This window comes from Nitratireductor sp. GZWM139, from assembly GCF_030068685.1.
Classification (GTDB): domain Bacteria; phylum Pseudomonadota; class Alphaproteobacteria; order Rhizobiales; family Rhizobiaceae; genus Nitratireductor; species Nitratireductor aquimarinus.
Genome location: NZ_JAMQML010000001.1, coordinates 113,414 through 168,761, shown reverse-complemented (window position 1 = coordinate 168,761; position 55,348 = coordinate 113,414). Strand labels below are relative to the sequence as shown.

Below are 55,348 nucleotides of genomic sequence, written 5' to 3'. Positions count from 1 at the left end.
CAGGCTGGTTGATCGGAAGAACAATAACGCTTCAGGAAAGCCCGGCTGAAAAGAGCCGGGCTTTTCAGACCTTGGATCTGCGCCATCCTGCGCGGCGCGCCTCGGCTTCCGAACAGAACCACCTCTCCCCGTAGCGCGGCGAGATGACGGTCTGCTCGTAATAGCGTTGCCCCGGCACATGATAGATGCGCTCACCGGTATCGATGCTGACATTGCCCTTGATGTTGCAATTTGCCGACTGCATCAGCGCCTGAACCGGCTCGAGCCGTCCCCGGTCATAGGCGTATCCGGCGCCAACGGCTCCCAGAAGAACCGCGCCGAACAAGACTTTTTTCGTCAAACGCAATCGTTTGGCGCGTCTGAAACGCCGGGACGCGTCAATGACTTCGGGAGTAGGCTTCCACTTGCTCATGGCGCAAAGCTAGCAGTCAAAATTTGACACAGCCCCAAGGCGGCCGAAGCAATTTGTAGAAAATTGCTCACGTTTCAGCTTCAACAAGAGAGATTTCTGGAATTTGGTAGACTGGCTGGGGCGGCAGGATTCGAACCTGCGAATGACGGTACCAAAAACCGTTGCCTTACCACTTGGCGACGCCCCAAGACCGAGCGAAGCGGTGGATAGCAGAAGCGCGGCCCCACGACAAGCAGGCGTTTTCAGCCTTTCTGTGGAGCACGCGCCAGTCGCTGCGTCAGGCGTCAGGCATCAGGCGTCAGGCCACCCACTCTCCCCAGAACCGCGTGACCGTCGCCGGCACATAGCCATCAAGCCCGCTAAAGAGCTGCGCAAGCGCCACCGTGTCGCCCGCCGCCAGGCGCGTCATCACGTGAAGATGCAGCGCCGTTTCCGAACCATCCACCGCCAGATCGGCCACATCGCCCGCCACCAAAGGCGCGCAGAGGTCGCTCACGCCGTTGAGCACCAGCTTCGCCTTCACCGCCGTCGGCACATTCGCGCCATTCTGCTTCCAGCCGATGCTCGCCCCAAAGCGGTAGAGCCCGTCTGCCGGCGCGGTGAACCGGTTTGCGCCCGTGTCGAAGGACATCTGATCGTTCGACAGCGTGTTGTTGATGGCCACGGTCTGCCATGTGTCGGCGGCGACATACTGATCGTAATTGATGAAGCCAAGGAATTTGGCGTTGCCCGGCAGCGACACAAGGCCGGAACCCTCATCGGTGCGAATCGCATCCTTGAAGGCCAGACCATCGGGAGAAACCGCGAGCCGCCAGCCATCGGAACCGAGCAGCCCAAACATCGCGCGCGTCACGAAACCGCTCTGCAACAGGAAGCCCACATCGCCGGCAGGCGCTTCCTTGTTCATCGTGTAGAGCAGGCTGCCCGTTCCCCCTTCGGCAGCGTAGCGGGCCGTCCAGAGCGCCTTGTCCAGCTTTGCAGAAAACGGGTTGGTCGCATCGGCGGTCGTTCCAAGCCCGAACAGCGCTGCATTCTGGATCTCCGCCGCGCTCTCCGGAAATCCGTTGATGGCCTGCCAGCCCACGCCATCAAAGGCGGCAAGACGCGCCTCGTCGATGATCCAGGCCCGCCAGCCGGCAGCCGGCGCAAGCCGCATCCACGCCCCATCGGCGAAATACGCCACCTGCCCTTCCCAGCCCGTCCATGCCCCGGTCGCTGCCGCCGCAACGATGTGGCATTCGCCCTCTTCGGGGCTGACCGGCGGTGCGGAGAGGTCGCGGTCACGCACAGCGAGCTGCACCAGCCCGTCCAGAAGACGAATGGCTTCGTTGTGCGTCACGTGTTTCTGCGCCTGCGACGGCATGATGTAGGGAAGCTTGAGATTTGCGGTCTGTTCCATCTTGGCCCGTTCCTTTTGATCGGGGAAAGTCTAGGAGCGGCAGAGGGCGCGGGGAGAAAACGGTGCCGTTCATCGCGCCCTCTCCCCGGCAAAGGGCGCATGAGTGCGCACGATTGGCCTGCTTGAACGAGGCGCGGCGGGGAGAAAAACAACCGTGGAGGTAGTCCCCTCTCCCCATGGACGGGGCAAATCCCTTGATGGCGCTCTTGCCTACACCCCGCGTCAACGTTTCCAATCTAAAGTCGGGGCATCCTTGGCGAAGGTTCCCGGCATTGCACTGTTCGAAGGCATCCGGCGGCCTGCGGCACAGGCCACAGTATTTTGCAGTCAGGTGGAAACAGCTGACATCCGCATAAATGCGGAAAAACAGACAGATAGAGCGTCGGACTGAAAAGTTGATTCCGGCTTTCGGCCTGATGCTCCGTCAAAATTCTGGATCGTCCTTTGCGCGCCCGAAGGGGTGCGCGGCGATCCAGAGGTTCAGAACCAGAACGGCGGGGGTAGGCTCATGTTGGTACCGGTGATCATGGCGGGTGGAATGGGAACGCGGCTCTGGCCGGTTTCGCGCGAGCACTACCCCAAGCAGTTCTGCGCCCTGGTGGGCGACAGCACCATGCTGCAACAGACAATGCGCCGGCTGGACGGGCTGGGCGCAGCCACGCCCCTCACCGTCTGCAATGAAGAGCACCGCTTTCTGGCGGCCGAACAGCTTCGGCAGGCCGGCGTCGAAAATGCGCCGATCCTGCTTGAGCCTGTCGGCCGCAACACCGCGCCCGCGATCACGCTCGCAGCCCTTCAGGCGACGGCGAATGGCGCTGACCCGCTGCTTCTCGTCATGCCCGCAGATCACCTGATCCAGAACGTGCTCGCCTTCCATGAGGGGCTCTCAAGGGCAAAAGCGCTTGCCGAGGAAGGCTGGCTCGTCACTTTCGGTATCGTGCCCACCTGCCCCGAAACCGGCTTTGGCTACATCCGCCGTGGCAAGAAGATCGGCGACAGCGGCTTTGCGGTGGCCAGCTTCGAGGAAAAACCGGATCTCGAAACGGCCAAGGCCTATCTCAAGGAAGGCGCATGCGACTGGAACAGCGGCATGTTCCTGTTCCGCGCCAGTGTCTATCTGGACGCCATGCACAAACATGCGCCCGCCATTCTGGAGGCCTGCCGCGCCGCCATGGCCGGCGTGGAAAGCGATGCCTATTTTTTGCGTCCCGAGCGCACGGCCTTCGAGGCATGCCCCTCCGATTCCATCGACTATGCCCTTATGGAGAAGACCGACCGCGCGGCCGTGGTCCCGCTCGACGCCGGCTGGAACGACATCGGCTCATGGTCGGCCATCTGGGAGGCGCAGGACCGGGACGCGGATGGCAATGCGCTCATCGGCGATGTTCTGCAGGTCGCGTCCAAAAACTCCATTGTCTCCGCGCAGAAGCGCCTCGTCGCCATCGTCGGCGTTGAGGATCTCGTGGTCGTTGAAACGGCTGATGCCGTCCTCGTGGCCAAACGTGATGCCGTACAGCACGTCAAGGAGATCGTCTCGCAGCTGAAATCCGCCGACCGCACCGAGCATGTGGACCATCGCCGGGTCTATCGTCCGTGGGGCGATTACGATTCCATCGATTTCGGCAACCGCTACCAGGTGAAGCGCATCACGGTGAAGCCCGGTGCAAAACTCTCCGTGCAGAAACACCACCACCGGGCGGAACACTGGGTGGTCGTCCGCGGCACGGCGCGGGTTCTGAAGGGCGAAGACACGATCATGCTCACCGAGAACCAGTCCACCTACATTCCGCTTGGCGAGATCCACGCGCTGGAAAACCCCGGCAAGATCCCGCTGGAGCTGATTGAGGTGCAGTCCGGCTCCTATCTGGGCGAAGACGACATCGTGCGTCTGGAGGACCGTTACGGCCGCGTATAACGCGGCCGCGACGTCAGATCATCAAGGCCTTTCAGCCCGATCCGCATCGGTCAGGCGCGAGGTTCCCCGCGCCAGGAACAGCCCCACGATCAGAAAGACCATGAAGACCGTGTCAAGAATGTCATGGCCGAACATGACGTTCACGCTGCCACCTCCGGCATAGACCGCTGCAAGCATGAGCAGCATCGCGCCGCCGAGGCGGGCGAGCGGGTCCTCTTTGTTCCCGAGGCTCTTTATCGCATAGACGGTGATCACCGCGAACATCGCGATCACCGCACAGCCCGCCACAATGCCACCCTCGATAAAGATGGTCATGAAGCCGTTGTGAAAATGGGTGAACCCAACCTCAATGCCGAAATCCCGCAGCACATGTTCCTTGATGAGCGCCGAGGTGTTCTGCATCCCGTGGCCGAGAATCGGGCTCTCGGCAAAGAGCCGAACACCGCTTTCCCAGAGCGCCACCCGCAGTCCGATTGAGGTGTTGTAATCCCCTCCGGCCATAAGCCTGTCGACGTTCTGCCAAAGGGCATCGAAACGGCTGACAATCAGGCCGGAAGTCAAGACCAGCAACAGCAAGGCTACGCCCAGCAGCGCAAGCACATGCCCTCTCAGAACCGTAAAGACGCGCGCGCGGAAAATGAACAATTGCAGGAAAGCGAGCACAATCATCACAAGCCAGACAGAACGGGACTCTGAAAGCAGTACGGCTCCAAAAGCAGCCGCGAAAGCGAGCAGGAGAAAGAGAGCCTTCTTGCTGTCAAGGATGAGCCCCCCTGCCAGACAGGTGAGCCCCGCCAGACAAGCCACATCCGCAAACACAAGTGCGTTGCCTGCACCACCCTCGGCACGCAGTCCCAGAAACTCAGACTGTACGAAGGCAAAAATCAATGCTCCGAAACTTGCAATGACCGATCCCAGGAGTGCGGCCTGCGCCACGTCTTCCCGGTCGGCGATTGTCCAGATCGAGTAGGAAAAGGGAAACAAAGCGAAGGTCGCAAGCGGCAGGAGCTTGTAGACACTCTGCCACGAAGGATCATTGATGAGGAAGGCGACAAGGTTCGCGGCCACATAAAGCAGCATCAGCATGGCGATCCAGCGCATCGCGCTGTCGGGGCTCAGTCGCCGCCGTCCCGTAACCACCTCGAAAACACACCACAGCGCACCGCCGTGCCAGACCACACTTGTTGCAGAACCAACAACCGGCGGCATTGAGAAACAGGCAAGCGTGAAGAGCCTGTTGATATTACGATACTGCATCAGCGGTTCCGTCCGGCAAGCTTCTTTTCCCAGCTCAGCGCATGCGTCACGATCTGGCGCAGATCGTCATACCTTGGTTCCCAGGAAAGCTCCCTCCGGCACCGCTCTGCCTCCGCAACGATGGCAACCGCATCACCGGGCCTGCGATCGCCGATGCGCACGTCGAAATCGGTCTGCGCCACCTCTTTAACCGCCTCAATCACCTCAAGAACGGAATAACCGTTTCCGTAGCCGCAATTGGCCACGAGGCTACCACCACCCGAACGCATGCGACGGAGCGCCAGGTAATGCGCATTCACCAGATCGGAGACATGAATGTAATCACGTACGCAGGTGCCGTCCGGCGTTTCATAGTCCGTGCCGAAAACTTCCATATGGCCGCGTTTGCCTGTCACGGTCTCGCAGGCAACCTTGATCAGATGCGTTGCGCCCTTGGTCGACTGCCCAGTGCGCAATTGCGGATCAGCACCGGAGACATTGAAATAGCGGAGCGCCGTATAGTCGAAATTGTGCACAGCCGCACAGTCCCGCAGCATGAGCTCCGTCATCATTTTGGAGGTGCCATAGGGTGACTCAGGCCGCAACTCGGCATCTTCGCCCACCGGAAAACGCGCCGGGCTGCCATAGACCGCAGCCGTGGAAGAAAAGATGAAATGAGGAACCCCGCAGCGAACCGCGCTCTCGATCAGGCTGCGGGATTTGACTGTGTTGTTGAGATAATAGCCAAGCGGGTCGGATACGGATTCCGGCACGATGATCGAGCCCGCAAAGTGAATGATCGCATCCACATCATGCTTGCGGATCAGCTCCTCTACCAAGGTCTGGTCAGCGATGTCGCCCACCGCCAGCGTGGCCGCTTCGGGAACCGCCCAGTCGAAACCCGTGCTCAGCCGGTCGAGAACGACCACGTCTTCGCCATGGTCCAGAAGCTCCCAGACCATATGGCTGCCGATATAACCGGCGCCGCCGGTAACCAACACGCTCATACTCTTCCCCTCAAAAAAAATCGGGCCAGACATCCCCTTCTGGCCCGATCTCCGTTCCGCTTGAAAGCGGCGATTCGATGACCGCTTAGTGTCTGGAAACACCCAGGCCGCGCAGCAGCGCCCATGCAGCCGGCATGAAGCAGGCAGCCAGCGCCACCTTGATCAGGTCCGGCATGATGAACGGCGCAACGCCGAACTGCCAGGCATTCTCAGCGCCGATCAGGCCTGCAAGCCATGCAAAGCCGAGCACCATCAGAGCTGCCTCCGCCACCAGCATCGCGCCGGCAAGCTTAAGCGGATTGCGGTCCCAGCCGCGGTCTGCCGCCCAGCCGGCAATCGCCGCCATGGCGACAAAGCCCAGAAGGTAACCGCCCGTCGGTCCCATCATGTATGCAAGGCCAATGCCCTTTTCCGGCGTACCCTGGAAAACCGGCAGCCCCATCGCGCCTTCAGCCATGTAGAGAAGCAGCGTCGCAACACCGAGGCGCATGCCGAAGGTTGCGCCGATCAGAAGAACAGCCAGCGTCTGCAGCGAAAGATCCACCGGGCCAAGCACAACGCGCGTCTTTGCCGACAGCGCCAGCAGGAGCGTTGCGCCCACGGCGAGGAAGAGCTGGGTGGTCAGGCGTCGTGCTGCATTGTCGGGCAGCGACTGCGACACGAGGGATCTGGATGCGATAGCGAGCGACATGGCGTCTCCGTTCATGCTTTATGCGAGTTGTTCCGCTTTCCTTCTCCTATAAGCGGTTCCATGATATGCGGCAACCTGAATGCGCTTTTCAGGCGTCCAGCATGCATCCAACTTTCGGACCCGTTGCCCATGGCTCTCGAATTTGAAACGCGTTTCGACCCCGCCTATGGCGAGGCCGTCGAGATCGCTCCCGACATTCAGCGCCTTACGGTCAACAACCCCAGCGCCTTCACCTTTCACGGCACGAACAGCTATATCGTCGGCACCTCCAGCCTCGCCGTCATTGACCCCGGCCCGGAGGACGAAGCCCACTTCCAGGCGCTGCTCAAGGCCATTGGCGGCCGGCCGGTCAGCCACATCTTCGTCAGCCACACCCACAAGGATCACTCGCCGCTCGCTGCAAGGCTGTCGCGGGAGACCGGCGCAATAGTCTGCGCAGAAGGCCCACACCGCGCCGCCCGTCCGCTGCGCATTGGCGAAACCAATCCGCTCGACGCCAGCGCCGACATGGATTTCAGGCCCGACATCGCACTCGCCGATGACGAGCTTGTCGAGGGCGATGGCTGGGCGCTGCGCGCAATCCACACGCCGGGCCACGCCGCCAATCATGCGGTGTTCGCGCTGGAAGGAACCGGCGTGCTCTTCTCGGCAGACCATGTGATGGCCTGGGCCACCTCCATCGTCGCCCCGCCCGACGGCGCGATGTCCGATTACATGGCCTCGCTTGATCGCCTGCTGGAGCGTGACGACACGGTGTTCCTGCCCGGCCATGGCAGTCGCGTCCGCATGCCCCAGCGCTTCATGCGTGGACTGAAGGCCCACCGGAAGATGCGCGAGCGCGCCGTTCTGGACCGCATCGAGCGCGGTGATCGCACCATAACGGAAATGGTTCAGGCCATTTACCGGGACACCGATCCCCGGCTTCATGGGGCAGCCGCCCTCTCCGTTCTCGCCCATCTGGAAGATCTGGTCGCACGCGGGGCCGTGACGACGGAGAACGATCCGTCAATCGACGCGATCTATTTTCCGGGCTGAACCCGAGAGCGACTTCGGCGAAAGCGGAAACAGCCTGAAGCGCTAGACCGGGGCCAGGAAGGCCATGCGTTCATCAAGTTCCTTCAGGAAGCGCTGGATACGCTGCGCATTGTCCCCAAGATCGTGGCGTCCATATCGAGACGCCGACCGCATGTCGACGAAGGTGGCGGCCTGGTCGTCTTCGATGCGTATGGCCACATCAGACGGAAACCCCAGAAGATAGGAATGCGCCACCCCTTCCAGCGTGACGCTGGCGCCGGCAAGTTGCAGCCCTTCAGGCCCCTGTGGCTGCCATCCCCTCTCGCGCATCATCGCGCGCACAACTTCAATGACATTGTCAGCCGTGTACTCGTAGCGCCGCCCCGTCACCTCGGGATAGTCCTGCTGCTGCATTGCCTGGCTCTCGGCAGACATGGGCTCGACGGCATTCATCACGCCGCTCCGCGCCCGCGCAGCCAGTGGCATTTGCGGCGGGTTTTCAGGGTCGGTCGAGATGTCGACCAGTTGCGGGTGTTCAAAAAAGCGGTATCCGGAAATGCCGAAGGGAACCAGCGCGAGGGCCGCGATGACCATGCTGCCCGCCGCCATTGCAGCACCCAGAGAGCCATGTTCCCAGACCTGCAGAAGCGCCATCACACCGAGCATGAAGGCGACAAAGGCAAGCGCTCCGCCCAGCCCCAGGAGCCACAGGAAAGGAACCGTTTCCAGAAGTCCGAAGCGATGCGATGCGCCCGACACGATGAGCAGAACCAGCGAGAAGAGCGCAAGCCTTCGGCACCAGGGAGCGGCGGGAGCCATTTGCCGTACCAATGTTGCCGTCATGAACCCAACCGAACGCGCCATTGCCATCAGAGATAGAGCCTCATAACGCATTGCTGATCGGCAGAAAATTCAATTTCAGTGGAATGTTTAAGATTTCAGGGCCTTGCACCCATTGGCTGCGACAATGATTCAGCCAGCACCCGCGCCTTGAAACAGGTGAAAGCCGGACCATATAACCATCTTCTTAGGTTATTGTAACACGCCATAATCCAGCCACGCTCGCACGCACAATGTCATGGCCGGAGGGGTTGCGTGGGAAAATGTTGTGAGGTTCCGCCATGCAGACTGCGCTTCTAGAACAGAACGAAACGGCAGCAGGCCCGCTCGAACTGGTTGAGCTGGAGCTCGCCCTCAAACATCAGGATTTCGTCGAACAGGGTTTTGAGGGCGCGGTGAAACACGCTCTTGAACAGATCGAAGGGCGTCTTCTGTTTCAGATGCGCCTTGATGGCGTGAACGATTGCGACTGGGTTGCCGCCATTGCGCTTGAGGACGAGGACACGCCTGTCCATGCGCTCGTGGTACAGCGGACGGGAAGCGACACGCTTGATGTCGAGAGCATCGAGACCAGCGATCTGCCGGTGGCACGCATCGTCAATGCCTATGCCAGCCTGATAACGACGCTGGACCGCGTTCAGTAACGCGGCCCACGGATCCCCGACGGCTTCATTCGGCAGAGCGCGTCAGGCTGCGCCCTTGCCCGCGTGAATGGCGGCCTGCGCTGCCGCAAGCCGTGCAATGGGCACACGGAAGGGCGAGCACGACACATAGTCCAGCCCCACCGTCTCGCAGAAGCGGATCGACGCTGGGTCGCCGCCATGCTCTCCGCAGATGCCGAGCTTGATTTCCGGCCGCGCCGTGCGTCCCTTTTCAGAGGCAATCCGCACCAGCTCGCCAACGCCATCCACATCAAGCGACACGAACGGGTCCTGCTCGATGATGCCGCGTGTGCGATAGGTTTCCAGGAAGGAAGCCGCATCGTCACGCGAGATGCCGAATGCGGTCTGCGTCAAATCGTTCGTCCCGAAGGAGAAGAACTCGGCGCTGCCTGCGATCTCGTCTGCCCGCAACGCCGCGCGCGGCAGCTCGATCATCGTGCCGACCAGATAGTCGAGCGTGATGCCGCGCTCTTCCATCACGGTCTTGGCCACCGCGTCGATGCGGTTCTTCACGAAGGTCAGCTCGGCCGACATGCCAACAAGCGGCACCATCACCTCCGGCACCACCGGCTTGCCGGCTTTCTCAGCCGCCTCTGCCGCAGCCTCGAAGATGGCGCGCGCCTGCATCTCCGCGATCTCCGGATAGGAAATCGCCAGACGGCAACCGCGATGGCCGAGCATCGGGTTGAACTCATGCAGCGCCTCGGTGCGCTGGCGCAGCTTCTCCGCCGAAACGCCCATGGCGGCAGCCACCTCGCCGATTTCCTCTTCGGTCTTCGGCAGGAACTCGTGCAGCGGCGGGTCGAGCAGACGGATCGTGACCGGCAGCCCGGCCATCACCTCGAAGATCTCCACGAAATCGGAGCGCTGCATGGGCAGAAGCTTCGCGAGGGCCGCGCGCCGGTCGTTTTCGGTGTCGGCCAGGATCATCTCGCGCATGGCGAGGATGCGGCCATCATCGAAGAACATGTGCTCCGTGCGGCAAAGGCCGATGCCCTCCGCGCCGAAGGAACGCGCCGTGCGCGCGTCAGCCGGCGTTTCGGCATTGGCGCGCACCTTCATGCGCCGCGCCTCGTCGGCCCAGCTCATAATGGTGGAGAAATCGCCGGAAAGTTCGGGCTGCAGCATGGGGACCGCACCCTTCAGCACCTGTCCCGTTGCACCATCGATGGTGATCGTGTCGCCCGCCTTGAGCATCTGCCCCATGGCGAGCAGCACGCCCTTGCGATGATCGACACGCAGTGAACCGGCACCCGAAACGCAGGGTTTGCCCATGCCGCGCGCCACCACCGCCGCGTGGCTCGTCATGCCGCCGCGCGTCGTCAGAATGCCTTCGGCGGCATGCATGCCGTGAATGTCCTCGGGGCTCGTCTCCACCCGCACCAGAATGGTCCGGCGTCCTTCGGCCTTGGCCTCTTCGGCAGCTTCGGACGAGAACACGATCTCGCCCGTCGCAGCGCCCGGCGAGGCCGGCAGGCCCATGCCGATGATGTCGCGCGGGGCGGACGGATCGATGGTCGGGTGCAGAAGCTGGTCGAGCGACGCCGCATCGATGCGGGTCACCGCCTCGTCACGCGTGATCAGCCCCTCATTGGCCATGTCCACGGCTACTTTCAGCGCCGCACTTGCCGTGCGCTTTCCCGAGCGCGTCTGCAGCATCCACAGCTTGCCGCGCTCGATGGTGAATTCCAGATCCTGCATGTCGCGGTAATGCCGCTCCAGCGTGTCGGCGATCCCGGTGAAGGCGTTGAACGCCTCGGGCATCAGCTTTTCGAGCGATGGCTTGTCGGAGCCCGCCGCAAGCCGCGCCGCCTCGGTGATGTTCTGCGGCGTGCGGATGCCCGCCACCACATCCTCACCCTGCGCATTGACCAGAAACTCGCCGTAAAGCGCTTTCTCGCCGGTCGAAGGATCGCGGGTAAAGGCAACGCCGGTTGCCGAATCCTCGCCCCGGTTGCCGAACACCATGGCCTGCACATTGACCGCCGTGCCCCAGCTTTCGGGGATGTCATGCAGCCGGCGATAGGTCACCGCACGCGGGTTCATCCATGAAGAGAACACAGCGCCCACCGCGCCCCACAGCTGCTCGTGCGGGTCCTGCGGGAATGGCGCGCCAAGTTCGCTTTCGATGCGGCCCTTGTAGAGCGCAATAACGTTCTGCCAGTCCTCGGCCGAAAACTCCGTATCGACCTCGTAGCCGAGCCGCGCCTTCTCCTCTTCAAGGATTTCCTCGAAGAGATCATGGTCGAGCCCGAGCACGACATTGCAGTACATCTGGATGAAGCGGCGGTAGCTGTCATAGGCAAAGCGCGCATCGCCGGCTTCCGCCGCGATCGCCTCGACCGTCTCATCATTGAGGCCGAGATTGAGCACCGTGTCCATCATGCCGGGCATGGAGGCCCGTGCGCCCGAGCGCACGGAAACCAGAAGCGGCTGCCCCGCATCGCCGAAACGGCGGGCGGCAACCCGGCCGACCTCGTCAAGCGCGGCCTCGACCTGTGTTTTCAGCGCGTCCGGATAGGTGCGGCCATTCGCATAATAGTGGGAGCAAAGGTCGGTCGTGATCGTAAAGCCGGGCGGCACCGGCAGCCCGAGGCTGCACATCTCCGCCAGATTTGCGCCTTTGCCGCCGAGCAGATTTTTCTCGCCCGCGCTGCCTTCGGCACGTCCATCGCCAAACACATAGACCCACTTGGTCATGCTGCATTCCCCTTCCGGTCGATTTGCCGGCGCCTGGAACTTGTGCTGCACCGGCTACGGGAGGCAGCGTTAAGCGGCAGCGACCATCAAGGCAAGGCCAACCAACGGAGCATCCGCCGCTTTATCGATTGAAGAGAAGATTTTTTCTTACCGGGAATGGAACAGTTCTACATGTGACAAGGGCAACAGTGCTTCTGCTTGCCAAAGCAGACGGGACGAGGCTCTCGCCCCATCCCGCAACCGTTCTGTTTTTTCCGCGCTGCGTCAGGCAGGCGCTGCCACCACCTGCGGGCGAACGCGGATGAAGATCATCACCGCCGCCAGTACCAGCACCACGCTCGAAACGCTGAACACGCCCTGCGCGCCGCCGACATCGAAAATCAGCCCGCCGCCTGCCGCGCCAATGGCGATGGCAAACTGGATTGCCGCCACCAGAAGACCGCCGGCGCTTTCGGCCTGATCCGGCACCGTCCGCGCCAGCCACGTGGACCAGCTCACCGGAACGGCGCCGAACGCCAGCCCCCAGAGCGCAATCATCACGGCATTCGCCAGCGGCAATGAGCCGACCGAGAGAAGAGCGAAGCCCAAAAGCCCCATCACCAGCGGCACGGTCATCAGCGTGCGGCGCAAGCTGCGCTCCACCAGAAGGCCGGCAAACAGCGACCCCAGAAAATTGGCCACGCCAAAGCCCAGCAGCATGCCCGAAACAGCGTTGATGCTCCCACCCGTCACGATTTCCAGATGCGGCCTGATATAGGTGAAGAAGGCGAAATGACCGGCAAACACCAGCATCGCCGCCAGCAGGCCCCACCCCACACCGGGCCGCGCCAGCACATCCACCAGCGTGCGAAGCCGGGTTGCCGCATTCGGAGCCATCGCCGGCAGGGTCGCGAACTGAACCACAAAGGTGATCGCTCCGAGAACCGTTGCCAGCAGGAACACGCTGCGCCAGCCCCACATCTCCCCCACATAGCTGCCAAGGGGCGCGGCGACGATGGTTGCCGCGGCCACGCCGCTCACGATCATCGAAAGCGCGCGCGGCACCAGCGCCTCCGGCACCAGCCGCATCGCCACCGCCGTCGATATGGCCCAGAAGCCACCAAGCGCGATGCCCAGCAGAACCCGGCCCGTGAGCAGAACCGGCAGGTTCGGTGCAAACGCCACCATCAGGTTGGCCACAATGAGAAGCACCGTGAACGACAGCAGCACACGCCGCCGGTCGATGCTGCGGGTCGCCGCAGAGATCAGCAGGCTCGCCACCAACCCCACCAGTGCCGTCGCGGTCACCGCCTGTCCGGCCATCCCTTCCGAAATACCGAGATCAGTCGCCATCGGCGTCAAAAGGCTTGCCGGCAGAAATTCCGCCGTCACCAGCCCGAACACGCCTAGGGTCAGGACCCATTAATATGACCGCAATGGCGTTCGATAGACCAAGAGATGCCAGGAAAAGCCCGCAGAGCGGGGTTTCCCCCCGGTCAAGGGGTTTGACGCAGCAGGTCGCCGGTCTATCGAGCGTCCTTCGGATCAGCCTGATTTGCACGGGCTACTTTGTCGCAAGCCCTTGAAAGACATGAAGTCTTCCTGCGGCCTTGCTTCGCGTATCCGCACAAATCAGGCCGACCATTGCGGCCATATTAATGGGTCCTGACCCTAGCGACATCGAAATCACTGCGCCCCAGGCCGGTTGCCGGCTGGCCTGCGCGCCTGTCCACTGCGGGGCTTCGTCCATCTGTCTTTCCTTTCGCATGCAATCTGTTTTGCAGTGCAAAAGAGATAGATTGGACATTCCGGACGAACCATGTCACAAAAACCGGAATGATTGATCGAAACGCCGAAACACCACCATCACTCGCCAATCCGGATCTGGTCAGCGAATTGCTCATGGGCATGCGCCTTTACGGGATGTCCTATCACCGCACCCAGATCACGCCGCCCTTCGGCATTCGCTTCGGCACCATCGAAGGGCGGGCCCAGTTTCACTTCGTGGGCCGTGGTCCCGTCTACCTTCGCGGCCCTGACGACACGCTTCACACACTTGAAACCGGCGACGCCGTTCTTCTGCCGCGCGGCGGTGAACACGCTCTCCTCTCCGAGCCGGACTTTCAGAGCCAGTGCATCACGAATTTCCAGGCCAGGCCGCTCTGCCGCGATGTCAAAGAGATCATTGCCTGTTCGAACGAGCCGGATCGCCAAAACGATGCGCTCATCTTCTCCGGATGCATGGAGTTCGATCTGGGCAGCATGCACCCGCTCGTCGCACTCATGCCCGATGTCATGCGCGTGTCCACGCTTCTGGAGCGTTATCCGGAAATCCTGCCCATCCTCGACGCGATGGAGCGTGAGACACGGGGAGACCGCGCGGGTTTTGCCGGCATCCTCGCGCGGCTTGCCGATGTGGTTTCCGCTTTCATCGTCCGCTCCTGGGTCGAATGCGGCTGCGGCGGCTCAAGCGGCTGGGTGGCGGCGCTGCGCGATCCGCGCCTTGGTCATGTGATCGCCGCCCTGCACCGCGACCCCGGTCGCGACTGGACCGTCGCCGAACTGGCAAGGCAAATGGGCAGCTCCCGCTCCGTCTTTGCCGAGCGTTTCCACACCGTCACCGGCATGACGCCCGTGCGCTATCTGACGGAGCTGAGAATGCGCCTCGCCGCCCAGTGGATCAGCCGCGAGGGGCTGGCCATCGAAACGGCTGCGCACCGCCTTGGCTATGGTTCACAGGCAGCATTCAGCCGTGCCTTCAAGCGCGTGATCGGAAAGCCGCCCGGTGCGATGCGCGCTGCCACGCCTGCGCCCATGCGCCCCGCGCCTATGGATCGGGCGGACGCCACTCCCCTAGCTTAACCCCAAGAAGACCGAGAGTCGCCTCATCCGCGCGCCCCTCACACAATTGACGCATGGCTTCGCAAAAAAGCCTGTCGCCCTGCTCCGTGGCGCAGGCAAAAAGGGTCATGCAGGAGCGAAACTTCAGGTCATCCGGCGTTCCGAAAATCTCATGCAGCGAACCACCCGGCCCCGTCATCACCGCTTCCGTAGCAGCGCGCAGGCGCGGCCCAAGAACCGGATGCGCGAGATAGGCACGCGCTTCATCAAGCGAAACCAGACCGTAGAACAATGCAGTTGGCGAGCGCCCCAGCTCACGCAATTGCGGAAACACGAACCACATCCAGTGCGTTCTCTTGCGCCCCGCGCGCAACTCCCCCAGCGCCTCGTCAAAGCAGTCCGCCTGCGCCGTCACGAAGCGCTGAAGGTCGAAAGGGTCTTCCGTCATCATCCGTCTCCGCGAATATTTTCCGGGAACCTTGCCGACGCATTCTACCAGACCCGTCACAGACATTTCGCGAGAGCACGGCGCATCTGCTTCAGGACTTGCAAGCAAGACGAAGATGAATTAGAACAAATCAAGAACAATGGAGGTTGTCATGCGCCAGACCGGAAAGCTCGACTATATCGAAATGCCCGCTTCGGGCGGCACCATCGACAGCGTCAAGTCGTTTTACGCACGGGCCTTTTCCTGGTCTTTCACCGATTACGGTCCCGGATACGCAGCCTTCAACGAGGGGATCGACGGTGGCTTCGACGGCGCGCCGGACGCGACCCGGAAACCGCTCCCCGTCCTTTACTCGGAGGATCTGGAAGCGACGCTCGCCACCGTGCGGGAAGCCGGCGGCGAGATTGTCAAACCGATCTTCTCTTTTCCCGGTGGCCGGCGCTTCCACTTCACCGATCCGGCAGGCAATGAGCTGGCCGTATGGAGCGAGACGTGAGAGCGAGCGGGGCGATCCTGCATCTCGACACGCATCCTGATTTTCCCGAAACCACGGATCAGGCAGGCCGCGACGCGATGCTAGACTGCCTCGCGCAGGCGCTCGGCGGTCTGGAGGTCGACAGAGACCAACTGGCTGACGCCCTGCTCGGCCATGGTCACGCCGAACAGACGGTTCATGCGCGCCATGGTGATCGGGTTGTGGGTGATCACCACGAACCTCGTATCCGTTGACGCAGCCATCTCATCCATGAGGTTGCAGAACCGCTCGACATTGTGATCGTCGAGCGGCGCGTCCACCTCGTCCAGCACGCAGATGGGTGCGGGATTGGTCAGGAACACGGCGAAGATCAGCGCCATGGCCGTCAGCGCCTGCTCGCCACCGGAAAGCAGCGTCATGGTCTGTGGGCGCTTGCCGGGCGGGCGCGCGAGAATTTCCAGCCCCGCCTCCAGCGGATCATCGGACTCGATCAGCTGCAGTTCCGCCGTGCCGCCCCCGAAGAGATGGGTGAACAGACGCTGGAACTGCTCATTGACCACATCGAAGGCGGCCAGAAGGCGCTCGCGGCCTTCCTTGTTCAGGTTCTGGATGGCCAGCCGCAGCTTGCGGATCGCCTCGATCACGTCCTCGCGCTCGGTCACGATGGTGCCGTGCCGTTCGCTGAGTTCCGACTGCTCTTCCTCAGCCCTGAGATTGACCGCGCCGAGCCGCTCGCGCTCAATCTTGAAACGCTCGAGACGCCGCTCCACATCGGCGATCTCCGGCATGGGCGCATCCGGTTCCAGCTCCGCCATGGCCAGCACCTTGTGCGGCGGCACGTTCAGCACTTCCTGAATGCGCGCCTCGGCTTCCTTGCGCCGCTCTTCCGCCGCCGTCACGCGTTCTTCCGCACGGGCGCGGCTTTCGCGTGCCGAGGAAAGTGACTGGATGCTTGCGGTCGCCAGCTTGTCCAGCTCCGCCTGCCGGTTCTCTGCTTCCTGCAGCTTGTCGGCAGCTTCCTTGCGCAGATTTTCCGCCTTTGAAATTTCGGAAAGCAGCGCGCGGCCACGCATCTCGATCTCTTCGGGAGCCTCGGCCAGTTCTTCCAGCTCCGCTTCGGTGTCGCCACGGCGCTGCAAGAGCGCAGCCGTGTGCCGGTCAGCATTTTCCACGCGCGACTGCCAGCTGCGCCGTTCGGCGGCAATCGCCTCGAGCCTGCGCCGGCGCGCATCGGCCTCGCGCCGCAATCCCTCATAGGCTGCCCGCGCCTCGGCCACCGCCGCGCGCTTGGCCGAAACCCCGGCAAACTGCTGATCAAGCCGCGCCTGCAATTCGGTGATGTCGGGCGCGCTCTCCAGCGCCTCTTCGGCGGCCATGGTCGAAGCCACGGCCTCCTCGTGATCCTCGACAACGCGGCCACGCGCTTCTTCTAGGCTCATCCGGCGGCTGGAAAGCTCGCCTGCCGCCCTCTCCGCACTCGCCAGCGCATCGCGCGCGCGGCTGAGCGCCGCCTGCGCCGCGCGCCCTTCTTCACGGGTGCGCCGCTCGGCTTCCACCGCAGCCTTCACCGCGTGTTCCGCATCCGCCAGCGCCGTCTCCGCCGCGTGCAGTCGCGCCGTCGCCTCGATCACTTCGCCGTCGAGTTCGGCAAGCCGGTTCTTCTGCGCCAGCCTCTGCGCCGCAGCCGTCGGCGCATCCGCGCTGGCGCGGTAGCCGTCCCACCGCCACAGTGCGCCATCGCGCGCCACCAGACGCTGCCCGGTCTTCAGAAGCTTCTGAAGGCGCGGCCCGTCTTCCGCATCCACGATGCCGATCTGCGAGAGCCGGCGCGCAAGCTGTTCCGGAGCCTTCACCACGGAAGCCAGCGCCATGACGCCTTCCGGCAGCGCCGGGTCATCCGCCGAAACCCCGGACGGCCCCCAATAGACCGGAGCCGCACTGTCGAGCGGCACGTCCAGATCTTCGCCCAGCGCTGCGCCCAGCGCGGTCTCGAAGCCGCGCTCCACGCGCAATTGCTCAAGCACCGCCGGATAAAGATCCGCGCCGCCGGCGTTCAGGATCTTGCGCAGCGTCTGCGCTTCCGTCTCCACACGCCCAAGCTCGGAGCGTGCTTCCTGCAACGGCGGTCGGGCAGCCTGTTCCGTCTCACGCGCGGCAGCGACCCGCTCTTCGCATTCCGCAGCCGCGCCTTCGGCCATCTCCACGCGTTCCGCGGCTTCTTCCATCAGAAGCCGCTTTTCAGCCGGGTCAGGCAGACCGGCAATCCGGCCCGTGATTTCCTGAAGCTCGGCATCCATGGTCGCAACCTGCCGCGCCAGCCGGTCCCGGCGCTCGGCCTGCTCGCGGATCGCGCGCTCGGCCTGCTGACGCGTCGCCGATGCCTCGGCCTTCTCCGCCGTCAGCCGCGAAAGCAGCTCTTCCGCTGCCGAAAGCTCCTCGGAAACCGTCTCGAACACATTCTGCAGTTCGATATCACGGCCTTCCGCGCCGTCCTCGGCCTCTTTCAGCGTCTCTTCTTCTTCGGCAAGCCGCGCCAGCGCTTCCGCATTGTCGCGCACCATCTGCTCTTCACGCGCAACGTCCGCGTTGAGCTGATCGATCCGCTTCTGCAATTCCTGCGTTCGCGCCTGAACGCGCTTTGCCTCTTCCTCGATCTGCGTGCGCGCAATGGTCAGGCGCTGCAGGGCGGCGGCAGCGGCGGCTTCCGCATCGCGCAGTTCCGGCAGCTTGTGCGCGCCAATCGCCTGCGCCTTGGCGGCTTCCATCTGGCCCGATGCAGTTTCGCCAACCAGCGCGGTCGCCTGCGAAAGCGCGCTCTGCGCCTCCGCCTCCTGGCTCTTGGCCGAGGACCAGCGCAGATGAAGCAGGATCGCCTCGGCCTTGCGCACTTCTGCGGAGAGCTTCTTGAAGCGCGACGCCTGGCGGGCCTGGCGCTTGAGGCTTTCGATCTGGCTGTCGAGTTCGCTCACCACATCGTCGAGGCGCTCGAGATTCTGCTCCGCACCGCGCAGTCTGAGTTCGGCCTCATGGCGGCGCGAGTGCAGGCCGGAAATGCCGGCCGCCTCTTCCAGAAGCGCCCTGCGCGCCTGCGGCTTTGCCTGGATCAGCTCGCCAATGCGCCCCTGCCCCACCATGGAGGGTGAACGTGCGCCGGTTGACTGGTCGGCGAACAGAAGCTGCACGTCACGCGCGCGCGCTTCCTTGCCATTGATGCGATAGACCGACCCCGCCTCGCGTTCGATCCGGCGCGAAACCTGCAATTCATCCGCATCATTGTAGGAGGCCGGCGCGGTGCGGTCGCTGTTGTCGAGAAACAGCGTCACCTCGGCCGTGTTGCGCGCCGGGCGCGTTCCCGAGCCCGAGAAGATCACGTCGTCCATGCCGGAGGCGCGCATGTTCTTGTATGAGCTTTCGCCCATCACCCAGCGCAACGCTTCGACCAGATTGGACTTGCCGCAGCCATTCGGCCCGACCACGCCGGTCAGCCCGCTTTCGATGATAAACTCACCCGGCTCGACAAAGGATTTGAAGCCCAGAAGGCGCAGTTTGGTGAACTTCATGCCGCCCTCACCCGCGCCAGCGCGCGCGAAAGCGGCAGGCAATTGCGTTGCCCGCTAAAGCATGCCGTCGATGATCGCCGACATTTCGTCAATCGACATGGCTCCCGAATGCTTCATCCCATTGATGAAGAACGTAGGAACGGCCTCAATCCCCAGGCGCTCCAAACCCCAATTGCGCATTGCTCTGACTTCATCCAGAAGCTCGCGGTCCGTCAAGCAAGCTTCGAAGCTCTTCTGTGAGAATCCCGCAATTCTGGCGGTTTTCAACAGGGCAGAGCGCCCATCCTTGGCCCAGGCCCACTCAGACTGGGTTTTGTAAAGGAGATCGGAGACGTTGAAATAATTGCCTTTCGAGCAATAGGCAAGCATCAGACCGGCTTCCGCGCGCGGGTCTGTCGGGATGCCGCGCACAATGTAGCGCACCCTGCCCGTCTCGATATATTTGCGCTTGAGCTCCGGCAGCGTCTCGGTGTGATAGCGCGCGCAATGAGCGCAGGTCATCGACGCATATTCCACGATTGTCACCGGCGCGCCGGCTTCTCCGAGCACCTTCTCCTCAAGGCCACCGGCCTCGAGCAGCAATTCAGCGTCCACCCCGGCAGCCATCGCAGCCATGGTTCGATCAGCAGAAAATCCGGTTCCAAAGAGCGCCAGAACAAGCGCCAGAGACTTCAAAAAACGACGACCACCGCGATGATCGTCCCCATGGCCGCGCCCGGAAAAACATCCGGGGCGCACCGAAAGCAAACGCATAAAACAAAAACCTTTTAAACAAAGCGCCACCGGCCGGAGCCGGTGGCGAAATCGGTCGCTCTTAGAGCATACCGTCGATTACGGCGGAAATTTCGTCGATGGACAGCGCGCCCGAATACTTCTTCCCGTTGATGAAGAAGGTCGGCGTGGCGTCGATGCCGAATTCTTCCGCACCGCGCGTACGCACTGCGCGCACCTTGGTCAGAAGCTCCTGATCGGTCAGGCAGGCCTCAAAGCTCTCCTTCGAGAAACCGGCAAGCTTGGAGATGTTCAGAAGCGCGGTCTGCGCATCCTGCACCGGCGCCCAACTGTTCTGCTGCTTGAACAGAACGTCGACCATGGCGTGGTAATTGTCGCCCGAGCAGCGCGCCAGCATGAAACCGGCTTCAGCGCGCGGGTCGAACGGGAACTCGCGCATGATGAAGCGCACCTTGCCCGTGTCGATGTATTTCTTCTTCAGTTCCGGATAGGTCCGCACGTGGAAGGTGGCGCAGTGGCTGCAGGTCATCGAGGCATATTCGACGATAGTCACCGGCGCGTTCTCGTCGCCCAGCACCTTGTCTTCGAGCGCGCCCTCTTCAAGCAGCTTCTCCATGTCCACCGAACCGGTCGAGGCAGGCGCATCCACCGAAGCGGTCGTCACCGGATCCGTCCCGGGCTTGCCCGCATTGGCTTCGGCATTGGTGTCGGAGCACGCGGCCAGTCCCAGCCCAAGCGCCGGCAAGGCGGCCATGGAGAGAAGAAGTCTGCGGCGCTGGATCATTTCGGACATGAAGAATCACCTGTTCGTCTTGGAGTGTTGCCTAGCGTAACGCCACAAAGCGGGCGTTTCGGGCGAATTTGGGTCAAGCGCGTCATTTTCTAAAGCAAGCGCCCTATCACGTTTTGGTGATCGGCTCACCCGCGCTTGCGCGCAATGCTCTCACCCAGTTTCTGGAGCGATTGCCGCAGCGCATCATCCTCAATGCCTGCGGTCAGCTGATCGATCCGCTCGTTCTCCGGGGCGGTCAGTGCCCGCTTCGGGCGCGGGCGGCGCTGTGGCGCAACCTTTACCGGCTTTTGAACGATCTTCACGCGCCCCACGGCTGCAAAGCCCAGAAACGCATTCACCCGGCCAATCACCTCGCCCGTCTCGTGCTGCAGGCGCAAAGCCGCCGCCCCCTCGCAGGCGATCACCAGCGTGGCCGGCTCAAACGGATCGTCCTCGTGCCGGCGGCGCGGCCATGCGAGCTTTTCAGGCTGCGTGCTGAGCGCCAGCCGCTCGCCCACGATCTCGCTCCACGACTGCACCAGTTCCACCGAAAGCCCGGCGCGCTTGCGCATCACCGGGTCGAGAATACCGGTGGCGATGTCGCTCACCGCAACGGGATTGCCGTAACGCCTCTTCCCTGTCATGACATGATTTCTCGAATTGATCCGCAACGCATATTGAGTTCCTCTCCAGTATGGCACGCACGGAAGCGTCGGTCACCGACGCGCAAGCATCTTCGACCGATTTTTCGCGCCCGCTTCTGGCCTGGTACGACCGCCACCACCGGCACCTGCCCTGGCGCACCCCGCCGCATGAAACCCTTGTCGGCGTCCTGCCCGATCCCTACCGCGTCTGGCTGTCCGAAATCATGCTCCAGCAGACCACGGTCGGCGCGGTCAAAAGCTATTTCGAGGCTTTCGTGGAGGCCTGGCCCACCGTCGAGGCGCTCGCCGCCGCCGAAACCGACGACGTGATGAAGGCCTGGGCGGGGCTCGGCTACTATTCGCGCGCCCGCAATCTCAAGAAATGCGCCGAGACCGTTGCTGCCGAACATGGCGGCCGCTTTCCCGACACCGAGGCCGGCCTCAAGGCGCTGCCGGGCATTGGCGATTACACGGCCGCCGCCGTGTCCGCCATCGCCTTCAACCAGCCCGCCGCCGTGGTGGATGGCAATATCGAGCGCGTCATCACCCGTCTCTTCTCGATCGAGACCCCGCTGCCGCAGGCAAAACCGGAAATCCGCGCCCGTGTCGCTGCGGCATTGCCGCACGACCGGCCCGGCGATTTCGCGCAGGCCATGATGGATCTGGGCGCGACGATCTGCACGCCACGCAAGCCCGCCTGTGTGCTCTGCCCCATCACGGAGGGCTGTACGGCCCGGCGCGAAGGCACGGCCGAGCGCTTCCCCGTGAAGGCTCCCAAAACGGAAAAGCCCGTCCGCAAGGGTGCGGCCTTCGTCGCAATGCGCGCCGATGGCGCGGTGCTCCTGCGCCAGCGTCCGCCGCAGGGCCTTCTGGGCGGCATGACCGAAGTGCCCGGCAGCCAGTGGACCGCGCGGCAGGATGGCATCGCCGACATCACCGCAGCGCCCTTCCCCGCCGACTGGCAGGCGGCAGGCGCGATCCGCCACGTCTTCACCCATTTCGCCCTTGAGCTTACCGTCTTCCGCGCCGAACTGCCGCAGAGCGCGCCAGCCGGCGATGGCTGGTGGTCCAACCCAGACGCCCTTCCGGGCGAGGCGCTGCCAACCGTCATGAAAAAAGCAATTGAAGCTGCAATACCCGGAGCCACGAAAAAACGCCGAAAGGGATAGAACCGCATGAGTGAGATCCGCCACATCGTCTTCGACATTGGCAAAGTGCTGCTGCACTACGACCCGGAAATCCCTTATCGCCGCCTGATCCCGGATGACGGCGCACGCCGCTGGTTTCTTGAAAACGTCTGCACCGGTGCGTGGAACGTGGAGCAGGATCGCGGGCGCGACTGGCGCGAGGCCGAGGCCCTGCTCATCGCCGAACACCCGCATGAGGAAGACAACATCCGCGCCTTCCGCCGTCACTGGCACGAAATGGTCCCGCACGCCTATGATGATTCGGTCACACTTCTGGAGAAGCTCGTCGACGCCGGGCACGACGTGACCATGCTGACCAATTTCGCAGCCGACACCTATGCCGAGGCGCGCAGGCGCTATCCCTTTTTGGAGAAGCCGCGCGGCGTCACCGTTTCCGGCGAGATCGGCATCATCAAACCCGACCGCGCAATCTACGACACCCATGCCGGGAATTTCGGTCTGGAACCGCAGGCCACCCTGTTCATCGATGACAGCGAAAAGAATGTGGAAGGGGCAAAAGCTGCCGGCTGGCAGGCCGTTCATTTCACCGGAGCGGAGAAACTGCGCGCCGATCTCGGTGGGTATGGTTTCGCCGTTTAACGGTCAATGCGAAGAATCACGCAGAGAGTCGCAAAAGCGCTCCACCTGCCTGTATTCCCATAAAAAAAAGCGACTTCAGGTTTCTCCCTGAAGTCGCCTGTCTTCATGCTCAGGCGGCAACGCCCTGCATGTTGTCACGCATGATCTGACGCAGGCTGTCGATCGGTTTCAGGCAGCCTTCTTCCTCGAAGTGCCAGAACGTCCAGCCATTGCAGGCCTCAAGTCCCTGAACCCGTGCGCCGATGCGGTGGATCGAGCCTGCCTCGTCACCGATGGCGATGGTGCCATCCGCGCGTACATTGGCCGTCCAGCGACGCTTGGAATCGCAAAGCTGCGTGCCCGGCTGCATGAGACCGGCCTCAAGCAGGCTGCCGAAGGCCACGCGCGGCGCGCCGCGCTTGCCCTGCATCTGCGCCAGATCCATCTCGTTCAGCGGCTCGATGCCGGCGATCCGTTCGCTGGCCGCCTGGATGTACTCGTCCTGACGCTCGATGCCCACGAAGTGACGGCCAAGGCGCTTGGCCACCGCGCCGGTCGTGCCGGAACCGAAGAACGGATCGAGCACCACGTCGCCCGGCTTGGTCGAAGCCATCATGACGCGCGCCAAAAGCGCTTCCGGCTTCTGCGTCGGGTGCAGCTTGCCCCCGTCGTCATTCTTCAGGCGTTCCTTGCCCGTGCAGATCGGGAACAGCCAGTCCGAGCGCATCTGCACATCGTCATTGGCCGCCTTGAGCGCTTCGTAATTGAAGGTATAGCCCTTGGTCGACTTGTCGCGCGAAGCCCAGATCATCGTCTCATGCGCGTTCTGGAACCGGCGGCCGCGGAAGTTCGGCATCGGGTTGGTCTTGCGCCACACAATGTCGTTGAGCAGCCAGTAGCCCAGATCCTGCATCACCGTGCCGACGCGGAAAATGTTGTGATACGAGCCGATCACCCAGATCGTGCCATTCGGCTTCAGAACGCGGCGCGCGGCCAGCATCCATGCACGGGTGAACGCGTCATAGGCGGCAAAGCTGTCGAACTGGTCCCACGCGTCATCCACCGCGTCGACCCGCGACTGGTCCGGACGGTGCAGATCACCACCAAGCTGCAGATTGTAGGGCGGATCGGCAAAGATCACGTCGACGGATTTCTCGGGCAAACGATCGAGAGCTGCAACGCAGTCCCCCTTAATGATCGTATCGAGCCATTCGGCCTTCTTTGGTTCGGGGGCAAGCTCATCGATACGACGCACGGCGGACATGGACTGACCTCTAACTCGGACTATTAACCTGCCGTTATGGTTACGGAAGATGGTAAATATTCCGTAAGGACTCGAAGCGAATTGCGAGGTCGGTGTTGCAGCTGCTCTCTTTGTCTCCGCTCACGGTGCTTGCCGGATCAAATTTCTCAAGGGCAAGAAAGACATTCAGGGCCGTTAGAAAACACTCAGCACCAGAAGGCAGCGGTGGCTGCCGGCAAGCGCACCGGGATCGTCATAGAATAGCCCGAAGGCCGGGCCATATCTGCCGGACAGTTGTTTCGGGGCGGCATAAGGGCTATGCCGCCCCGAGCTTATTCATCCGCTTCCCCAAAAGGACAGGTCTTGCCATGCCAGCTCCCGAACTCGTCATCTTCGATTGCGATGGCGTTCTCGTCGATTCGGAAATCATCGCCTCGCGCGTCGAAGCGCGCGTGCTGACCGAGGCCGGTTTCGAGATCACGCCGGAAGAGCTTGCCAGCCGCTATGCGGGCCTCACCTTCAAGGACATTCTCCTGTCCATCGAGGAAAATGCCGAGGCCCCGCTTCAGGCCACGCTGATCGACCGCGCCGAAAGCGAGGTGGACCGGAAGGTGCGCAAGGACGTAAAGGCCATCGACGGCGTCCACGAGGCAGTGGCCCGCATTCCCCTGCCCAAATGCGTCTGCTCCAATTCGAGCCATGACCGGGTGGAAGCGATGCTCACCCGCACGCAATTGCTGCCCCTCTTCAATGGCCACATCTATTCGGCTCTTGAGACACCGACGCGCCAGCCAAAGCCTGCGCCCGATGTCTTCCTCTACGCCGCCGAGAAAATGGGAGCGAGGCCGGAAAACTGCTTCGTCATCGAGGACTCCGTTCACGGCATTGCCGGAGCCAGGGCCGCAGGCATGCGCGTCATCGGCTTTACCGGCGGTTCGCACATCCAGCCGGGCCATGCCGACCTTCTGATGGAAGCCGGAGCCGAGACGGTCATCCACCGTTTCCAGGACCTGATTGCCGTTCTGGCCGCGCTCACTGAATGGGCCGAAGACGCCTGAGCGACCGTTCCTGAAATTCCGATTCAAACGGGAATCGGAAACGACTGATATTCAAATAAAAAAAGCGGGAGCCCGGCTCCCGCTTTTTCTTTATCCCGCAATGCGGCCGCTGCTCTAGCGACCGCTGGTCGGACCTTCGTCATAGCCGACCATCAGCTGCACGCTGCGGTCGGGCTTGCCGGCAATCGTGACATTCGGGTCGTTGAAGATGAACTGCGTCGCGCCGGCCGTATCGCCGATGGAGACCTGGTGCTTGAACAGCTTGGAATAGACCACCTCACCGGCGCGTAATGCGACGATGCGGATCGGCATGGTGATCGTTCCGGTCTTGCCAAGCGGGCCCGGCACCACGCGGCCGGCAACGGCGACCGTCATGCTGAACGCGCCATTGTTGTAGCTGCACTTGCGCGTCACATCGGTGATGGACGCCTGATAGATTTCCTGACCGGCCTCGCCCTGCGCACCCTTCTTGTAGGTGGTGAAATAGGCCGTACCCTCGCGCAGCGAAACAGACGGGCAATAGGCGCGCAGCTCGCTCTCGAGGATCGTCTCGACCGGCTGATCGCCCGTCTGCGCGACCTGGGTCTGCGTGTTGTTGCCGGACTGCAGGTTCATGCCCCCGGTTGCGTCATCGGATTGACAGCCGGAAACAAAAGCGGCGGCGGAAAGCAGTATGGAACTGACGAAAAGACGATAATTGACCAAGTGACATGCCCCGTGAATCTGCGCGCGCCCGAAGCCGACTGAAGTTCAACCGGCAAAAGGCAGCGGAGAAATGACAGATTTCGGCGGCAATTGCCAGAAAACCCGTCATCGACAATCAATTTCCATGCGGTTTGAGTGGAAAACCGGTTCCCACCCGTCCAGATCATGCTCTATATCAGACGCGCGGCCGGAATGCGAAGGGCTCTTGTCCGCACCGGCTGTTCTTCCTCGCAGTTCATGAGGCAATACGACGTATGGCGACAGATTACATTAGCACGCGTGGCGACGCGCCGGCGCTCGGCTTTTCCGATGCAATGCTTGCGGGCCTCGCCCGCGACGGCGGTCTTTATGTTCCCCGCGAGTGGCCGCATTTCTCGGCCGATGACATTCGCGCCATGCGCGGCCTTTCCTACAGCGAGATCGCCTTCCGCGTCCTCTCCCCCTTCGTGGGAGACGAGATCGCGCCGGCGACCCTGCGCCGCATCATCGAGGAAAGCTACGCAACCTTCCGCCATCCGGCAGTCTGCCCGCTGGTGCAGACCGGCCCCAACGAGTTCATCCTCGAACTCTTCCATGGGCCGACGCTGGCCTTCAAGGACGTTGCCATGCAGCTTCTGGCGCGCCTGATGGATCATGTTCTGGCCGAGCGCGGCGAGCGCGTCACCATCGTCGGTGCGACGTCCGGCGATACGGGCGGCGCGGCCATCGAGGCCTTTGCCGGCACCGAGCGCGCGGATGTCTTCATCCTCTTCCCCGAGGGCCGCGTCTCACCGGTCCAGCAGCGCCAGATGACCACGTCCGGCGCGCCCAATGTTCATGCGCTGGCCGTGAAGGGAAATTTCGATGATTGCCAGGCCCTGCTCAAGGACATGTTTAACGATCACGCCTTCCGCGACGGCGTTTCGCTCTCCGGCGTGAACTCGATCAACTGGGCGCGCGTCATGGCCCAGATCGTCTACTATTTCACCGCAGCCCTTTCGCTCGGCGGACCGGATCGCGCGATTTCCTTCACGGTTCCGACCGGCAATTTCGGCGACATCTTCGCAGGCTACGCCGCCAAGCGCATGGGCCTGCCGGTCGACCAGCTGGTGATCGCCACCAACGACAACGACATTCTCGCCCGCACGCTCGCCACCGGCGAATATGCGACCCGAGGCGTGGTCCCCACCACCTCGCCCTCGATGGACATTCAGGTGTCCTCCAATTTCGAGCGCCTGCTCTATTTCGCCTCCGGCGGAAATGTCGACGAAATCCGTCGCTACATGCAGTCGCTGAAACAGTCGGGCAGCTTCACCGTCGAGGAAAAGACGCTTGAGGCGATCCGCGCGGAATTCGCCGCCGGCCGCTCCGACATGGCCGAGACCGCCGGCACCATCGGCTCCGTGCTTGAGGAAAGCGGCTATCTGCTGGATCCGCACACCGCCACCGGCGTGAAGGTCGCGCGCGGACTTGAAGCGTCCAGCGCGCCCATGGTCGTCTTGTCGACAGCCCATCCGGCCAAGTTTCCACAGGCCGTCAAGGACGCCAGCGGCGTTGAGCCGCCCCTTCCCGCGTGGCTCGGCGATCTTATGGAACGGAAAGAATCCTTTACAGTCGTTCCCTCAGACTTAAAATTGTTGCAGGATCACATTAGCCGCCACGCACGTGCGGCGCGTTAAGTATTGTTCAGGGAGTCACGTCAATATGGGTGTTGAGGTAAGCCGTCTGTCGAACGGCCTGACGGTCGCCACCGAAACCCTGCCACATCTGGAAACCGTTGCGCTGGGCATCTGGGTCAAATCCGGCTCGCGCAACGAGTATGAGAACGAGCACGGTATCGCGCATCTCCTTGAACACATGGCGTTCAAGGGCACGAGCAAGCGCACCGCTCGCCAGATTGCGACAGACATCGAGGATGTTGGCGGAGAGATCAACGCCGCGACCAGCGTCGAGACCACCGCGTTCTTCGCGCGTGTTCTCAGCGCAGACATGCCGCTGGCCGTCGAACTCCTTTCCGACATCCTGACCGATTCCAAGTTCGATCCCCATGAGCTTGAGCGCGAACAGCACGTGATCCTCCAGGAGATCGGCGCTGCGCACGACATTCCCGACGACATCGTCTTCGACCGGTTCACCGAAACCGCTTTCCGCCACCAGGCGCTTGGCCGCTCGGTTCTCGGCACGCCCGAAACCGTCCAGTCCTTCACCTCCGATCAGCTGCGCGGCTTCCTTGAGCGGCAATATTCCGCTGACCGCATGGTCATTGTCGCCGCTGGCGGCCTGAAGCACGAGGATTTCGTGCGCGAGGTGGAAAACCGTCTGGGCAGCTTCCGCAGCAAGGCCGAAGGCGTTGCTCCGCAATATGCGCACTATGTGGGCGGTGATTTCCGCGAACACCGCGATCTGATGGATGCGCAGATCATCCTCGGCTTTGAGGGCCGCGCCTACCACATGCGCGACTTCTATGCCTCACAGGTGCTCTCCACCATTCTCGGCGGCGGCATGTCGTCCCGCCTGTTCCAGGAAGTGCGCGAGAAGCACGGCCTGTGCTACTCGGTCTACGCCTTCCACTGGGGCTTTTCCGATTCCGGCATTTTCGGCATCCACGCCGCCACCGGAAAGAGCGACATCGAGGAACTCGTTCCCCTTCTTCTGGGCGAATTGCAGAAAGCCGGCCAGAGCATCGGTCAGGACGAGCTTGACCGGGCCCGCGCCCAGTATCGCGCAGGCCTGATGATGGCGCGGGAAAACCCCGCCAGCCGCGCATCGCAGATCGCCCGCCAGCTTCTGCTTTACGGTCGTCCCATCGACGTGGACGAGCTGATGGACCGCCTTTCCAACCTCACCGTGGACCGCCTGACGGACCTGTCTCAGCGTCTCTTCACCTCCAAGCCAACCCTCGCGGCCATCGGCCCCGTGGGCACGCTCGCACCGTTCGAGACGATCCAGGACGCACTTACCGATCAGGGGCCCATGCCGCGCAAACTCGCCGTGTAGGACCGCCCCGCCATATGTTGGACGTGCCCTTCTTCCGCCGCCCGCCTCCGGCGCTCAAGGGCGAAACAGTGTTCCTCAGGGGACCTGTCATGTCCGATCATGCGGAGTGGGCGGCACTGCGCGAGGAAAGCCGCAATTTCCTCGTGCCATGGGAGCCGAGCTGGGCCTTTGACGAGCTGTCCAGAAGCGCCTTTCGACACCGGTTGAGGCGCTATCGCAGCGAATATGACAATGGCACCGGTGTCAGTTTCTTCGTTTTCGATGCCGGGACCGGTGCGCTTGCCGGCGGCATCACCATGTCGAACATCCGCCGCGGCGTCGCCCAGACCGCAAGTATCGGTTACTGGATGGGCGAGCGTTATGCGGGACGCGGCATGATGCTTGCTGCGGTGCGTCTCATCATTCCCTTTGCATTCGAGACCTTGCGGTTGCACCGTCTGGAAGCGGCCTGTATTCCAAACAACAAACGATCTGTCGGTTTACTTGAAAAAGCCGGATTTCAGCGCGAAGGCCTGCTCAGGTCCTATCTCAGGATCAACGGTTCTTGGCGTGATCACTGTCTTTATGCGCTGGTCGCCGAGGAGCGTCATGTGCCTGCATTAGAAACACGAGGCTGATTTCCTTGTCGCGCTCAAACTTCTTCGCATCCCTTGCGACCATCGCCGCCATTGTCATCGCTCTTGTGTCCTCAATCGGCATGGCGCACGCCATCGAGCCGATCAAGATTGCACGCGACGACGTGGCGCTCGACCTCTCGGGCGCGGTGGAGATCTATCGTGGTCAGGGCGAAGCGTTTCAGGTGTCCACGGCGCCGGATGTCGATGGCATTGTGCGACGCATCGAGGTGGAAGCCCAGGATGAGCGCTCCACCGGCGACTGGGCGGTCTTTGCGCTCGCCAACACGACGGATCAGCAGCTCGACCGCCTGATTGTCGCCCCGCATTTCCGTCTGGTCGGCTCCGGCCTCATCTGGCCCGATCTCGGCTCCCAGCGCATCGCGGCGATCACGCCCAGCTCCGGCTTCACGCTCGACCGTCAGGAAAGTGCCGATGCCGATGAATTCCGCGTCACGCTCAACCCCGGTTCGGTCGTCACCTTCGTCGCCGAGCTTTCCTCGCCGAACCTGCCACAGATCTATCTTTGGGATCCCGGCGCATACAAGGACACGGTGAACGCCTACACGCTGTTCCGCGGCATCGTCCTTGGCATTGCCGGTCTGCTGGCCCTCTTCCTCACCATCCTGTTCGTGGTCAAGGGCACCTCGATGTTCCCGGCCACCGCAGCGCTCGCCTGGGCGGTCCTGGCCTATATCTCCATCGATTTCGGCTTCCTGAGCAAGGTCATCGAGATCACGCCCGGCAATGAGCAGATCTGGCGCGCCAGCACCGAAGTCGGCCTTGCCGCCACGCTGGTCATCTTCCTCTTCGCCTATCTCAACCTCAATCGCTGGCACGACCATTTCAGCTACGGCCTGCTCGCCTGGGTTCTGGGGCTTGGCATCATTGCCGGTTTCGCCATCATCGATCCCGCCGCCGCCGCCGGCATCGCGCGCATCTCCTTTGCGGCCACCGCCGTGGTCGGTCTCGGCATCATCGTCTATCTCAGCATTCAGGGTTATGACCGCGCCATCATGCTGGTGCCAAGCTGGGTGATGATCATCGCCTGGATGGTCGCCTCCTGGATGGCCATAACGGGCGTTCTCGACAACGACATCGTGCAGCCGGCCATCGGCGGCGGCCTGATCCTGATCATCCTTCTCATCGGCTTCACGGTCATGCAGCACGCCTTTGCCGGCGGTGCGCTCTTCCAGGGCCTGTTCAGCGATATGGAGCGCCAGGCGCTCGCCATTTCCGGTTCCGGCGACGTGGTCTGGGACTGGGACGTTTCGCGCGACCGCATCATCACCCGGCCCGATGTCAGCCGCCAGCTCGGCCTGCCCGTGGGGGCGCTTCACGGCCCTGCCCGCGACTGGCTGTCGAACCTGCACACCGAAGACCGCGACACGTTCCGCACCACGCTCGACGTGGTTCTGGAGCAGCGCCGCGGCCGCATCTCGCAGAGCTTCCGCCTGCGCGGCGCCGATGGTCACTATCACTGGTTTGATCTGCGCGCCCGCCCCGTGATCGGCTCTGATGGCGAGGTCATCCGCTGCGTCGGCACCATGGTCGACGTGACCGAGCAGAAGAAGGCGGAAGAGCGCCTCCTGCACGACGCCGTCCACGACAATCTGACGGGCCTGCCCAGCCGCGAACTGTTCCTGAACCGGCTCGACGCGATCATCTCCATCGCACGCACCGAACAGCAGGTGCGCCCCACCGTATTCGTCATCGACATCGACCGCTTCAAGCAGGTCAATGACGAGCTTGGCATCTCGGTCGGCGACACGATCCTGCTCACCATCGCGCGCCGGCTCCATCGCCTGCTCAAGCCGCGCGATTCGCTGTGCCGTCTTTCCGGCGATCAGTTCGCCATGATCCTTCTGTCCGAGCAGGAGCCCGCGCGCATCGCCGCCGTTGCCGATGCGGTGAAACAGGCGATCCGCACGCCGGTCACCTTCGCCCGCCGCGAAATCGTGCTCACTTCCTCCATCGGCCTGATTTCCTGGACTGCCACGCAGGAGTCGGCCGAGGAGATGCTGAAGGACGCCGAGCTGGCCATGTATCAGGCCAAGCGGTTTGGCGGCGACCGCATCGAACCATTCCGCCCGGCATTCCGCTCCATCGACAACAACCGCCTGCGCATGGAATCGGACCTGCGCCGCGCCATCGAGCGCTCCGAGCTCAAGCTCGTCTATCAGCCGATCATCCGCCTTGAAGACCGTTCCATTGCGGGCTTTGAAGCGCTCCTGCGCTGGGATCACCCCCGCCGTGGCGCCATTTCTCCCTCGGACTTCATTCCGATTGCCGAAAGTTCAGGCCTGATCGTTCAGCTTGGCCACTTCGCAATGCAGAAATCGGCAGAAGACCTCTATCGCTGGCAGAAGCAGTTCAGGGACACGCCGCTCTTCGTCTCGGTCAATCTTTCAAGCCGCCAGCTCATCCGGCGCGATCTTGTCGGCGACGTCCGTTCCGTCATCGCGCGCTCCGGCATCCGGCCGGAAGGCTTCCGGCTCGAACTCACCGAATCGATCGTCATGGACAATCCCGAGCAATCCGCCCATGTGCTCCAGAAGCTCAGGAAAATCGGCATCGGCCTGTCGCTGGACGACTTCGGAACCGGGTATTCGTCCCTCTCCTATCTCTCCAGCTTCCCGTTCGACACGATCAAGATCGACCGCCGCTTCTTGGAAGATCACAGCCCCCGTGGGCTCGTTCTCGTCCGTTCCATGGTGCGCATGGCGCAGGAGCTCGAACTCTCGGTCGTCGCCGAAGGCGTGGTCGACGAGCAGGACGCAGCACAGCTTGCGGAAATGGGATGCGATTACGCGCAGAGCTTCATCTTCGGCGAGCCCGCAGATGCAGAAGCCACCGACAGGCTCCTCTTCGAGCACACGACTGCTGCAAGGTCATAAGGCGAAACATGCGCCTCAAGAGAGCGACAAACGCTCTCCTTCCCGGGCTTCATGCATAAGCCCGGGATGACCCGGTATGAAACGGGCGGCGACCCGCCCGGCAATTTTCATGAAACGATGAGCCGCTTCAGGCGTGGCCTGCCACTTGGCTCAGCTTGGCCGCATCGACACCGATCGTGGCGAGAACGCCTTCATATTTGTGCTCGAGATCACCTTCAAAAACGAGCTGTGGCGTGGCCGGACATGTGAGCCAGCCATTCTCGCCGATCTCCATCTCAAGCTGGCCTGCGCCCCATCCGGCATAGCCGAGCGCCATCAGCGCGTGGCGCGGCCCCTGCCCGAGCGAAATGGCCCGCAGCATGTCGACCGTCGCGGTCAGGCAGATGCTTTCGGAAACGGGCATGGAGGATTCCACAACATAGTCATCCGTATGGAGAACGAAACCGCGGCTGCGGTCGACAGGACCGCCATTGCGCACCGGCATGTCGCGCGCTTCCTGCGGAAGCCGGATGGCTTCGGATTGCTCCAGAATGCCGAGCTGCACCAGAATGTCTGGAAAGGCGAGCTGCTGTGGCTGATTGATGATCAGCCCCATCGCGCCTTCCTCGCTATGGGCGCACAGATAGATGACTGCGCGCGCAAAACGCTCGTCGCGCATGCCCGGCATCGCGATCAGGAAGTGGTTTTCCAGATACGGAAGTCCCGTCATTCCCTTGCTATACCCTTGGATTTCACCCTAAATTTCCATGCAGACAGCCTAGCGCGTTTTCATGAAGCTTGAAAGGCGGATGTATTCCCGGACCGGCCCAGCGCTCACGCATTTATGATGCCAGTGCGCGTAAGCGTGTGTTGCCGCCCGAACCGCGCCGCTGCACTCTTCATCCATGATTCGACACATCGCGCTCGCATTGCCCCTGTTTCTGGCTACGCCTGCCCTCTCCGCTTCCAGCCAGTGGCAGCAGAGCGAGGGCGGGGCCGTGCGCATCGTCACCAGCGGCCTGCCCGACGCCGGGGGGCGTCTCAAAGGCGCGCTGGAGATCGAACTCAAGCCCGGCTGGAAGACTTACTGGCGCAACCCCGGTACGGCGGGCATCCCGCCGCAGCTTGATGTTTCGCGCAGCACCCATGTCAGCGCAGTCGACATGCAGTTTCCGCCGCCACAGCGCATTCAGGACGGCGATGTGACATGGGCGGGCTACAAACACTCCGTATCGCTCCCCGTCACCTTCACGATGGACCGGCCGGACGCCGTGGCGCTGATCGACGCTGACGTGTTTCTGGGCATCTGCGAAACGATCTGCATTCCCTTTCAGGCGTCTTTCCTGTTCGATCCCGGGGCAGATGCCGATAACGCCGCCGACGCGCTCGCCGTTGAGCGCGCCTTTGCACACCTGCCGGCCCCTGCCGGCGCGGGCTTCGGGATAACGCATATCAGCCGCAGCGCCGACGCGCTGACCCTGACCGCCAGCCTGCCTGAAGGCGCACAGTCTCCTCTTCTTTTCATCGACCACAGCCTGTCGCGCCATCTGGGCACACCGAAGCTCGCAGAACAGAAGAATGAGAAGGCAAACTTCGTTGTTGAAATATTCGATGACGCAGGCGGGAAACTTGAAGGCAGCGCTCTTATATATACGCTGACGGCCGGCGAGAAAGCCGTCATGGGGGAATTCGAAATCCCCTAAAACAATTTGATTTTAAACGTTTTTCAGGAGTCCCAGATGAAAGTATCGGTTGGCGATCGCATTCCCGAGATCACCTTCAAGAAGGTTGAGGGAGATGGCGCGACGGATGTCGCAACGCCTGATTTCTTCGCCGGTCGCAGGATCGTCGTCTTCGGCGTTCCGGGTGCCTTCACTCCGACCTGCAGCAACAGCCATCTGCCGGGCTTCGTCGAGAACGGCGATGCAATCCGTTCGCGCGGCGCGGATGACATTGCCGTTGTCTCGGTCAATGACGCGTTCGTCATGAAGGCCTGGGCGGGCTTCACCGGCGCGCAGGACAAGATCACCTTCATCGCCGATGGCAATGGCGATTTCACCAAGGCGCTCGGCCTCGACATCGACCTGTCGGTCGCCGGTCTTGGCAGCCGCTCCAAGCGCTACTCGATGATTGTCGAAGACGGCGTGGTGAAAACCATCAATGTCGAGGAAAATCCCGGCGAGGCCGAGACCAGCGGCGCCGCCCGTATCCTTGAACAGCTTCAGGCCTGATACTGAATGGAAAAGGCCGGTCGAGACATCTCGGCCGGCCTTTTTGCGTCAATGGGCGCCTGCCCGCAGCGCTTCGCGCCTCAGCGGCGGTTCTTCTTGAACGGCTCCATGCCGGCCCGCGCCAGAGCGTCGGCGCGCTCGTTCTCGGGGTGGCCCGCATGGCCCTTCACCCAGTGCCATTTGATCTGGTGGCGGCGGCGCGCCTCGTCCAGCGCCTGCCAGAGTTCGGCATTCTTCACCGGCTTCTTGGCAGCCGTTTTCCAGCCATTGCGCTTCCAGCCCTCGATCCAGCCGGAAATGCCGTCGCGCACATAAACACTGTCCGTGTAGAGATCGACGTCGCAGGGCCGCTTGAGCGCACTCAGCGCCTCGATGGCCGCCTGAAGCTCCATCCGGTTGTTCGTGGTCTCGGCTTCGCCGCCCGACAGTTCCTTTTCCGTGCCGTTGAAGCGCAGCAGCGCGCCCCAGCCGCCCGGCCCCGGATTTCCCGAGCAGGCTCCGTCGGTGTAAATTTCCACGCTTGTCACTTTATGCCGATCCCATATTCCGAAGGTGAGCTGATTTGCCGGTGGAAGCGCAGACGGCGCACATATTCCATCGGGTCGCGCTTGTTCACCAGCGCGCCGTCAGGGATCGTCAGCCAGTCATAGAGCCGCGTCAGCATGAAGCGCAGCGCCGAACCGCGCGCCAGAAGCGGCAGCGCCGCAATCTCGGCCTGCTCCAGCGGCCGCACGGACTGATAGCCCTCGAGCAGCGCCGTTCCCTTGGTCAGATTGTAGGAACCATCCGCCTCAAAGCACCATGCATTCAGGCAGGTGGCGATGTCATAGGCCAGGAGATCATTGCAGGCGAAATAGAAATCGATGATGCCCGACACCTCGTCGCCGAGGAAGAACACATTGTCGGGAAAGAGATCGGCATGGATGATGCCGGTGGGCAGATCCTGCGGCCAGCCTGCCGTCAGAGCGGCCAGATCGGCCTCCACTTCGGACACCAGCCCCGGCTCCACTTCGTCGGCGCGCGGCTTTGCCTTCTCCCAGAGCGGACGCCAGTCGCCCACCGTCAGCGCATTGGGCCGCGTCAGCTCAAAGCCCTGCCCGGCGAGATGCATGCCGGCCATCGCCTTGCCCACTTCGCGGCAGTGCCTTGGCGCGGGCTTCCGCAGCCACATCCCTTCCAGAAAGGTGATCAGCGCAGCAGGCCGTTCGGCAATCTCGCTCACCACCACACCATCGCGCCGGTGCACCGGCAGCGGGCAGTTCACGCCATTCTGCGCCAGATGCTCCATCAGCCCCAGAAAGAACGGCAGGTCCGAGCGCTCCACCCGCCGCTCATAAAGCGTCAGGATGAAAGCCGCCTTCGACGTGTGCAGCATGTAGTTGGAGTTTTCCGACCCCTCGGCAATGCCCTTGTAGGAGAGCAGGTCACCGACGTCGTATTCCTTCAGGAGCGCACCGAGTTCGAGTTCGGTAATATCCGTATAGACTGCCATGCTTATGCGTTGCCGTTCACAAAGGCCATGTCGGCGCTGGTCAATTCCACGTCCCTGATGGCGCGCATGACGGGGAAATTCTCCGTCTCCTCGGCCGTGATCGCGAGCTCGACATTGATGTCAAAGCGCTCGCCGAACGCATCGATGATTTCGTTGACGATGATCTCGGGGGCAGAAGCGCCAGCCGAAAGGCCGAGCACGCGAATGCCGCCCACCTCGTCCCACGGGATCTCGGACGCGCGCTGCACGAGCAGCGAGCGCTTTGCGCCGGCGCGCTCCGCCACTTCCACCAAACGGCGCGAATTGGAGGAGTTCGGCGCGCCAACGACCAGAAACAGGTCCGCCCCCGGCGCAGCCTTCTTCACCGCCTCCTGGCGGTTCGTGGTGGCGTAGCAGATGGATTCGGCTGCCGGTGCATGCAGATCCGGAAAACGCTCTTCAAGCGCCTTCAGAATGTCCGCCGTATCCTCCACCGAAAGCGTCGTCTGGCTGACGAAGCCAAGCTCCACCCCTTCCGGGCGCACCAGCGCGTTCGCGCCTTCCACGGTTTCCACCAGCGTCACCGTGCCTTCCGGCAGCTGCCCCATCGTGCCGATCACCTCGGGATGGCCCGCATGGCCGATCAGAAGCACGTGCCGGCCAAGCCGGTGGTGCCGCATGGCCTGCTTGTGCACCTTGGAAACGAGCGGGCACGTGGCGTCGAGATAGAACAGGTTGCGGTTCTGCGCATCGGCGGGCACCGATTTCGGCACGCCATGCGCGGAGAACACGACCGGGCTGTCGCGGTGTTCCTCGGGGATCTCGTTCAGCTCTTCGATGAACACGGCGCCGCGTTCCTGCAGGCCCTCCACCACATAGCGATTGTGCACGATCTCGTGGCGCACATAGACCGGAGCCCCGTATTTCTTCAGGGCCAGAACAACGATCTGGATAGCGCGGTCAACGCCCGCGCAGAAACCACGCGGACCGCAAAGCCGCACCGTCAGCTTCTGTTTTGTCATATCGGCAGCCGTCATCTGTCTTCCCCTTGCTCGGGCCGGAATTGGCGGTGTCAGGCGGTCAATGTCAAGAGCGCCGGCGATTTCTCCGCCACCAGACAAACAGCACCCCGCAAAGCGCCACCGCCAGCCCGTACCAGGTGATCGCATATTGCAGATGGCTGTTGGGAAGGTCGATGCGCGTCACGCCGCCCACGGGCAGACCGCCGGGATTGGGCGAATCATCGGCATCCATATAAAATGGCAGCACGCGCGAGGCCTCGGGCAGCCCGGCCGTTGTCGCCATTGCCTTCAGATCCTTCCAGTAGAAGATGTTCTTGGCTTCGTCATTCTCGGGAACGATGAAGGACGGCTTTTCCTCAATGCCGTTGCGCGCCAGTCCGGCAACCCGCACACCGCCGACCACCTGCCCTTCGGCGCGTGCCTCGGCGTCCTTGCGGTCGAACGGAACGAACCCGCGATTGACGAAGATGAAGCGGCCATCGTCAAGCTTAAGCGGCGTGTGGACGAAATAGCCCGACTGCCCCTTCCAGGTCGCAAAATAATGGCGCTCGCCCGTGTGCCGGAACGCCCCCTCCACCTGGAGCGGGCGGTATTCCACATCACCGCTCTCGGCATAGATCCGCTCCATGCTCTCCAGATCGACGGGATCCGCATTGATCCGCTCTTCGATCTGCGCGATCAGCGCTTCCTTCCAGTAGAGCCGTTGCACCTGCCAGGTGCCGAGCGCCAGAACACAGGCAAGCACCACAAGGCTCAGCAGAAGCAGAAGCCAGGTCATGCCAGACCGGCGGAATGCAGTCGTTTCCGATGCGGCCATTACTGGTCCAGCTCTCCCTGAGCAGCCTTGTTGCGGTATTGCAGTGCGATCAGCAGCCCTTTCATGAGCCGCAGCGCCGTCAGGCACAGAACGATCGCCAGCGGGATCCACAGAAGGAAATGCACCCAGAGCGACGGTCCGAGCGAAACCTCCATCCAGAGCGCCAGCCCGACGATGAGAAAGCCGATGATCAGAATGACGAACACGGCCGGTCCATCGCCGGCATCGGCAAAGCTGTAATCCAGACCGCAATTGTGGCACCCGCGCCCCACGGTCAGAAAGCCGGAGAAGAGCCGCCCTTCCCCACACCGCGGACACCGTCCGCCGAGCCCCGCACTCACGGGATCGACCGGTGGCCAGATGGCCTTGTCGACGACAGGTTCGTCGCCACGCTCATTGTTCTCAGGCACCGTCATTCACATCCAATCCGGATTGCAGCCCCGCCCCATCGCGGTTGGGCGTTTGATAAAGCCGCTTAACACAGTCGGCCCGGTCGGGTCGACGCCTCGCCCTGTCGCAGCGCGAAGGGTTTCACCGCTACAGGCAAATTGCGCCCCAAAAAAGAAAACGGCCGGGTCTCCCCGGCCGTTTCCATGTTCCCCCACTGGGCGGGATTACATATGTGCGATCGTCGCGCCCGAAGAGGCCCAGACATAGATGAAGACGAAGAGGAACAGCCAGACAACGTCAACGAAGTGCCAGTACCAGGCAGCCGCCTCGAAAGCGAAGTGGCGCTCGGGCGAGAAGTCGCCAGCCATTGCGCGCAGCAGGCACACCAGCAGGAAGATCGTGCCGATGAACACGTGGAAGCCGTGGAAGCCGGTCGCCATGTAGAAGGTCGCGCCATAGATGGAATCGGCGAACGCGAACGGTGCGTGCATGTACTCGTAGATCTGCACGGCGGAGAAGAGAACGCCGAGCGCAACGGTCAGCGCCAGACCCCAGACGAGGCCCTTGCGGTCATTCTCGAGCAGCGCGTGGTGCGCCCAGGTCGCCGTCGTGCCGGAGAGCAGCAGAATGATCGTGTTGTACAGCGGCAGGTGGAAGGGATCGAGAACCTCGACGCCGACGGGCGGCCAGGTTCCGCCGGTGAATTCGGCGCGCGTCTCCTGAACCAGCTCGCCCGGGAACAGGCTGGCGTCGAAGAACGCCCAGAACCATGCCACGAAGAACATCAGCTCCGAAGCGATGAACATGATCATGCCATAGCGCAGGTGAAGCGCCACAACACGCGTGTGATGGCCCTCGCGGCCCTCCTGGATCGTGTCCGCCCACCACGAATACATGGTGAAGAGCACGATGAAGAGGCCGATCAGGAACAGCCAGTAATTGCTTGCGGCGAGATCGAAGCCGAAGATCGTGAAATCGGTCCCGTTCAGGGCCTTCATCCAGGCGATGCCGCCGATGGACATGACCAGGGCGCCCAGCGAACCCAAGAAGGGCCACGGGCTGGGATCGATGATGTGATAGTCATGATGTTTTGCGTGCGCGTCGGCCATGTCAGCCCCCGAGATTTTCGTTCTGATTGGTGTTTGTTTTGGGCGCGGCAACGACCGGCGCCTTCTTCTCAAGCGGGAAGAATGTGTAGGAAAGCGTAATTGTTTTAAGGTCTTTAAGTTCGGGCACGTTGACGATCTCCGGGTCGACAAAGAACACGACCGGCATGTCATAGGACTCGCCGGGTTGCAACTCCTGTTCGGTAAAGCAGAAGCACTCAACCTTGTTGAAATAAGCGCCCGCCTGCGGTGGCGACACATTGAACGTCGCCGTGCCCCAGGTGGGGTAGTCAGCCAGATTGCGCGAAACGTAGGAAATCTGCTTCGTTTCGCCCAGGCGCAGCGTGATGTCGCGCTGCACCGGCTTGAACTCCCACGGCACACCATTGGTGTTTGCGTCGAAACGCACCGTGATCGTCCGGTCCAGAATGGTGTCGGAATACTGCTCGACGCGCTGCGTCGTGCCCCCGTAGCCCGTCACCTGACAGAAAAGCTGGTAGAGCGGCACGGCTGCGTAGGCCATGCCCACCATGCCGCCAACGACCGCGCAGCATACGATCGCTGCCGTGCGGTTGCGGTTGCCCGCCTTCTTTTCCCGGTCTGTGGTTTCGCTGCTCATGTCACACCTACATGCCGCGCTCGAACAGACCGGGGCCGATCTTGGCCAGGCTGCCGATATAGACGATGACGACGAAAGCAGCGAGCGCAATGGCAAGCGCGACGGAGCGCTTGCGGCGCGCCTTCAGCTGAGCTTCGGTCGGTTTGACGAAATCCTTGTCCATCAAAGCCACCTCAGAAAACCAGGCCGAGGCTGACGAGCAGCCGGTCGACCAGAAGTGCCGTAAACAGCACGAAAAGATACAGGAGCGAGTAGCCGAACAGCGCCTTGGCGGGCTTCATGGCCGTGTCACTCTCCGGCATCCGCAGCACCTGCCAGGAATACCACACAAAGCCCACGCCCAGAACGGCGGCCACGACCCCGTAGACGAGGGTCGCAAAGCCGGCGACCACCGGCAGGAGACCGCTCACGGCCAGAAGCAGGGCGTAAATGAAGATCTGTTTCTTGGTCGCCGCATGTCCCGCAACATTGGGCAACATGGGAATGCCCGCCCGCTCATAGTCACCGGACTTGAACAGGGCCAGCGCCCAGAAATGCGGCGGCGTCCAGAGGAAGATGATGAGGAAAAGCACGAGGCTTTCCATGCTGACCGTACCGGTCACCGCAGCCCAGCCTACAACCGGCGGCAGCGCGCCTGCAGCGCCACCGATGACGATGTTCTGCGGCGTCGAGCGCTTCAGCCACATCGTGTAGACCACGGCATAGAAGAAAATCGTGAAGGCCAGCAGCGCCGCTGCCGTCCAGTTGGCCATCAGGCCGAGCGTGGCCACCGAAAATGCGGAGAGCACCAGACCGAAGCCAAGAGCCTCGCCCGCCGTCACGCGGCCGGCCGGAACCGGGCGGCGCGCGGTGCGCCCCATGACCGCGTCGATATCGGCGTCGTACCACATGTTCAGCGCGCCCGATGCCCCGGCTCCAACCGCGATTGCGGCGATGGAGATCACCGCCAGCAGCGGGTTGGTAACGCCCGGCGCCATGGCCAGGCCGACAAAGGCGGTGAACACCACAAGGGACATGACGCGCGGCTTCAACAGCGCAATGAAATCGCCCGGCGCCGCCTCGGAAAGGCGGTAAGCCGTGTCTTCCATCTGCTCTTGGTCAACCAGCGCCATGTCGTGCCCTTGTTTCATTAATTCGGCTGCGCGGCCCGTCTCTGCGGAAGGCCGCGCAGCCTTTACTCGTTACGAACTGCCTGCGATCAGCGGATCTTCGGCAGCTGCTCCCACTGGTGGAACGGCGGCGGCGAAGAAAGCTGCCACTCGAGCGTCGTTGCGCCCTCGCCCCACGGATTGGCGCCAGCCGGACGCTTCTTGGCGAATGCCTCGAACACGCCATACAGGAACACCAGGACACCCACGAAAGAGATGTAGGAGCCGTAGGAGGAAACCAGGTTCCAGCCCGCGAACGCATCCGGGTAGTCGATGTAGCGGCGCGGCATGCCGGCCAGACCCAGGAAGTGCTGCGGGAAGAAGATGATGTTCACGCCAATGAAGGTGATCCAGAAGTGGATGCGGGCGATGAACGAGTTGTACATGTAGCCGGTCATCTTCGGGAACCAGTAGTACCAGGCCGCGAAGATCGCGAACACGGCGCCCATGGACAGCACGTAATGGAAGTGTGCGACCACGTAGTAGGTGTCGTGCATGGCCCGGTCCAGACCGGCATTGGCGAGCTGAACGCCCGTCACGCCGCCGATGGTGAACAGGAAGATGAAGGCGATTGCCCAGATCATCGGCGTGCGGAACTCGATGGAGCCGCCCCACATGGTGGCAACCCACGAGAAGATCTTCACGCCGGTTGGCACCGCGATGACCATCGTTGCGAACACGAAGTAACGCTGCGTGTCGAGCGACAGGCCGGTCGTGTACATGTGGTGTGCCCACACGATGAAGCCGACTGCGCCGATGGCGACCATGGCGTAGGCCATGCCGAGGTAACCGAAGATCGGCTTCTTCGAGAAGGTCGACACGATGTGGCTGACAATGCCGAAGCCGGGCAGGATCAGAATGTACACTTCCGGGTGACCGAAGAACCAGAACAGGTGCTGGAACAGGATCGGGTCGCCGCCGCCCTCAGGCGCGAAGAAGGTCGTGCCGAAGTTGCGGTCCGTCAGAAGCATGGTGATGCCGCCGGCCAGAACCGGGAGCGACAGGAGCAGCAGGAAGGCGGTGATCAGCACCGACCAGGCAAACAGCGGCATCTTGTGCAGCGTCATGCCCGGAGCGCGCATGTTGAAGATCGTGGTGATGAAGTTGATCGCACCGAGGATCGACGAAGCACCGGCAATGTGGATCGACAGAATGGCGAGGTCCATTGCGGGTCCGGGCTGACCGGAGGTCGAAAGCGGCGGATAGATCGTCCAGCCGCCACCGGTGCCGTAAGCGCCGGCCGGGCCCTGAACGAAGAGCGACATCATCAAAAGAATGAAGGCCGGGGGCAGAAGCCAGAACGAGATGTTGTTCATGCGCGGGAACGCCATGTCAGGCGCACCGATCATGATCGGGATCATCCAGTTGGCGAAGCCGCCGATCAGCGCCGGCATGACCATGAAGAAGATCATGACGAGGCCGTGCGCGGTGGTGAACACATTGTACATGTGCTTGCCGGCGTCGATGGCTGCATCGCCTTCGTAGCCGTAGACCATCGCGGCAAGACCGTGGAAGATCTGAATGCCCGGCTCAGCCAGTTCCCAGCGCATCATAACGGACAGGAAGCCGCCGACGACGCCTGCGAAGATGGCGAAGATCAGGTAGAGCGTACCGATGTCCTTGTGGTTGGTGGAGTAAACCCACCGGGTCCATCCGGTTGGCTTGTGTTCGCCATGGGCGTCTTGGGTTGTAGCGCCTGCCATTTCCTACCGCTCCATTTCCTCTCTGGACGTCTACCGGCTCATTCGCCTGCAGACGCAACTTTCGTATTGCCCTCGACTGCAGCCATCAGCGCCTTATTGGCGCCGGCGAGATCCTCGCCTGCTGCTGCAACCCAGGTGTCATATTGGTCTTGCGCCACGACGCGGATGGCGATCGGCATGTAGGCATGGTCCTTGCCGCAAAGCTCGGAACACTGACCGTAATAAAGGCCTTCTTTCTCAGCCTTGAACCAGGTCTCGTTGATACGGCCGGGAACCGCATCGACCTTGACGCCAAAGGCCGGCATGGCGAAGGCGTGGATCACGTCGCTGGCCGTCACGAGAACGCGAACGGTGGTGTCCACCGGAACGACGATCTCATTGTCGACTGCCAGAAGACGCGGATATTCCGCCTTGTCTTCCTTGCCTGCCGAAGCGCGCTCGTCTTCTTTCAGCATCAGCGAGCTGAAGGAAAGCGGCTCTTCGAGCTGGTATTCGTAATCCCAGTACCACTGGACGCCGGTCGCCTTGATGGTGATGGCCGGCTCTTCCTTGGGCGTGTACTGCGCCGTCAGAAGCTGGAAGGACGGGACCGCGAGGAACAGGAGCACGATCACGGGGCCGACGGTCCAGACGACCTCGATCAGCGTGTTGTGGCTGGTCCGCGACGGCGTCGGATTGGCTTTTGCGCGGAAACGCACAATGCACCAGGCCAGCAGCAGCGTGACAAGGATGGTGATCGGTACGATGAACCACAGAGTGTATTCCTCGAACCAGGTGATCTCCCGCATGATGCCGGTGGCGGCGGGTTGAAAGCGCATCTGCCAGGGCTCGGGTTGCGCAGCAACGGCGCCCGTGGCGAGAAACGGCAGAGTGGCAAGGCCAACAGCGATATTCTTCATAACCCTCGTCATCTCCCGTGGCGACACGACAAAACCGACCGTTCGATTTTGCCGCAAAGGGAATTCTGGCTTTTTATAGGCGCGTTCAAAACATACTCTTATTTGAACCGCAAGGCGGGCGCGAAATGCCACGTGCGGCATTTTTGCACCCCCATCGGCAGGCTCATAGCGCCGTCCTTCATCAAAGTGCAATACCACAAAGCGTCCAAGCGTCCCATTTCCGTCGGAATCATACGCAATTGTTTTCTTTGTCCCCGCATAAACAGGTTATCCCAATCTTTGCTGACTCAGTCCCTTTTCGCCAACTGCAAACGCAGGATAAATTGTCCTGATTCGTACGGGAGCCAGGAACAATGAGTATGTCCTTCCTCAAATGCGCCGCGGCAGCGCTCGCGATGACCGTCTTTCCCGTACTGGGCGCTCAGGCCCAGCAAAGCGGAACGGTGCGCTCCACCCATGGCGCGTGGTCTATCCTCTGCGACACGCCGGCCGGCGCTTCCAGCGAACAGTGCGCCATGATGCAGAACGTGGTTGCCGAAGACCGTCCCGAGATGGGGCTTTCGGTCGTTGTTCTGCGCACCGCCGACGGAAAGGCGGAAATCCTGCGCGTTCTTGCGCCGCTTGGCGTCCTCCTTCCCAACGGGCTTGGCCTCAATGTGGACGGCAAGGACATCGGCCGGGCCTATTTCGTGCGCTGCTTCCAGGACGGCTGCTACGCCGAGGTGATCCTCGAGGATCAGCTCGTCGAGACCTTCAAGTCCGGTCAGTCGGCCACCTTCATCGTCTTCCAGACGCCGGAGGAAGGCATTGGCATTCCCGTCGATCTGAACGGTTTTGCCGCCGGTTTCGACGCCCTGCCGAAGTAATCTCACGACCGCCTGTCTGAACCGCTGCCGGATCACCACTGGATTGCACGCGCTCTCTTCCCTAAATGGAAGAGAGTTTCGACAGGATATTGTTCATGACCGCCAAATCGCTGCTTGATGCGTTCGACTGCTCGGCCGAACGACTCAAATCTCTCGTTTCCGACACGATCCGCGGCGCGGATGACGGGGAACTCTTTCTCGAATACCGGGAAGGAGAAGCGCTCGTCTTCGATGATGGTAGGCTGAAAACCGCCAATTTCAACACCGATCAGGGCTTTGGCCTGCGGGCCGTCGCCGGCGAGGCTTCGGGCTACGCGCATTCGAGCGAATTGTCGGAAGCGGCCCTGCGCCGCGCCGCCGATGCCGTTTCCACCGTCAAGGACGGTTATTCTGGAAAACTGGCCGCCGCCCCCGCCGGGACGAATCAGCGGCTTTACGGTGACGAAAATCCGATCGTTTCGCCCGGTTTCGAGGAAAAAGCGAAGCTTTTGCAGGAAATCGACGGCTGGTTGCGGGCAAAGGATGCGCGCGTGCGCCAGGTCTCGGCCTCGCTTGCCGCCTCCTGGCAGCATGTGGAAATTCTGCGCGCCGACGGCCAGATCGCGCGCGATATCCGCCCTCTCGTCCGGGTCAATGTGTCTGTCATGGTCGGCGATGGCGACCGGCAGGAGACCGGCTCCTACGGCATGGGCGGACGCAAGAGCTTTGGCGAATTCCTTGCAGAAGATTCCTGGCAGTTCGCCGCCAGCGAGGCGCTGCGTCAGGCGCTCGTCAATCTTGAGGCCGTCCCCTCGCCTGCCGGCACGTTCGACATCGTGCTCGCCAATGGCTGGCCGGGCGTGATGCTGCACGAGGCCGTTGGCCACGGGCTCGAAGGCGACTTCAACCGCAAGAAAACCTCCGCTTTCGCCGGGCTTCTGGGCGAGCAGGTCGCCGCCCGTGGCGTGACTGTGGTGGATGACGGCACGATTTCGGAACGGCGCGGCTCCCTCACCATCGACGATGAAGGCACGCCCACCGGACGCAACGTGCTGATCGAGGACGGCAAGCTGGTCGGCTACATGCAGGACCGCCAGAACGCCCGCCTCATGGGCATGGCGGCCACCGGCAATGGCCGGCGCGAATCCTATGCGCATGAGCCCATGCCGCGCATGACCAATACCTACATGACCAGCGGCGACAGGACGCCCGAGGAAATCATCGCCTCTGTGAAGAAAGGCATCTACGCCGTTTCCTTCGGCGGCGGTCAGGTGGACATCACATCCGGCAAGTTCGTGTTCGGCTGCACCGAGGCCTACATGATCGAAGACGGCAAGGTGACCCAGCCGGTGAAGGGCGCCATGCTGATCGGCAATGGCCCGGACGCCATGCACCGCGTTTCCATGGTCGGCAACGACATGAGCCTCGACAATGGCATCGGCATGTGCGGCAAGGCCGGACAAGGCGTGCCCGTGGGCGTCGGCCAGCCGCATCTGCGTATGGACCAGATGACCGTGGGCGGCACGCAGACCTGATCATGTTCGAGCGCATCGTCATACTGACCGGCGCAGGCATCTCCGCCGAATCCGGCGTGGACACGTTCCGCGACAGGAACGGTCTGTGGTCCAAGATCGACTATCGCGACGTGGCGACGCCCGAGGGCTTCGCCGCCAATCCGGTTCTGGTGCATGATTTCTACAATATGCGCCGGCGCAGGATCGCCGGGCTTGAGCCCAACGATGCGCACCGCGCACTCGCCCGGCTGGAACGCGAGTTCAAAGGCGAAGTGCTTCTGGTCACACAGAACATCGATGATCTGCATGAGCGGGCAGGCTCCACAAACCTGATCCACATGCATGGCGAACATCTGAGCGCGTTATGCGCCGATTGCGGCGCGCGCACTGCCTGGCAGGGCGACATGTCGGTGGAGACGCCCTGCCCTTCCTGCGGCGCGGTCGGCCACATGCGCCCGGATGTCGTCTGGTTCGGCGAGATGCCCTATCAGATGGAACGCATCTACACCGCACTTCGCGCCGCCGATCTCTTCATGTCCATCGGCACGTCGGGCAATGTCTATCCGGCAGCACAGTTCGTTCAGGAAGCCGGCCGCTCCGGCGCGCACACGATCGAGCTCAATCTCGAGCCCTCCGACACGTTCGATGATTTCGACGAGGCGATCCACGGGCCGGCAAGCCGCGTGGTGCCTTCCTATGTCGACATGCTCCTGAAGGGCTGATCAGCACATTTCGCGGTCAGGCGGAAACGCCCTACCGCCGCTGCGGCTTCTTTTCCAGAAGCGCCACCGCTTCCACATGCGGCGACCAGAGGAACTGGTCGATGGGCGTGACGCTGGTGACGCGATAGCCACCCTCGACAAGGATCGCCAGATCCCGCGCCAGCGTGCCCGGATTGCATGACACCGCCGCAATGCGCCGCACGGTCGAGCGGGCAAGCTGCCGGCACTGGAACTCCGCACCCGCGCGGGGAGGATCGAAAACCAGCCCGTCGAAATCCGCCAGCTCCTTGACCAGAAGCGGACGGTGGAAGAGATCGCGCTTTTCCGCCTTCACCGGCTTGAGCGACGGCCACTGCCGTGCGGCATTGTCGAGTGCGGCAAGCGCGCCAGCATCGCCCTCGGCAGCGTAGACCCGCGCCTTGTGCGCAAGCCGCAGCGCAAACGTGCCGCTGCCGGCAAAGAGGTCGGCAACGTGCTTGCAGCCTTCCAGATGCCCCGCCACGAGTGCGGCCATGGCGTTTTCCGCCTCGGCGGTCGCCTGCAGAAAGCCGGCCGGCGGAATGGCCACCGGCACACCGCCGAAGAGCACGGCCGGCTTGTTGCCTTCCACGATGATCTCGCCATCGGCGGACAGCCGCGAAACCTGCTTTGAGAGCGCCATGTCCACCACGGCCCGGCGCTGCTTTTCACCAAGCTTTCCTGCGCCCACAACCGCTATGTCGAGGCCGGACACCGTCTCGGTCACCGTCATATGGAACGGTTTTGGCGTTGCGGCGATTGCCTTTGCCAGATCCCGCAGATCATCCAGCGCCCCCGTGATGACGGGCGTGGCGACCGGACATTCCTCGATCACGACGATGCGGTGCGTCTGCGCGGCGTTGAAGCCAAGCAGGATATCCGAGCCCAGACGCCGTGCGGTGAAGGTCACGCGGCGGCGCGTCTGCGGCGGGCACGCGACAAGCGGCTCCACCGCCACATCGATGCCGCGCGCCTGCAGCGCGCGCTCCACCTTGTCGCGCTTCCAGGCGCGATAGGCTTCCTGTTCCAGATGCTGCACCGCGCAGCCGCCGCAATCGGCGAAATGACGGCACACGGGTTCGGCGCGCTCGGGTGCGGCCTGCTGCAGCTTCACCCTGCTGGCACGCCCCTTGCGCACTTCGGCTTCCACCACTTCGCCCGGTAACGCAAACGGCACATAGACAGGCCCGGACGGCGTGACCGCCACGCCATCGCCCTGTGCACCCAGATGATCAATCGTCAGAGTTTCGCTCATCGGCTCCTGCGCCCGGCCAAAAGAAATTCACGGTTTCCGTCTCCGCCCTCTATGGGCGACGGTGCAAGCCCCACGGCCTGCCAACCGGCGTTCGTCCCCAGCCAATTCTCCAGATCCGCCGCTATTTCATCGGCCCGCGCCGGATCGCGCAACAGGCCGCCCTTGCCGATGGCTTCCCGCCCCGCCTCGAACTGCGGCTTGACCAGAAAGATACCGTACGCGCCCGGCGCTGCCAGAGCGAGTGCCGGCGGCAGGGCAAGTTTCAGCGAAATGAAGCTCACATCCGACACCAGAAAATCCGGCGCGCGGCCATTCAGGTCTTCCGCCGTCAGGTGCCTTGCATTCACGCCCTCGCGCGACGTAACACGCGGATCGCCCTCGATCCGGGCATCCATCTGCCCGCTGCCCACATCGATGGCCGTGACATGGGCCGCGCCGCGCTCCAGAAGCACCTGCGTGAAACCGCCGGTCGACGCGCCGATATCGAGCGCCTCGGCCCCTTTCGGATCGAAACCGAAGACCTCGAGGCCACGCAGGAGTTTTAGCGCCGCGCGCGATACATAGGCGCTCGCCGGATCATCGACCCCGATCTCGACGGTTGGCGCGACCGTCTGGCCCGGCTTTTTCGCAGGCTTCCCGTCCACCATCACCGTGCCGCGCAGGATCGCGTCGCGCGCGCGGGCGCGGCTGTCGAAAAATCCTCGCTCTACGAGAAACTGGTCGAGCCTCATCGGAGGGTCCTGCTGGAATTGCGCATTTGGGGTGCTTTACCCGCCTGTGGCGCGCCTGCCAACCAAAACCCGCCGTTTTCAGGCGCGCGCAGCGCTCTCCGCCTGCTGACCAAGAGCGGCAAAGACGGTGCGCACGATGGCCGGGGCATCAAGGCCCGCATCCTCCACCATACGCTCCGGCTTGGCGTGGCCGATAAAGCGGTCTGGCATGGCCATGGGCCGCACCTTCACACCGCTTTCGAGCAGACCTTCATGCGCCAGGAAATTGAGCACATGCGAACCGAAACCGCCGATGGAGCCTTCCTCGATGGTGATGAGAACCTCGTGCTCCTGCGCCAGCCGGCGAATCATCTCCGTGTCCAGCGGCTTGGCGAAGCGGGCGTCGGCCACGGTCGTGGAAAGACCCGCCGCATCCAGCTCGTCCGCCGCCTTCATGCAGTCTTCAAGCCGGCCACCCAGCGAGAGAAGCGCCACCTTGGAGCCCTCGCGCATGATGCGCCCCTTGCCCAGTTCCAGCACTTCGCCGCGCTCCGGCATCTCGACGCCAATGCCATTGCCACGCGGATAGCGGAAGGCGATTGGCCCCTGATCATGTTCCACGGCGGTGCGCACCATGTGGCGCAACTCCGCCTCGTCCGCCGCCGCCATGACGACGAAATTCGGCAGGCTGGCCAGATAGGTGATGTCGAACGCACCGCAATGGGTGGCGCCATCCGCCCCCACAAAGCCGGCGCGGTCGATGGCAAAGCGAACCGGCAGGTTTTGCAGCGCCACATCATGCACCACCTGGTCATAGGCGCGCTGGAGGAAGGTCGAATAGATCGCCGCGAACGGGCGCAGCCCCTCCGTCGCCAGCCCGGCGGCAAAGGTCACCGCATGCTGCTCGGCAATGCCCACATCAAAAGTGCGTTCGGGAAACTCCTGCTCGAACAGGTCGAGCCCGGTGCCGGACGGCATCGCCGCCGTGACGGTGACGATCCGGTCGTCCTCGCGCGCTTCCTGAATGAGCGACTGGGCGAAAACCTTGGTGTAGCTCGGCGCGTTCGCCGGCGCCTTGGCCTGCGCGCCGGTGATGACGTCGAACTTGTTAACGCCATGATATTTGTCGGCGGCGGCCTCTGCGGGCGGATAACCCTTGCCCTTCTTCGTCACCACATGGATGAGCACCGGCCCCGTGCCATTGTCGCGCACATTCTTCAGAACCGGGATGAGGTGCTTGAGATTGTGCCCGTCGATGGGACCGATGTGGAAGAACCCCATTTCCTCAAACAGCGTGCCGCCGGTCACATAGCCGCGCGCATGCTCCACCGCGCGGGTGATCGCCCGGTCCACGCCCTCGCCCAGATAGGAGGTGAGTTTCTTGCCGAAATCGCGCACGCCCTGATAGGCCCGCCCCGAGGCAAGCCGCGCCAGATAGGCGCTCATCGCGCCCTGCGGCGGCGCAATCGACATGTCGTTGTCGTTGAGGATGACGATCAGCCGGGCGTCGAGAGCGCCGGCATTGTTCATCGCCTCATAGGCCATGCCCGCCGACATCGCACCATCGCCGATCACCGCAATCACATTGCGCTTTTCGCCAGCCAGCTCATGGGCAACGGCCATGCCGAGACCGGCGGAGATGGAGGTGGAGGAATGCGCGGTTCCGAACGGATCGTATTCGCTCTCCGAGCGCTTGGTGAAACCGTAGAGCCCGCCCTCCTGCCGCAGCGTGCGGATGCGATCGCGCCGCCCGGTGATGATCTTGTGCGGATAGGCCTGATGGCCCACATCCCAGATCAGCCGGTCATCGGGCGTGTCGAACACATAGTGCAGCGCCACGGTCAGCTCGACCACGCCGAGCCCTGCGCCCAGGTGCCCGCCGGTCCTGGAGACCACGTCGATCAGTTCGGCGCGCAGCTCGTCAGCAAGCTGAGGAAGCGCATCCTCGGAAAGGCGTTTGAGATCGGCAGGAATGCCGACCGTATCGAGAAGTGGAGTCTCGGGTGGCGATTTCACGCGCGTCACCTCGGCTGTTTGCATCGCTTCGACATAGGACGTCAGCTATCCAAAGTAAACGCAATGCGATGAAACAGTACAGTTTCAAGAGAGCATAATTTTTCATGATGCAAATACAAAACAACCTCCGCACAAACAAATGTACAGAGGTTGCCGATATTTTGGATTTTCCGGACTCAGCTTTCGTCGAGTGGCTCGCTGCCGGCTGCCTGCCCTTCGCGTGAGAGGCGGATCTTCTCCACCTTGTCCTCGGCTGCCTTGAGCAGCTGGTCGCAGTGCTTCTTCAGCGCCTCGCCGCGCTCATAGATCCTGATCGACTGGTCGAGCGGCACGTCGCCGCGCTCGAGATCCTCAACGATCTTCTCCAGCGCCTCGAGCGCCTGCTCGAAGCTCATGCCCTTGATGTCGCTGTTGGCTTCTTCGGCCATCTCTCACCCCTTTAACAAGCGGCCGACATGCGCAGCGACCGACACGGAAAGTCCCTGCAGGTCGTACCCACCTTCAAGCAGGCTGACAAGGCGACCCTGTGACAAACGATCGGCCCGCTCCATCAGAACGCCCGTCGCCCAGTCGAAATCCTCGGCGTCCAGATTGATCTCGGCAAGCGGGTCGCGGCGGTGCGCGTCGAAGCCTGCCGAAATGATGATCAGATCGGGCGAAAACCGGTCGAGCGCCGGCAGAATGACCTTGTCGAACGCCTCGCGGAAAACCTCCGAACCGGAGCCGGCGGCAAGCGGCGCGTTGAAGATGTTGCCCGCCCCCGTTTCATGGGCCGCACCCGTTCCCGGAAAGAGCGGCATCTGGTGCGTGGAGCAGTAAAGAACGCTCGGATCGTCCCAGAAAATCTCCTGCGTTCCGTTTCCGTGATGCACGTCCCAGTCAACGATGGCGACACGCTCCGCGCCGTGCTTCTTCTGGGCATGGCGCGCGGCGATGGCCGCATTGTTGAACAGGCAGAACCCCATGGCGCGGTTCTTCTCGGCATGGTGGCCGGGCGGACGACCTGCCACGAACACGTTGCCGGTATCGCCGGAAAACACGTCGTCCACACCGGCCAGCGCGCCGCCGATGGCGGTCAGCGCCGCTTCAAAGCTCTTCGGACTGATGATCGTGTCTTCATCGATGCGCGCCATCCCCTCTTCGGGAATGTTCGCCTTCACCTTGTCGAGATGCTCCTGCGGATGTGCGTAGAGCACGGTCTCTTCATCGGCGAGCGGCGCTTCCAGCCGCTCCAGATAGGTGAAGGGCTCGTCGTCGAGCCGATCCACGATCACCCGTAATCGGTCCGCCCGCTCCGGGTGGCCGGGTGGTGTGATGTGCTCACGGCAGATCGAATGCGTGTAGAAACGGGTGTTCATGTCATAACTGTAATTGCCAAAGCATAACTTGGCCATGACAGGATTTCGCGCAGTGGTCGCATGTCAACAGGCTTTCACCCGGCCTTTTGGGCCGGATGGATGCTTTCATGCCCGCTGTCACAGCCCCTGGGGCTGTTTTTCTTACATGATGTCGGTCGAAGCGATCTCGATACCGAAACCTTCAAGCCCCACATAATGGCGCTCGCGGGAGGCCATCAGCTTGATCGAGGAAATGCCCAGATCCTTCAGGATCTGCGCGCCAAGGCCGATCTCGCGCCACTCGCTCTCGCGCCGCAGGGCTTCGTCATGATCCTCGCGATCTTCGTTGCCGGCCGGACGGCGGCGGTTCTGATGGGCAACGCCCACCGACCCCTCGCGCAGATAGACCAGAACGCCACGACCAAGGCCGTTCATGCGCTCCATGGCCTCGCGCAGGCGCTCTTCCGTGCCGAACACGTCCGTCACCACGTCCTCGGTGTGAAGACGCACGGGAATGTCGACGCCGTCGCGAATGTCGCCGAAGACGATGGCCAGATGCTGCATGGCTTCCCAGGGAAGCGTGTAGGCATGGGCCTTTGCAGGGCCGCTCGGCGTGTCGATGTCAAAACTCGCCACCCGCTCCACCAGCGTTTCCTGACGCTGGCGATAGGCGATGAGATCGGCGACCGACACCTGCTTGAGGCCATTCTTCTCGGCAAAGGCGGAGACTTGGGGTCCACGCATCACCGTGCCGTCATCATTGACCAGTTCGCAGATCACGCCAACCGGCGGCAGGCCGGCGAGCTTGCACAGATCGACAGCCGCTTCCGTATGGCCCGAGCGCATCAGCACCCCGCCCTCGCGCGCCACCAGCGGGAAAATGTGTCCCGGTCGCACAAAGTCGCCGGGGCCGACATTGGGGTTCGCCAGATTGCGCACGGTCAGCGTGCGGTCATCAGCCGAAATGCCGGTGGTCGTGCCATGTTTGAAATCGACGCTGACGGTAAAGGCCGTGGAATGCGGCGCATCGTTCTCGGCCACCATCGGCGTCAGGTTCAGCCGCCGCGCTTCGCCCTGCGGCATGGGTGCGCAGACGATGCCGGAGGTGTGGCGCACGATGAAGGCCATGTTCTCGGGCGTGCAGTGCACGGCGGCGACAATCAGATCGCCCTCGTTTTCGCGCCCGTCATCATCCATGACGACAACGATCTCGCCCTTTTCAAAGGCGCGCAGGGCTTCAACGACCTTCTTCTGGTCATAGGGCATGGGAAAACTCCTCAGATGCGACCGGTCTGGCCACGGTGCCGCAGATAATGATCGGCGATTGCGCAGGCCACCATTGCCTCGGCAATCGGCACCGCGCGGATGCCCACACAGGGATCGTGCCGGCCTTTGGTCAGAACATCGACCTCATTGCCGTCCCTGTCGATGCTCTGGCGCGGCGTCAGGATCGACGAGGTCGGCTTGACGGCGAAGCGCGCCACGATGGGCTCACCGGTGGAGATGCCGCCCAGAATGCCGCCGGCATTGTTGCTCAGAAAGCGCGGGGTTCCGTCATTGCCCATGCGCATCTCGTCGGCGTTTTCCTCGCCGGTGATCCGCGCCGCCTCGAAACCATTGCCGATCTCCACGCCCTTCACGGCGTTGATCGACATCAGATTGGCGCAGATATCCTGATCGAGCTTGGCGTAGATCGGCGCGCCGAGACCGGCCGGCACGTCTTCCGCCACAACCTCGATCACCGCGCCCACCGACGAACCCGCCTTGCGGATGCCGTCGAGATATTCGGTAAACACCGGAACCGAGTTCGGGTCAGGTGTGAAGAAGGGATTGTCCGCATTGCCGATGAAATCCCAGTCCCAGTTGGCCCGGTCGATTTCCTTCTCGCCCATGGCGACAAGCGCTGCGCGCACATTCATGCCCGGCACGACCTTGCGGGCGAGCGCGCCTGCGGCAACCCGCGTCGCCGTCTCGCGCGCCGAAGAACGGCCACCGCCGCGATAGTCGCGCAGACCGTATTTCGTCTCGTAGGTGTAGTCCGCATGCCCCGGCCGGAATCGCCTGGCGATCTCGCCATAGTCTTTCGAGCGCTGGTCAACATTCTCGATCAGCATGGAGACCGGAGTGCCGGTGGTGATCAGCGTTTCGCCGTCCTCATCCGGCAGCACGCCCGACAGGATCTTCACCTGATCCGGCTCGCGGCGCTGGGTGACGAAACGCGACTGCCCCGGACGCCGCTTGTCGAGCTCGGCCTGGATCTCGGCCAGCGTGAAACGAATGCCGGGCGGGCAGCCATCGATCACGCAGCCTATGGCCGGGCCATGGCTCTCGCCCCAGGTGGTGACACGAAACAGATGACCGAATGTGTTGTGAGACATGAATGCAGGCTTCCAGAAAACAGACAGCCCGACCATCGAGCGCGTCCCCGAGAGCCGGTCGTTTCGCTTCTATTGGCCTTTGCGGGTGCGGTCAAACCGGATTGCCTAATGCGAAAGTTTTGACACAATTAGGTGGTTTACAAAATTGAAGGGATTCGCGCCCCGGATACGGGCGCCACATAGAAATCCGAGAGGTGTGGAATGCGCATTTTCGCCGCGGCAGTGGGATTATTAATGCTTGCCTCATCCGCCTTTGCCCTCGACGCCGAGGGCAAGGTTCGCAATGTGGACCCGGACAATCTCACCATCACGCTTGAAAATGGCCAGACCTACAAGCTGCCGAGCGAGATGGACGTTTCCGCCATTCAGCCCGGCATGGAAGTGGTTCTCGCCTATCGGGAAGTCGACAATGGCGTGAAGCAGATCACGGACATGCTTCTGCCCGAGTGAGCCTTACAGCCAGTCTGCCGAACCACTCTCAAACCGCAGGATGCGATCCTGCGGTATGGTGAGCGCAGCCGCTTCATCGCTGGACGCATGGCCCAGCAGGTAAAGAAGCGAGCGGATCACGCCGCCATGGGT

General features: G+C 62.5%; 54 protein-coding genes and 1 tRNA gene (2 of these 55 cut by a window edge). 19 read left to right on the top strand and 36 right to left on the bottom strand.

Annotated elements, in window-relative coordinates; genetic code table 11:
• Nucleotides 1-12 carry the end of a phosphohexomutase domain-containing protein gene (locus NDI72_RS00785; RefSeq protein WP_206547270.1) on the top strand. The gene continues 1,350 nt to the left of window position 1, outside the view, so only the last 12 of its 1,362 coding nucleotides appear in the window; its start codon lies off the left edge, out of view; its stop codon occupies nt 10-12.
• Between the two features lie 52 nt (nt 13-64).
• Here NDI72_RS00785 and NDI72_RS00780 read toward each other — a convergent pair whose 3' ends face one another.
• The 3 genes from NDI72_RS00780 to NDI72_RS00770 all read right to left on the bottom strand — a co-directional run bounded on the left by NDI72_RS00780 (nt 65) and on the right by NDI72_RS00770 (nt 1,811).
• Nucleotides 65-325: a sunset domain-containing protein gene (locus tag NDI72_RS00780; protein WP_222473849.1), complete on the bottom strand. Its 261-nt coding sequence runs from the start codon at nt 323-325 to the stop codon at nt 65-67.
• A 199-nt stretch (nt 326-524) separates the two neighbouring features.
• Nucleotides 525-599 (bottom strand) — tRNA-Gln (locus NDI72_RS00775).
• A gap of 111 nt (nt 600-710) precedes the next feature.
• Nucleotides 711-1,811 (bottom strand): DUF2793 domain-containing protein, encoded by a 1,101-nt coding sequence (locus tag NDI72_RS00770; protein WP_283799277.1) that lies wholly within the window; start codon nt 1,809-1,811, stop codon nt 711-713.
• 508 nt (nt 1,812-2,319) lie between these two features.
• Here NDI72_RS00770 and NDI72_RS00765 point away from each other — a divergent pair.
• Complete coding sequence (locus NDI72_RS00765) at nt 2,320-3,726, top strand: mannose-1-phosphate guanylyltransferase/mannose-6-phosphate isomerase (protein WP_283799276.1); 1,407 nt, start codon at nt 2,320-2,322, stop codon at nt 3,724-3,726.
• 21 nt (nt 3,727-3,747) lie between these two features.
• On the opposite strand, the gene NDI72_RS00760 is transcribed toward NDI72_RS00765, so the two are convergent.
• From NDI72_RS00760 to NDI72_RS00750, 3 genes are all read right to left on the bottom strand, one after another.
• A complete protein-coding gene (locus NDI72_RS00760; protein WP_113156221.1) occupies nt 3,748-4,827 on the bottom strand; it encodes an O-antigen ligase family protein in 1,080 nt (359 codons plus the stop codon).
• Between the two features lie 155 nt (nt 4,828-4,982).
• Nucleotides 4,983-5,969, bottom strand: coding sequence for a UDP-glucose 4-epimerase GalE (gene galE, locus NDI72_RS00755; RefSeq protein ID WP_113154555.1), 987 nt, complete (start codon nt 5,967-5,969; stop codon nt 4,983-4,985).
• 85 nt (nt 5,970-6,054) lie between these two features.
• Nucleotides 6,055-6,660 (bottom strand): biotin transporter BioY, encoded by a 606-nt coding sequence (locus NDI72_RS00750; RefSeq protein WP_113156220.1) that lies wholly within the window; start codon nt 6,658-6,660, stop codon nt 6,055-6,057.
• A gap of 129 nt (nt 6,661-6,789) precedes the next feature.
• On the opposite strand from NDI72_RS00750, the gene NDI72_RS00745 reads away from it, so the two are divergent.
• On the top strand, nt 6,790-7,695 hold the full coding sequence (locus tag NDI72_RS00745) for an MBL fold metallo-hydrolase (RefSeq protein ID WP_206545868.1): 906 nt from the start codon (nt 6,790-6,792) through the stop codon (nt 7,693-7,695).
• A gap of 42 nt (nt 7,696-7,737) precedes the next feature.
• On the opposite strand, the gene NDI72_RS00740 is transcribed toward NDI72_RS00745, so the two are convergent.
• Nucleotides 7,738-8,493, bottom strand: coding sequence for a DUF1499 domain-containing protein (locus NDI72_RS00740; protein WP_283799275.1), 756 nt, complete (start codon nt 8,491-8,493; stop codon nt 7,738-7,740).
• A gap of 302 nt (nt 8,494-8,795) precedes the next feature.
• Here NDI72_RS00740 and NDI72_RS00735 point away from each other — a divergent pair, with 302 nt between their 5' ends.
• The gene (locus tag NDI72_RS00735; RefSeq protein WP_113154553.1) at nt 8,796-9,158 is read left to right on the top strand and encodes a hypothetical protein; all 363 of its coding nucleotides are present in this window, start codon (nt 8,796-8,798) and stop codon (nt 9,156-9,158) included.
• 42 nt (nt 9,159-9,200) lie between these two features.
• Here NDI72_RS00735 and ppdK read toward each other — a convergent pair whose 3' ends face one another.
• Both ppdK and NDI72_RS00725 read right to left on the bottom strand, forming a co-directional pair.
• Complete coding sequence (gene ppdK, locus NDI72_RS00730) at nt 9,201-11,876, bottom strand: pyruvate, phosphate dikinase (protein ID WP_283799274.1); 2,676 nt, start codon at nt 11,874-11,876, stop codon at nt 9,201-9,203.
• A gap of 264 nt (nt 11,877-12,140) precedes the next feature.
• Nucleotides 12,141-13,259 carry an MFS transporter gene (locus tag NDI72_RS00725; RefSeq protein WP_283799273.1) on the bottom strand — a complete coding sequence of 373 codons (1,119 nt, stop codon included), beginning with the start codon at nt 13,257-13,259 and terminating at the stop codon, nt 12,141-12,143.
• 432 nt (nt 13,260-13,691) lie between these two features.
• On the opposite strand from NDI72_RS00725, the gene NDI72_RS00720 reads away from it, so the two are divergent.
• Nucleotides 13,692-14,717, top strand: a complete 1,026-nt coding sequence (locus tag NDI72_RS00720; protein ID WP_283799272.1) for an AraC family transcriptional regulator — start codon at nt 13,692-13,694, stop codon at nt 14,715-14,717.
• Here NDI72_RS00720 and NDI72_RS00715 read toward each other — a convergent pair.
• Entirely contained in the window at nt 14,683-15,144 is a 462-nt protein-coding gene (locus tag NDI72_RS00715; protein WP_283799271.1) for a DUF1810 domain-containing protein, read from the bottom strand. The two genes, NDI72_RS00720 and NDI72_RS00715, sit on opposite strands and share 35 nt — an antisense overlap.
• Before the next feature lie 151 nt (nt 15,145-15,295).
• Here NDI72_RS00715 and NDI72_RS00710 point away from each other — a divergent pair, with 151 nt between their 5' ends.
• Nucleotides 15,296-15,640 (top strand): VOC family protein, encoded by a 345-nt coding sequence (locus NDI72_RS00710; RefSeq protein ID WP_283799270.1) that lies wholly within the window; start codon nt 15,296-15,298, stop codon nt 15,638-15,640.
• Between the two features lie 80 nt (nt 15,641-15,720).
• On the opposite strand, the gene smc is transcribed toward NDI72_RS00710, so the two are convergent.
• The 4 genes from smc to NDI72_RS00690 all read right to left on the bottom strand — a co-directional run bounded on the left by smc (nt 15,721) and on the right by NDI72_RS00690 (nt 21,327).
• The gene (smc, locus tag NDI72_RS00705) at nt 15,721-19,179 is read right to left on the bottom strand and encodes a chromosome segregation protein SMC (RefSeq protein WP_283799269.1); all 3,459 of its coding nucleotides are present in this window, start codon (nt 19,177-19,179) and stop codon (nt 15,721-15,723) included.
• A 54-nt stretch (nt 19,180-19,233) separates the two neighbouring features.
• Nucleotides 19,234-19,932, bottom strand: coding sequence for a DsbA family protein (locus tag NDI72_RS00700; RefSeq protein ID WP_283799268.1), 699 nt, complete (start codon nt 19,930-19,932; stop codon nt 19,234-19,236).
• Nucleotides 19,933-19,993: 61 nt separating this feature from the next.
• Complete coding sequence (locus NDI72_RS00695) at nt 19,994-20,704, bottom strand: DsbA family protein (protein WP_283799267.1); 711 nt, start codon at nt 20,702-20,704, stop codon at nt 19,994-19,996.
• Between the two features lie 125 nt (nt 20,705-20,829).
• A complete protein-coding gene (locus NDI72_RS00690; RefSeq protein ID WP_206545860.1) occupies nt 20,830-21,327 on the bottom strand; it encodes a DUF721 domain-containing protein in 498 nt (165 codons plus the stop codon).
• A 50-nt stretch (nt 21,328-21,377) separates the two neighbouring features.
• Between NDI72_RS00690 and mutY the strand changes: the two genes are divergently transcribed.
• Together mutY and NDI72_RS00680 are read left to right on the top strand one after the other, a co-directional pair.
• The gene (gene mutY, locus NDI72_RS00685) at nt 21,378-22,496 is read left to right on the top strand and encodes an A/G-specific adenine glycosylase (RefSeq protein WP_283799266.1); all 1,119 of its coding nucleotides are present in this window, start codon (nt 21,378-21,380) and stop codon (nt 22,494-22,496) included.
• A gap of 6 nt (nt 22,497-22,502) precedes the next feature.
• On the top strand, nt 22,503-23,114 hold the full coding sequence (locus NDI72_RS00680; RefSeq protein WP_283799265.1) for an HAD family hydrolase: 612 nt from the start codon (nt 22,503-22,505) through the stop codon (nt 23,112-23,114).
• 109 nt (nt 23,115-23,223) lie between these two features.
• On the opposite strand, the gene NDI72_RS00675 is transcribed toward NDI72_RS00680, so the two are convergent.
• Nucleotides 23,224-24,357, bottom strand: a complete 1,134-nt coding sequence (locus NDI72_RS00675) for a site-specific DNA-methyltransferase (protein WP_283799264.1) — start codon at nt 24,355-24,357, stop codon at nt 23,224-23,226.
• Between the two features lie 347 nt (nt 24,358-24,704).
• Between NDI72_RS00675 and NDI72_RS00670 the strand changes: the two genes are divergently transcribed.
• On the top strand, nt 24,705-25,394 hold the full coding sequence (locus NDI72_RS00670; RefSeq protein WP_206993734.1) for an HAD family hydrolase: 690 nt from the start codon (nt 24,705-24,707) through the stop codon (nt 25,392-25,394).
• A gap of 114 nt (nt 25,395-25,508) precedes the next feature.
• Here NDI72_RS00670 and NDI72_RS00665 read toward each other — a convergent pair whose 3' ends face one another.
• A complete protein-coding gene (locus NDI72_RS00665) occupies nt 25,509-26,009 on the bottom strand; it encodes a hypothetical protein (RefSeq protein ID WP_222473843.1) in 501 nt (166 codons plus the stop codon).
• Nucleotides 26,010-26,353: 344 nt separating this feature from the next.
• On the opposite strand from NDI72_RS00665, the gene thrC reads away from it, so the two are divergent.
• The 4 genes from thrC to NDI72_RS00645 all read left to right on the top strand — a co-directional run bounded on the left by thrC (nt 26,354) and on the right by NDI72_RS00645 (nt 32,586).
• Nucleotides 26,354-27,757, top strand: coding sequence for a threonine synthase (thrC, locus tag NDI72_RS00660; protein ID WP_283799263.1), 1,404 nt, complete (start codon nt 26,354-26,356; stop codon nt 27,755-27,757).
• A gap of 25 nt (nt 27,758-27,782) precedes the next feature.
• On the top strand, nt 27,783-29,075 hold the full coding sequence (locus NDI72_RS00655) for a M16 family metallopeptidase (protein WP_206545854.1): 1,293 nt from the start codon (nt 27,783-27,785) through the stop codon (nt 29,073-29,075).
• A gap of 14 nt (nt 29,076-29,089) precedes the next feature.
• Complete coding sequence (locus tag NDI72_RS00650; RefSeq protein WP_113154538.1) at nt 29,090-29,692, top strand: GNAT family N-acetyltransferase; 603 nt, start codon at nt 29,090-29,092, stop codon at nt 29,690-29,692.
• Between the two features lie 80 nt (nt 29,693-29,772).
• Complete coding sequence (locus tag NDI72_RS00645) at nt 29,773-32,586, top strand: EAL domain-containing protein (protein ID WP_206546027.1); 2,814 nt, start codon at nt 29,773-29,775, stop codon at nt 32,584-32,586.
• A gap of 127 nt (nt 32,587-32,713) precedes the next feature.
• On the opposite strand, the gene NDI72_RS00640 is transcribed toward NDI72_RS00645, so the two are convergent.
• Entirely contained in the window at nt 32,714-33,295 is a 582-nt protein-coding gene (locus tag NDI72_RS00640; RefSeq protein ID WP_283799262.1) for a YqgE/AlgH family protein, read from the bottom strand.
• A 175-nt stretch (nt 33,296-33,470) separates the two neighbouring features.
• On the opposite strand from NDI72_RS00640, the gene NDI72_RS00635 reads away from it, so the two are divergent.
• Complete coding sequence (locus tag NDI72_RS00635; protein WP_283799261.1) at nt 33,471-34,268, top strand: protein-disulfide reductase DsbD domain-containing protein; 798 nt, start codon at nt 33,471-33,473, stop codon at nt 34,266-34,268.
• Nucleotides 34,269-34,304: 36 nt separating this feature from the next.
• On the top strand, nt 34,305-34,796 hold the full coding sequence (locus NDI72_RS00630; RefSeq protein WP_206545852.1) for a peroxiredoxin: 492 nt from the start codon (nt 34,305-34,307) through the stop codon (nt 34,794-34,796).
• Nucleotides 34,797-34,876: 80 nt separating this feature from the next.
• Here NDI72_RS00630 and rnhA read toward each other — a convergent pair whose 3' ends face one another.
• The 11 genes from rnhA to coxB form a co-directional block, all read right to left on the bottom strand.
• A complete protein-coding gene (gene rnhA, locus NDI72_RS00625; protein WP_113154534.1) occupies nt 34,877-35,323 on the bottom strand; it encodes a ribonuclease HI in 447 nt (148 codons plus the stop codon).
• Nucleotides 35,320-36,288, bottom strand: a complete 969-nt coding sequence (locus tag NDI72_RS00620) for a homoserine kinase (RefSeq protein ID WP_113154533.1) — start codon at nt 36,286-36,288, stop codon at nt 35,320-35,322. The genes rnhA and NDI72_RS00620 overlap by 4 nt, the downstream gene beginning before the upstream one ends.
• A 2-nt stretch (nt 36,289-36,290) precedes the next feature.
• On the bottom strand, nt 36,291-37,304 hold the full coding sequence (gene ispH, locus NDI72_RS00615; RefSeq protein ID WP_113154532.1) for a 4-hydroxy-3-methylbut-2-enyl diphosphate reductase: 1,014 nt from the start codon (nt 37,302-37,304) through the stop codon (nt 36,291-36,293).
• A 49-nt stretch (nt 37,305-37,353) separates the two neighbouring features.
• Complete coding sequence (locus NDI72_RS00610; RefSeq protein ID WP_283799260.1) at nt 37,354-38,106, bottom strand: SURF1 family protein; 753 nt, start codon at nt 38,104-38,106, stop codon at nt 37,354-37,356.
• Nucleotides 38,106-38,522: a DUF983 domain-containing protein gene (locus NDI72_RS00605; protein ID WP_113154530.1), complete on the bottom strand. Its 417-nt coding sequence runs from the start codon at nt 38,520-38,522 to the stop codon at nt 38,106-38,108. Before NDI72_RS00605 ends, NDI72_RS00610 begins: the two co-directional genes overlap by 1 nt.
• 198 nt (nt 38,523-38,720) lie before the next feature.
• Entirely contained in the window at nt 38,721-39,605 is an 885-nt protein-coding gene (locus NDI72_RS00600; RefSeq protein WP_206547253.1) for a cytochrome c oxidase subunit 3, read from the bottom strand.
• A gap of 1 nt (nt 39,606) precedes the next feature.
• On the bottom strand, nt 39,607-40,221 hold the full coding sequence (locus tag NDI72_RS00595) for a cytochrome c oxidase assembly protein (protein ID WP_113154528.1): 615 nt from the start codon (nt 40,219-40,221) through the stop codon (nt 39,607-39,609).
• Nucleotides 40,222-40,228: 7 nt separating this feature from the next.
• A complete protein-coding gene (locus tag NDI72_RS00590; RefSeq protein ID WP_204360791.1) occupies nt 40,229-40,384 on the bottom strand; it encodes a cytochrome c oxidase system small membrane protein in 156 nt (51 codons plus the stop codon).
• 10 nt (nt 40,385-40,394) lie between these two features.
• Nucleotides 40,395-41,333: a heme o synthase gene (locus NDI72_RS00585; RefSeq protein WP_113154527.1), complete on the bottom strand. Its 939-nt coding sequence runs from the start codon at nt 41,331-41,333 to the stop codon at nt 40,395-40,397.
• An 86-nt stretch (nt 41,334-41,419) separates the two neighbouring features.
• Nucleotides 41,420-43,072, bottom strand: coding sequence for a cytochrome c oxidase subunit I (ctaD, locus tag NDI72_RS00580; RefSeq protein ID WP_113154526.1), 1,653 nt, complete (start codon nt 43,070-43,072; stop codon nt 41,420-41,422).
• Between the two features lie 38 nt (nt 43,073-43,110).
• Nucleotides 43,111-43,971, bottom strand: coding sequence for a cytochrome c oxidase subunit II (coxB, locus tag NDI72_RS00575; RefSeq protein ID WP_162742254.1), 861 nt, complete (start codon nt 43,969-43,971; stop codon nt 43,111-43,113).
• 395 nt (nt 43,972-44,366) lie between these two features.
• On the opposite strand from coxB, the gene NDI72_RS00570 reads away from it, so the two are divergent.
• From NDI72_RS00570 to NDI72_RS00560, 3 genes are all read left to right on the top strand, one after another.
• Nucleotides 44,367-44,837: an invasion associated locus B family protein gene (locus NDI72_RS00570; RefSeq protein ID WP_224873325.1), complete on the top strand. Its 471-nt coding sequence runs from the start codon at nt 44,367-44,369 to the stop codon at nt 44,835-44,837.
• Nucleotides 44,838-44,932: 95 nt separating this feature from the next.
• Nucleotides 44,933-46,351, top strand: coding sequence for a metalloprotease TldD (gene tldD / locus NDI72_RS00565; RefSeq protein WP_206993742.1), 1,419 nt, complete (start codon nt 44,933-44,935; stop codon nt 46,349-46,351).
• A 2-nt stretch (nt 46,352-46,353) separates the two neighbouring features.
• Nucleotides 46,354-47,052 (top strand): NAD-dependent deacylase, encoded by a 699-nt coding sequence (locus tag NDI72_RS00560; protein ID WP_210347651.1) that lies wholly within the window; start codon nt 46,354-46,356, stop codon nt 47,050-47,052.
• Between the two features lie 31 nt (nt 47,053-47,083).
• Here the strand turns inward: NDI72_RS00560 and NDI72_RS00555 are convergent, their stop codons facing one another.
• The 7 genes from NDI72_RS00555 to aroC all read right to left on the bottom strand — a co-directional run bounded on the left by NDI72_RS00555 (nt 47,084) and on the right by aroC (nt 54,766).
• The gene (locus NDI72_RS00555) at nt 47,084-48,325 is read right to left on the bottom strand and encodes a class I SAM-dependent RNA methyltransferase (RefSeq protein WP_283799259.1); all 1,242 of its coding nucleotides are present in this window, start codon (nt 48,323-48,325) and stop codon (nt 47,084-47,086) included.
• Nucleotides 48,322-49,056, bottom strand: a complete 735-nt coding sequence (locus NDI72_RS00550) for a TlyA family RNA methyltransferase (RefSeq protein ID WP_206545848.1) — start codon at nt 49,054-49,056, stop codon at nt 48,322-48,324. Before NDI72_RS00550 ends, NDI72_RS00555 begins: the two co-directional genes overlap by 4 nt.
• 78 nt (nt 49,057-49,134) lie before the next feature.
• Nucleotides 49,135-51,075: a 1-deoxy-D-xylulose-5-phosphate synthase gene (dxs, locus tag NDI72_RS00545; RefSeq protein WP_502888361.1), complete on the bottom strand. Its 1,941-nt coding sequence runs from the start codon at nt 51,073-51,075 to the stop codon at nt 49,135-49,137.
• A gap of 152 nt (nt 51,076-51,227) precedes the next feature.
• A complete protein-coding gene (locus NDI72_RS00540) occupies nt 51,228-51,479 on the bottom strand; it encodes an exodeoxyribonuclease VII small subunit (RefSeq protein WP_113154519.1) in 252 nt (83 codons plus the stop codon).
• 3 nt (nt 51,480-51,482) lie between these two features.
• Nucleotides 51,483-52,409 (bottom strand): histone deacetylase family protein, encoded by a 927-nt coding sequence (locus NDI72_RS00535; RefSeq protein WP_283799443.1) that lies wholly within the window; start codon nt 52,407-52,409, stop codon nt 51,483-51,485.
• A 141-nt stretch (nt 52,410-52,550) separates the two neighbouring features.
• Nucleotides 52,551-53,654, bottom strand: coding sequence for a 3,4-dihydroxy-2-butanone-4-phosphate synthase (gene ribB, locus NDI72_RS00530; protein ID WP_113154518.1), 1,104 nt, complete (start codon nt 53,652-53,654; stop codon nt 52,551-52,553).
• Nucleotides 53,655-53,665: 11 nt separating this feature from the next.
• Nucleotides 53,666-54,766: a chorismate synthase gene (gene aroC, locus NDI72_RS00525; RefSeq protein ID WP_283799257.1), complete on the bottom strand. Its 1,101-nt coding sequence runs from the start codon at nt 54,764-54,766 to the stop codon at nt 53,666-53,668.
• A gap of 201 nt (nt 54,767-54,967) precedes the next feature.
• Between aroC and NDI72_RS00520 the strand changes: the two genes are divergently transcribed.
• Nucleotides 54,968-55,216, top strand: coding sequence for a DUF1344 domain-containing protein (locus NDI72_RS00520; protein ID WP_113154517.1), 249 nt, complete (start codon nt 54,968-54,970; stop codon nt 55,214-55,216).
• Between the two features lie 3 nt (nt 55,217-55,219).
• On the opposite strand, the gene NDI72_RS00515 is transcribed toward NDI72_RS00520, so the two are convergent.
• On the bottom strand, nt 55,220-55,348 hold the end of the coding sequence (locus NDI72_RS00515) for a histidine phosphatase family protein (RefSeq protein ID WP_113154516.1). It continues 462 nt past the right edge of the window; 129 of the gene's 591 nt are visible here — the last part of the coding sequence; its start codon lies off the right edge, out of view; the stop codon is at nt 55,220-55,222.

What these genes read in the sequence shown, in the direction of transcription:
- NDI72_RS00520 (WP_113154517.1), top strand. Translation starts at nt 54,968, where the DNA reads ATGCGCATTTTCGCCGCGGCAGTGGGATTATTAATGCTTGCCTCATCC.
- NDI72_RS00600 (WP_206547253.1), bottom strand. Translation starts at nt 39,605, where the DNA reads ATGGCCGACGCGCACGCAAAACATCATGACTATCACATCATCGATCCC.
- NDI72_RS00770 (WP_283799277.1), bottom strand. Translation starts at nt 1,811, where the DNA reads ATGGAACAGACCGCAAATCTCAAGCTTCCCTACATCATGCCGTCGCAG.
- galE (WP_113154555.1), bottom strand. Translation starts at nt 5,969, where the DNA reads ATGAGCGTGTTGGTTACCGGCGGCGCCGGTTATATCGGCAGCCATATG.
- NDI72_RS00750 (WP_113156220.1), bottom strand. Translation starts at nt 6,660, where the DNA reads ATGTCGCTCGCTATCGCATCCAGATCCCTCGTGTCGCAGTCGCTGCCC.
- ppdK (WP_283799274.1), bottom strand. Translation starts at nt 11,876, where the DNA reads ATGACCAAGTGGGTCTATGTGTTTGGCGATGGACGTGCCGAAGGCAGC.
- NDI72_RS00655 (WP_206545854.1), top strand. Translation starts at nt 27,783, where the DNA reads ATGGGTGTTGAGGTAAGCCGTCTGTCGAACGGCCTGACGGTCGCCACC.
- NDI72_RS00620 (WP_113154533.1), bottom strand. Translation starts at nt 36,288, where the DNA reads ATGGCAGTCTATACGGATATTACCGAACTCGAACTCGGTGCGCTCCTG.
- aroC (WP_283799257.1), bottom strand. Translation starts at nt 54,766, where the DNA reads ATGTCTCACAACACATTCGGTCATCTGTTTCGTGTCACCACCTGGGGC.
- mutY (WP_283799266.1), top strand. Translation starts at nt 21,378, where the DNA reads ATGGCACGCACGGAAGCGTCGGTCACCGACGCGCAAGCATCTTCGACC.
- NDI72_RS00675 (WP_283799264.1), bottom strand. Translation starts at nt 24,357, where the DNA reads ATGTCCGCCGTGCGTCGTATCGATGAGCTTGCCCCCGAACCAAAGAAG.
- NDI72_RS00595 (WP_113154528.1), bottom strand. Translation starts at nt 40,221, where the DNA reads ATGAGCAGCGAAACCACAGACCGGGAAAAGAAGGCGGGCAACCGCAAC.
- NDI72_RS00645 (WP_206546027.1), top strand. Translation starts at nt 29,773, where the DNA reads ATGGCGCACGCCATCGAGCCGATCAAGATTGCACGCGACGACGTGGCG.
- NDI72_RS00635 (WP_283799261.1), top strand. Translation starts at nt 33,471, where the DNA reads ATGATTCGACACATCGCGCTCGCATTGCCCCTGTTTCTGGCTACGCCT.
- NDI72_RS00560 (WP_210347651.1), top strand. Translation starts at nt 46,354, where the DNA reads ATGTTCGAGCGCATCGTCATACTGACCGGCGCAGGCATCTCCGCCGAA.
- NDI72_RS00605 (WP_113154530.1), bottom strand. Translation starts at nt 38,522, where the DNA reads ATGACGGTGCCTGAGAACAATGAGCGTGGCGACGAACCTGTCGTCGAC.
- NDI72_RS00670 (WP_206993734.1), top strand. Translation starts at nt 24,705, where the DNA reads ATGCCAGCTCCCGAACTCGTCATCTTCGATTGCGATGGCGTTCTCGTC.
- NDI72_RS00570 (WP_224873325.1), top strand. Translation starts at nt 44,367, where the DNA reads ATGACCGTCTTTCCCGTACTGGGCGCTCAGGCCCAGCAAAGCGGAACG.
- NDI72_RS00695 (WP_283799267.1), bottom strand. Translation starts at nt 20,704, where the DNA reads ATGTCCGAAATGATCCAGCGCCGCAGACTTCTTCTCTCCATGGCCGCC.
- NDI72_RS00765 (WP_283799276.1), top strand. Translation starts at nt 2,320, where the DNA reads ATGTTGGTACCGGTGATCATGGCGGGTGGAATGGGAACGCGGCTCTGG.
- dxs (WP_502888361.1), bottom strand. Translation starts at nt 51,075, where the DNA reads ATGCAAACAGCCGAGGTGACGCGCGTGAAATCGCCACCCGAGACTCCA.
- ribB (WP_113154518.1), bottom strand. Translation starts at nt 53,654, where the DNA reads ATGCCCTATGACCAGAAGAAGGTCGTTGAAGCCCTGCGCGCCTTTGAA.
- NDI72_RS00610 (WP_283799260.1), bottom strand. Translation starts at nt 38,106, where the DNA reads ATGGCCGCATCGGAAACGACTGCATTCCGCCGGTCTGGCATGACCTGG.
- NDI72_RS00690 (WP_206545860.1), bottom strand. Translation starts at nt 21,327, where the DNA reads ATGACAGGGAAGAGGCGTTACGGCAATCCCGTTGCGGTGAGCGACATC.
- NDI72_RS00680 (WP_283799265.1), top strand. Translation starts at nt 22,503, where the DNA reads ATGAGTGAGATCCGCCACATCGTCTTCGACATTGGCAAAGTGCTGCTG.
- NDI72_RS00665 (WP_222473843.1), bottom strand. Translation starts at nt 26,009, where the DNA reads ATGAACCTGCAGTCCGGCAACAACACGCAGACCCAGGTCGCGCAGACG.
- NDI72_RS00640 (WP_283799262.1), bottom strand. Translation starts at nt 33,295, where the DNA reads ATGACGGGACTTCCGTATCTGGAAAACCACTTCCTGATCGCGATGCCG.
- thrC (WP_283799263.1), top strand. Translation starts at nt 26,354, where the DNA reads ATGGCGACAGATTACATTAGCACGCGTGGCGACGCGCCGGCGCTCGGC.
- NDI72_RS00720 (WP_283799272.1), top strand. Translation starts at nt 13,692, where the DNA reads ATGATTGATCGAAACGCCGAAACACCACCATCACTCGCCAATCCGGAT.
- NDI72_RS00745 (WP_206545868.1), top strand. Translation starts at nt 6,790, where the DNA reads ATGGCTCTCGAATTTGAAACGCGTTTCGACCCCGCCTATGGCGAGGCC.
- NDI72_RS00740 (WP_283799275.1), bottom strand. Translation starts at nt 8,493, where the DNA reads ATGGCTCCCGCCGCTCCCTGGTGCCGAAGGCTTGCGCTCTTCTCGCTG.
- ctaD (WP_113154526.1), bottom strand. Translation starts at nt 43,072, where the DNA reads ATGGCAGGCGCTACAACCCAAGACGCCCATGGCGAACACAAGCCAACC.
- NDI72_RS00760 (WP_113156221.1), bottom strand. Translation starts at nt 4,827, where the DNA reads ATGCGCTGGATCGCCATGCTGATGCTGCTTTATGTGGCCGCGAACCTT.
- coxB (WP_162742254.1), bottom strand. Translation starts at nt 43,971, where the DNA reads ATGAAGAATATCGCTGTTGGCCTTGCCACTCTGCCGTTTCTCGCCACG.
- NDI72_RS00585 (WP_113154527.1), bottom strand. Translation starts at nt 41,333, where the DNA reads ATGGCGCTGGTTGACCAAGAGCAGATGGAAGACACGGCTTACCGCCTT.
- NDI72_RS00540 (WP_113154519.1), bottom strand. Translation starts at nt 51,479, where the DNA reads ATGGCCGAAGAAGCCAACAGCGACATCAAGGGCATGAGCTTCGAGCAG.
- NDI72_RS00710 (WP_283799270.1), top strand. Translation starts at nt 15,296, where the DNA reads ATGCGCCAGACCGGAAAGCTCGACTATATCGAAATGCCCGCTTCGGGC.
- NDI72_RS00550 (WP_206545848.1), bottom strand. Translation starts at nt 49,056, where the DNA reads ATGAGGCTCGACCAGTTTCTCGTAGAGCGAGGATTTTTCGACAGCCGC.
- NDI72_RS00555 (WP_283799259.1), bottom strand. Translation starts at nt 48,325, where the DNA reads ATGAGCGAAACTCTGACGATTGATCATCTGGGTGCACAGGGCGATGGC.
- smc (WP_283799269.1), bottom strand. Translation starts at nt 19,179, where the DNA reads ATGAAGTTCACCAAACTGCGCCTTCTGGGCTTCAAATCCTTTGTCGAG.
- tldD (WP_206993742.1), top strand. Translation starts at nt 44,933, where the DNA reads ATGACCGCCAAATCGCTGCTTGATGCGTTCGACTGCTCGGCCGAACGA.
- NDI72_RS00700 (WP_283799268.1), bottom strand. Translation starts at nt 19,932, where the DNA reads ATGCGTTTGCTTTCGGTGCGCCCCGGATGTTTTTCCGGGCGCGGCCAT.
- NDI72_RS00630 (WP_206545852.1), top strand. Translation starts at nt 34,305, where the DNA reads ATGAAAGTATCGGTTGGCGATCGCATTCCCGAGATCACCTTCAAGAAG.
- NDI72_RS00590 (WP_204360791.1), bottom strand. Translation starts at nt 40,384, where the DNA reads ATGGACAAGGATTTCGTCAAACCGACCGAAGCTCAGCTGAAGGCGCGC.
- NDI72_RS00650 (WP_113154538.1), top strand. Translation starts at nt 29,090, where the DNA reads ATGTTGGACGTGCCCTTCTTCCGCCGCCCGCCTCCGGCGCTCAAGGGC.
- NDI72_RS00535 (WP_283799443.1), bottom strand. Translation starts at nt 52,409, where the DNA reads ATGAACACCCGTTTCTACACGCATTCGATCTGCCGTGAGCACATCACA.
- ispH (WP_113154532.1), bottom strand. Translation starts at nt 37,304, where the DNA reads ATGACGGCTGCCGATATGACAAAACAGAAGCTGACGGTGCGGCTTTGC.
- NDI72_RS00715 (WP_283799271.1), bottom strand. Translation starts at nt 15,144, where the DNA reads ATGACGGAAGACCCTTTCGACCTTCAGCGCTTCGTGACGGCGCAGGCG.
- NDI72_RS00735 (WP_113154553.1), top strand. Translation starts at nt 8,796, where the DNA reads ATGCAGACTGCGCTTCTAGAACAGAACGAAACGGCAGCAGGCCCGCTC.